General features: G+C 67.7%; 59 protein-coding genes (1 of these 59 cut by a window edge). 37 read left to right on the top strand and 22 right to left on the bottom strand.

The window, feature by feature from the left end; all coding sequences use genetic code 11:
• Positions 1 to 116 precede the first annotated feature (116 nt).
• Positions 117 to 1,208, bottom strand: a complete 1,092-nt coding sequence (locus NBRGI_RS46090) for a helix-turn-helix domain-containing protein (RefSeq protein ID WP_081877909.1) — start codon at positions 1,206 to 1,208, stop codon at positions 117 to 119.
• Positions 1,209 to 1,370: 162 nt separating this feature from the next.
• Here NBRGI_RS46090 and NBRGI_RS46095 point away from each other — a divergent pair, with 162 nt between their 5' ends.
• Both NBRGI_RS46095 and NBRGI_RS03485 read left to right on the top strand, forming a co-directional pair.
• A complete protein-coding gene (locus NBRGI_RS46095; protein ID WP_081877910.1) occupies positions 1,371 to 2,093 on the top strand; it encodes a response regulator in 723 nt (240 codons plus the stop codon).
• Between the two features lie 291 nt (positions 2,094 to 2,384).
• Positions 2,385 to 2,678, top strand: coding sequence for a hypothetical protein (locus NBRGI_RS03485; protein WP_148310675.1), 294 nt, complete (start codon positions 2,385 to 2,387; stop codon positions 2,676 to 2,678).
• 32 nt (positions 2,679 to 2,710) lie between these two features.
• On the opposite strand, the gene NBRGI_RS03490 is transcribed toward NBRGI_RS03485, so the two are convergent.
• Positions 2,711 to 3,703 carry a helix-turn-helix transcriptional regulator gene (locus NBRGI_RS03490; RefSeq protein ID WP_029892796.1) on the bottom strand — a complete coding sequence of 331 codons (993 nt, stop codon included), beginning with the start codon at positions 3,701 to 3,703 and terminating at the stop codon, positions 2,711 to 2,713.
• Between the two features lie 87 nt (positions 3,704 to 3,790).
• Between NBRGI_RS03490 and NBRGI_RS03495 the strand changes: the two genes are divergently transcribed.
• The 8 genes from NBRGI_RS03495 (at position 3,791) to NBRGI_RS03530 (ending at position 11,094) form a co-directional block, all read left to right on the top strand.
• Positions 3,791 to 5,035 (top strand): FAD-dependent oxidoreductase, encoded by a 1,245-nt coding sequence (locus NBRGI_RS03495; RefSeq protein ID WP_029892797.1) that lies wholly within the window; start codon positions 3,791 to 3,793, stop codon positions 5,033 to 5,035.
• Positions 5,036 to 5,136: 101 nt separating this feature from the next.
• Positions 5,137 to 6,165, top strand: coding sequence for an alpha/beta hydrolase (locus tag NBRGI_RS03500; protein WP_029892798.1), 1,029 nt, complete (start codon positions 5,137 to 5,139; stop codon positions 6,163 to 6,165).
• Between the two features lie 270 nt (positions 6,166 to 6,435).
• The gene (locus tag NBRGI_RS03505) at positions 6,436 to 7,341 is read left to right on the top strand and encodes a LysR family transcriptional regulator (protein WP_029892799.1); all 906 of its coding nucleotides are present in this window, start codon (positions 6,436 to 6,438) and stop codon (positions 7,339 to 7,341) included.
• A 102-nt stretch (positions 7,342 to 7,443) separates the two neighbouring features.
• The gene (locus tag NBRGI_RS03510) at positions 7,444 to 7,998 is read left to right on the top strand and encodes a cysteine dioxygenase family protein (protein WP_029892800.1); all 555 of its coding nucleotides are present in this window, start codon (positions 7,444 to 7,446) and stop codon (positions 7,996 to 7,998) included.
• The gene (locus NBRGI_RS03515; protein ID WP_029892801.1) at positions 7,998 to 9,251 is read left to right on the top strand and encodes a pyridoxal phosphate-dependent aminotransferase; all 1,254 of its coding nucleotides are present in this window, start codon (positions 7,998 to 8,000) and stop codon (positions 9,249 to 9,251) included. The genes NBRGI_RS03510 and NBRGI_RS03515 overlap by 1 nt, the downstream gene beginning before the upstream one ends.
• A 49-nt stretch (positions 9,252 to 9,300) precedes the next feature.
• Positions 9,301 to 9,900, top strand: a complete 600-nt coding sequence (locus NBRGI_RS03520) for a TetR/AcrR family transcriptional regulator (RefSeq protein WP_029892802.1) — start codon at positions 9,301 to 9,303, stop codon at positions 9,898 to 9,900.
• Positions 9,901 to 10,043: 143 nt separating this feature from the next.
• On the top strand, positions 10,044 to 10,370 hold the full coding sequence (locus NBRGI_RS03525; protein ID WP_029892803.1) for a hypothetical protein: 327 nt from the start codon (positions 10,044 to 10,046) through the stop codon (positions 10,368 to 10,370).
• Positions 10,371 to 10,434: 64 nt separating this feature from the next.
• Complete coding sequence (locus NBRGI_RS03530; RefSeq protein WP_029892804.1) at positions 10,435 to 11,094, top strand: RraA family protein; 660 nt, start codon at positions 10,435 to 10,437, stop codon at positions 11,092 to 11,094.
• Positions 11,095 to 11,134: 40 nt separating this feature from the next.
• Here the strand turns inward: NBRGI_RS03530 and NBRGI_RS03535 are convergent, their stop codons facing one another.
• Positions 11,135 to 12,559, bottom strand: coding sequence for a pyridoxal phosphate-dependent decarboxylase family protein (locus tag NBRGI_RS03535; RefSeq protein WP_029892805.1), 1,425 nt, complete (start codon positions 12,557 to 12,559; stop codon positions 11,135 to 11,137).
• 149 nt (positions 12,560 to 12,708) lie between these two features.
• On the opposite strand from NBRGI_RS03535, the gene NBRGI_RS03540 reads away from it, so the two are divergent.
• Positions 12,709 to 13,290 (top strand): TerD family protein, encoded by a 582-nt coding sequence (locus tag NBRGI_RS03540; RefSeq protein ID WP_014987608.1) that lies wholly within the window; start codon positions 12,709 to 12,711, stop codon positions 13,288 to 13,290.
• Positions 13,291 to 13,325: 35 nt separating this feature from the next.
• On the opposite strand, the gene NBRGI_RS03545 is transcribed toward NBRGI_RS03540, so the two are convergent.
• Positions 13,326 to 14,153, bottom strand: coding sequence for a hypothetical protein (locus tag NBRGI_RS03545; RefSeq protein ID WP_029892806.1), 828 nt, complete (start codon positions 14,151 to 14,153; stop codon positions 13,326 to 13,328).
• Between the two features lie 115 nt (positions 14,154 to 14,268).
• Between NBRGI_RS03545 and NBRGI_RS03550 the strand changes: the two genes are divergently transcribed.
• Positions 14,269 to 16,401: a prolyl oligopeptidase family serine peptidase gene (locus NBRGI_RS03550; protein ID WP_036557302.1), complete on the top strand. Its 2,133-nt coding sequence runs from the start codon at positions 14,269 to 14,271 to the stop codon at positions 16,399 to 16,401.
• Between the two features lie 3 nt (positions 16,402 to 16,404).
• Here the strand turns inward: NBRGI_RS03550 and NBRGI_RS03555 are convergent, their stop codons facing one another.
• Positions 16,405 to 17,157 (bottom strand): PIG-L deacetylase family protein, encoded by a 753-nt coding sequence (locus NBRGI_RS03555; RefSeq protein ID WP_029892808.1) that lies wholly within the window; start codon positions 17,155 to 17,157, stop codon positions 16,405 to 16,407.
• A gap of 228 nt (positions 17,158 to 17,385) precedes the next feature.
• Here NBRGI_RS03555 and NBRGI_RS03560 point away from each other — a divergent pair, with 228 nt between their 5' ends.
• Together NBRGI_RS03560 and NBRGI_RS03565 are read left to right on the top strand one after the other, a co-directional pair.
• Positions 17,386 to 19,110, top strand: a complete 1,725-nt coding sequence (locus NBRGI_RS03560) for a thiamine pyrophosphate-dependent enzyme (protein ID WP_029892809.1) — start codon at positions 17,386 to 17,388, stop codon at positions 19,108 to 19,110.
• Between the two features lie 204 nt (positions 19,111 to 19,314).
• A complete protein-coding gene (locus tag NBRGI_RS03565; protein WP_029892810.1) occupies positions 19,315 to 20,880 on the top strand; it encodes a peptide ABC transporter substrate-binding protein in 1,566 nt (521 codons plus the stop codon).
• A 63-nt stretch (positions 20,881 to 20,943) separates the two neighbouring features.
• On the opposite strand, the gene NBRGI_RS03570 is transcribed toward NBRGI_RS03565, so the two are convergent.
• Positions 20,944 to 21,693, bottom strand: coding sequence for an SDR family oxidoreductase (locus NBRGI_RS03570; protein ID WP_029892811.1), 750 nt, complete (start codon positions 21,691 to 21,693; stop codon positions 20,944 to 20,946).
• Between the two features lie 101 nt (positions 21,694 to 21,794).
• On the opposite strand from NBRGI_RS03570, the gene NBRGI_RS03575 reads away from it, so the two are divergent.
• Positions 21,795 to 22,691, top strand: coding sequence for a helix-turn-helix transcriptional regulator (locus NBRGI_RS03575; RefSeq protein WP_036557306.1), 897 nt, complete (start codon positions 21,795 to 21,797; stop codon positions 22,689 to 22,691).
• Positions 22,692 to 22,755: 64 nt separating this feature from the next.
• On the top strand, positions 22,756 to 23,946 hold the full coding sequence (locus NBRGI_RS03580) for an acyl-CoA dehydrogenase family protein (RefSeq protein ID WP_029892813.1): 1,191 nt from the start codon (positions 22,756 to 22,758) through the stop codon (positions 23,944 to 23,946).
• A gap of 3 nt (positions 23,947 to 23,949) precedes the next feature.
• Here NBRGI_RS03580 and NBRGI_RS03585 read toward each other — a convergent pair whose 3' ends face one another.
• A complete protein-coding gene (locus NBRGI_RS03585; RefSeq protein WP_029892814.1) occupies positions 23,950 to 24,438 on the bottom strand; it encodes a GNAT family N-acetyltransferase in 489 nt (162 codons plus the stop codon).
• A gap of 81 nt (positions 24,439 to 24,519) precedes the next feature.
• On the opposite strand from NBRGI_RS03585, the gene NBRGI_RS03590 reads away from it, so the two are divergent.
• Both NBRGI_RS03590 and NBRGI_RS03595 read left to right on the top strand, forming a co-directional pair.
• Entirely contained in the window at positions 24,520 to 25,119 is a 600-nt protein-coding gene (locus NBRGI_RS03590; RefSeq protein ID WP_370627682.1) for a ClpP family protease, read from the top strand.
• Positions 25,120 to 25,121: 2 nt separating this feature from the next.
• Positions 25,122 to 25,715 carry an ATP-dependent Clp protease proteolytic subunit gene (locus tag NBRGI_RS03595; RefSeq protein ID WP_029892816.1) on the top strand — a complete coding sequence of 198 codons (594 nt, stop codon included), beginning with the start codon at positions 25,122 to 25,124 and terminating at the stop codon, positions 25,713 to 25,715.
• Positions 25,716 to 25,806: 91 nt separating this feature from the next.
• Here NBRGI_RS03595 and NBRGI_RS03600 read toward each other — a convergent pair whose 3' ends face one another.
• Complete coding sequence (locus NBRGI_RS03600) at positions 25,807 to 26,196, bottom strand: helix-turn-helix domain-containing protein (RefSeq protein WP_029892817.1); 390 nt, start codon at positions 26,194 to 26,196, stop codon at positions 25,807 to 25,809.
• A gap of 133 nt (positions 26,197 to 26,329) precedes the next feature.
• Between NBRGI_RS03600 and NBRGI_RS03605 the strand changes: the two genes are divergently transcribed.
• The 6 genes from NBRGI_RS03605 (at position 26,330) to NBRGI_RS03630 (ending at position 30,105) form a co-directional block, all read left to right on the top strand.
• On the top strand, positions 26,330 to 26,659 hold the full coding sequence (locus tag NBRGI_RS03605) for a hypothetical protein (protein ID WP_029892818.1): 330 nt from the start codon (positions 26,330 to 26,332) through the stop codon (positions 26,657 to 26,659).
• A 154-nt stretch (positions 26,660 to 26,813) separates the two neighbouring features.
• Positions 26,814 to 27,722: an EamA family transporter gene (locus tag NBRGI_RS03610; protein ID WP_063726224.1), complete on the top strand. Its 909-nt coding sequence runs from the start codon at positions 26,814 to 26,816 to the stop codon at positions 27,720 to 27,722.
• A gap of 178 nt (positions 27,723 to 27,900) precedes the next feature.
• Complete coding sequence (locus NBRGI_RS03615; protein ID WP_148310676.1) at positions 27,901 to 28,290, top strand: hypothetical protein; 390 nt, start codon at positions 27,901 to 27,903, stop codon at positions 28,288 to 28,290.
• 219 nt (positions 28,291 to 28,509) lie between these two features.
• Complete coding sequence (locus tag NBRGI_RS47175) at positions 28,510 to 28,848, top strand: hypothetical protein (RefSeq protein WP_063726226.1); 339 nt, start codon at positions 28,510 to 28,512, stop codon at positions 28,846 to 28,848.
• A 122-nt stretch (positions 28,849 to 28,970) separates the two neighbouring features.
• The gene (locus NBRGI_RS03625) at positions 28,971 to 29,624 is read left to right on the top strand and encodes a VC0807 family protein (RefSeq protein WP_029892822.1); all 654 of its coding nucleotides are present in this window, start codon (positions 28,971 to 28,973) and stop codon (positions 29,622 to 29,624) included.
• A 130-nt stretch (positions 29,625 to 29,754) separates the two neighbouring features.
• Positions 29,755 to 30,105: a hypothetical protein gene (locus tag NBRGI_RS03630; protein WP_029892823.1), complete on the top strand. Its 351-nt coding sequence runs from the start codon at positions 29,755 to 29,757 to the stop codon at positions 30,103 to 30,105.
• A 13-nt stretch (positions 30,106 to 30,118) separates the two neighbouring features.
• On the opposite strand, the gene NBRGI_RS03635 is transcribed toward NBRGI_RS03630, so the two are convergent.
• A complete protein-coding gene (locus NBRGI_RS03635; RefSeq protein ID WP_029892824.1) occupies positions 30,119 to 30,574 on the bottom strand; it encodes a hypothetical protein in 456 nt (151 codons plus the stop codon).
• 153 nt (positions 30,575 to 30,727) lie between these two features.
• On the opposite strand from NBRGI_RS03635, the gene NBRGI_RS03640 reads away from it, so the two are divergent.
• The 3 genes from NBRGI_RS03640 (at position 30,728) to NBRGI_RS03650 (ending at position 33,196) form a co-directional block, all read left to right on the top strand.
• Positions 30,728 to 31,684 (top strand): GlxA family transcriptional regulator, encoded by a 957-nt coding sequence (locus tag NBRGI_RS03640; protein WP_029892825.1) that lies wholly within the window; start codon positions 30,728 to 30,730, stop codon positions 31,682 to 31,684.
• A 104-nt stretch (positions 31,685 to 31,788) separates the two neighbouring features.
• Positions 31,789 to 32,499 (top strand): class I SAM-dependent methyltransferase, encoded by a 711-nt coding sequence (locus tag NBRGI_RS03645; RefSeq protein WP_029892826.1) that lies wholly within the window; start codon positions 31,789 to 31,791, stop codon positions 32,497 to 32,499.
• Positions 32,500 to 32,581: 82 nt separating this feature from the next.
• Complete coding sequence (locus NBRGI_RS03650; RefSeq protein ID WP_029892827.1) at positions 32,582 to 33,196, top strand: dihydrofolate reductase family protein; 615 nt, start codon at positions 32,582 to 32,584, stop codon at positions 33,194 to 33,196.
• On the opposite strand, the gene NBRGI_RS03655 is transcribed toward NBRGI_RS03650, so the two are convergent.
• The gene (locus NBRGI_RS03655) at positions 33,190 to 33,885 is read right to left on the bottom strand and encodes an SGNH/GDSL hydrolase family protein (protein ID WP_029892828.1); all 696 of its coding nucleotides are present in this window, start codon (positions 33,883 to 33,885) and stop codon (positions 33,190 to 33,192) included. The two genes, NBRGI_RS03650 and NBRGI_RS03655, sit on opposite strands and share 7 nt — an antisense overlap.
• A gap of 39 nt (positions 33,886 to 33,924) precedes the next feature.
• The gene (locus tag NBRGI_RS03660) at positions 33,925 to 34,359 is read right to left on the bottom strand and encodes a MarR family winged helix-turn-helix transcriptional regulator (protein ID WP_029892829.1); all 435 of its coding nucleotides are present in this window, start codon (positions 34,357 to 34,359) and stop codon (positions 33,925 to 33,927) included.
• Between the two features lie 83 nt (positions 34,360 to 34,442).
• Here NBRGI_RS03660 and NBRGI_RS03665 point away from each other — a divergent pair, with 83 nt between their 5' ends.
• Positions 34,443 to 35,621, top strand: coding sequence for an MFS transporter (locus NBRGI_RS03665; RefSeq protein ID WP_029892830.1), 1,179 nt, complete (start codon positions 34,443 to 34,445; stop codon positions 35,619 to 35,621).
• Here NBRGI_RS03665 and NBRGI_RS03670 read toward each other — a convergent pair.
• The 5 genes from NBRGI_RS03670 to NBRGI_RS03690 form a co-directional block, all read right to left on the bottom strand.
• Positions 35,618 to 36,550 (bottom strand): hypothetical protein, encoded by a 933-nt coding sequence (locus tag NBRGI_RS03670; protein WP_081877911.1) that lies wholly within the window; start codon positions 36,548 to 36,550, stop codon positions 35,618 to 35,620. The two genes, NBRGI_RS03665 and NBRGI_RS03670, sit on opposite strands and share 4 nt — an antisense overlap.
• A 69-nt stretch (positions 36,551 to 36,619) precedes the next feature.
• On the bottom strand, positions 36,620 to 37,165 hold the full coding sequence (locus NBRGI_RS03675) for a thioredoxin family protein (protein ID WP_029892832.1): 546 nt from the start codon (positions 37,163 to 37,165) through the stop codon (positions 36,620 to 36,622).
• A 96-nt stretch (positions 37,166 to 37,261) separates the two neighbouring features.
• Positions 37,262 to 38,197, bottom strand: a complete 936-nt coding sequence (locus tag NBRGI_RS03680) for a threonine/serine dehydratase (protein ID WP_029892833.1) — start codon at positions 38,195 to 38,197, stop codon at positions 37,262 to 37,264.
• 8 nt (positions 38,198 to 38,205) lie between these two features.
• Positions 38,206 to 39,597 carry a bifunctional lysylphosphatidylglycerol flippase/synthetase MprF gene (locus NBRGI_RS03685; RefSeq protein ID WP_029892834.1) on the bottom strand — a complete coding sequence of 464 codons (1,392 nt, stop codon included), beginning with the start codon at positions 39,595 to 39,597 and terminating at the stop codon, positions 38,206 to 38,208.
• 180 nt (positions 39,598 to 39,777) lie between these two features.
• Positions 39,778 to 40,548, bottom strand: coding sequence for a dienelactone hydrolase family protein (locus NBRGI_RS03690; RefSeq protein WP_235210839.1), 771 nt, complete (start codon positions 40,546 to 40,548; stop codon positions 39,778 to 39,780).
• A gap of 258 nt (positions 40,549 to 40,806) precedes the next feature.
• Here NBRGI_RS03690 and NBRGI_RS03700 point away from each other — a divergent pair, with 258 nt between their 5' ends.
• Both NBRGI_RS03700 and NBRGI_RS03705 read left to right on the top strand, forming a co-directional pair.
• Complete coding sequence (locus tag NBRGI_RS03700; protein WP_148310677.1) at positions 40,807 to 41,310, top strand: hypothetical protein; 504 nt, start codon at positions 40,807 to 40,809, stop codon at positions 41,308 to 41,310.
• A gap of 72 nt (positions 41,311 to 41,382) precedes the next feature.
• A complete protein-coding gene (locus NBRGI_RS03705) occupies positions 41,383 to 42,114 on the top strand; it encodes a DUF6597 domain-containing transcriptional factor (RefSeq protein WP_029892838.1) in 732 nt (243 codons plus the stop codon).
• A 6-nt stretch (positions 42,115 to 42,120) separates the two neighbouring features.
• Here NBRGI_RS03705 and NBRGI_RS03710 read toward each other — a convergent pair whose 3' ends face one another.
• The 3 genes from NBRGI_RS03710 to NBRGI_RS03720 form a co-directional block, all read right to left on the bottom strand.
• Positions 42,121 to 42,519 carry a VOC family protein gene (locus NBRGI_RS03710; RefSeq protein WP_200882112.1) on the bottom strand — a complete coding sequence of 133 codons (399 nt, stop codon included), beginning with the start codon at positions 42,517 to 42,519 and terminating at the stop codon, positions 42,121 to 42,123.
• Positions 42,520 to 42,583: 64 nt separating this feature from the next.
• A complete protein-coding gene (locus NBRGI_RS03715) occupies positions 42,584 to 42,997 on the bottom strand; it encodes an arsenate reductase ArsC (RefSeq protein WP_029892840.1) in 414 nt (137 codons plus the stop codon).
• A gap of 354 nt (positions 42,998 to 43,351) precedes the next feature.
• Positions 43,352 to 44,257, bottom strand: coding sequence for an oxygenase MpaB family protein (locus NBRGI_RS03720; protein ID WP_029892841.1), 906 nt, complete (start codon positions 44,255 to 44,257; stop codon positions 43,352 to 43,354).
• Positions 44,258 to 44,354: 97 nt separating this feature from the next.
• On the opposite strand from NBRGI_RS03720, the gene NBRGI_RS03725 reads away from it, so the two are divergent.
• Positions 44,355 to 45,107 carry an SIR2 family NAD-dependent protein deacylase gene (locus NBRGI_RS03725; RefSeq protein WP_029892842.1) on the top strand — a complete coding sequence of 251 codons (753 nt, stop codon included), beginning with the start codon at positions 44,355 to 44,357 and terminating at the stop codon, positions 45,105 to 45,107.
• A 4-nt stretch (positions 45,108 to 45,111) separates the two neighbouring features.
• Here NBRGI_RS03725 and NBRGI_RS03730 read toward each other — a convergent pair whose 3' ends face one another.
• Both NBRGI_RS03730 and NBRGI_RS03735 read right to left on the bottom strand, forming a co-directional pair.
• A complete protein-coding gene (locus tag NBRGI_RS03730) occupies positions 45,112 to 46,407 on the bottom strand; it encodes a D-arabinono-1,4-lactone oxidase (protein WP_029892843.1) in 1,296 nt (431 codons plus the stop codon).
• Positions 46,408 to 46,460: 53 nt separating this feature from the next.
• The gene (locus NBRGI_RS03735) at positions 46,461 to 47,135 is read right to left on the bottom strand and encodes a TetR/AcrR family transcriptional regulator (RefSeq protein ID WP_029892844.1); all 675 of its coding nucleotides are present in this window, start codon (positions 47,133 to 47,135) and stop codon (positions 46,461 to 46,463) included.
• 117 nt (positions 47,136 to 47,252) lie between these two features.
• Between NBRGI_RS03735 and NBRGI_RS03740 the strand changes: the two genes are divergently transcribed.
• Positions 47,253 to 48,752 (top strand): MFS transporter, encoded by a 1,500-nt coding sequence (locus NBRGI_RS03740; protein ID WP_029892845.1) that lies wholly within the window; start codon positions 47,253 to 47,255, stop codon positions 48,750 to 48,752.
• Between the two features lie 243 nt (positions 48,753 to 48,995).
• Here the strand turns inward: NBRGI_RS03740 and NBRGI_RS03745 are convergent, their stop codons facing one another.
• Complete coding sequence (locus tag NBRGI_RS03745) at positions 48,996 to 50,171, bottom strand: lipase (RefSeq protein ID WP_029892846.1); 1,176 nt, start codon at positions 50,169 to 50,171, stop codon at positions 48,996 to 48,998.
• A 525-nt stretch (positions 50,172 to 50,696) separates the two neighbouring features.
• Between NBRGI_RS03745 and NBRGI_RS03750 the strand changes: the two genes are divergently transcribed.
• The 5 genes from NBRGI_RS03750 to NBRGI_RS03770 all read left to right on the top strand — a co-directional run.
• Complete coding sequence (locus NBRGI_RS03750; protein WP_029892847.1) at positions 50,697 to 51,038, top strand: DUF190 domain-containing protein; 342 nt, start codon at positions 50,697 to 50,699, stop codon at positions 51,036 to 51,038.
• A complete protein-coding gene (locus NBRGI_RS46105) occupies positions 51,035 to 51,274 on the top strand; it encodes a hypothetical protein (protein ID WP_081877912.1) in 240 nt (79 codons plus the stop codon). The genes NBRGI_RS03750 and NBRGI_RS46105 overlap by 4 nt, the downstream gene beginning before the upstream one ends.
• 47 nt (positions 51,275 to 51,321) lie before the next feature.
• Positions 51,322 to 52,962 (top strand): phosphoglucomutase (alpha-D-glucose-1,6-bisphosphate-dependent), encoded by a 1,641-nt coding sequence (pgm, locus tag NBRGI_RS03760; RefSeq protein WP_029892848.1) that lies wholly within the window; start codon positions 51,322 to 51,324, stop codon positions 52,960 to 52,962.
• On the top strand, positions 52,955 to 54,397 hold the full coding sequence (locus NBRGI_RS03765) for an MFS transporter (protein ID WP_029892849.1): 1,443 nt from the start codon (positions 52,955 to 52,957) through the stop codon (positions 54,395 to 54,397). Before pgm ends, NBRGI_RS03765 begins: the two co-directional genes overlap by 8 nt.
• Positions 54,398 to 54,518: 121 nt before the next feature.
• Positions 54,519 to 54,703: the beginning of a DsbA family protein gene (locus tag NBRGI_RS03770; protein WP_029892850.1), read on the top strand. 553 nt of this gene lie beyond the right edge of the window; only the first 185 of its 738 coding nucleotides appear in the window; it begins with the start codon at positions 54,519 to 54,521; the stop codon falls past the right edge of the window.

Genomic DNA, 54,703 nt, shown 5'->3' on the forward strand with positions numbered 1-54,703 from the left:
TTCTGTTGTGTAACAGTTATGTGCTGTCAGTAGTTCTCTAAGGACATCCAGCCGGTCAATCAAGGCGAAGTGATTCAAACACATGGCGTCAAACACTAAGCTGAAAGAGCGGTTTGTCACGGCTCAATCTCGCAATCCGGTTGATCGCCAAGGTCCTCCGCCTTTACTTGGCCATGCATCAGTTCTACTGCGCGAGCTGTAGTGATGAGGTCCTCTTTCCACGCCTTCACCACTGCATGCGCAAAGCTCGGAGGTACCCTTACCTGTTCGAGGTCTGGCTGCGGTGCCCATCCGACAGCTTCCATCAACTCTGCGCGCGTCGGTGGTTGCGCAGACCAGCGCCACACCTCGTCAGGGGAGATCAGTCCAGCGACTGACGCCTGACGTACGGCCAGGGACCATGACGTCCGATACGTTGCTGCCAGTTTGATGATGTAATCGCGTAGATGTATGGACTCGGGTGCGTATTTTATTGCGGCAACGGGCAGTAATAGTTCCGCTGCGAATGATTCGATTACTTCTTCGCGTTCGCTGCGTGACGCGGCGACTCCGAGATCGCTTGAGTATTCGTCTCCGAGCACGAGATGTCCCAGCTCATGGGCTGCTGTCGTTCGGCGGCGGCCTGGCTCCAGTTGTCCGCTGACGACAGCGACCGCCACATCGTCGTCAATGAGAGAAGCCCCCTCGCCTGGTAAATCGACAACCAAAACGAACTGACCAGCGCCTTCGCAAGTCTTCATGAGAGTTTCGATCGGTGAGTGCCCGAGCTGAAGTTCGTTGCGGGCCCATTGTGCAGCGTGACGACCGGCCTGGGCGTTCAGCGTTGCATTAGTGTAGGAAAGCAAGCGGGGAGGCTCGAGCACGCCGAGATCTATCAGCTGTCGTACATCTCTCAGCCAGGCGGACAGCTTCGACAGCATTTGATAAGTTCGACGCGCGGTATCCGAGTTGGTATCATCCACCAGGTGAGCTCGTTGCGATACGACCTGCGGCTGTGGATATAGAAAATGGCTCAGAGGCACTCGGAGGGCGGACGCCAAACGGGTCAACTCTATCGCATTTATCTGGCGTGAGCCTGACTCGATTTTGGCGACTTTGCTACGCTCCAGGCCGATCTGTTGCGCAAGGTCACCTTGCGACATGCCAGCAGCGAGTCGACTCTCGCGTACGCGATCGCCGATCTCGGCCCACTTAAAGTCCGCGCCCATAGTGCGATTTTCGCACAGTCTCAGCCGCTTGCCATCACCTGGGGAGCAACTGAGAGGGCAACTAGTAACCCATCTGCACTATCGATGAGCACGATTTAGCCTTAGACACGAAGATCTGAGCAAGATGTTGCTTACTGGGCTAGGGTCGGGCAATATTGAGTGATGGCTGGTGGTATGAGGATTCTTGTAGCGTCCCCTGCGGGGGAGGCCGTCGCACTGGCGCTGTCTCAGTTGGCGCCGGACGCGGCGGTGTTCGTGGCAACCGAGCCGAAATCTCTACACGAAGCGATCGCTGACACGGTTCGGTTCGATGTTGTCGTCAGTGATCTCGTATGGAACAACCCTGGTCTTGAGTTCGCTTTCGACGGCCTCGACGTGGTGAACATGCTTATCGCGACTGACCGGCTGGCGCCGGTTGTAGTTGCCGCCCAGGGGGTCTCGCTAGAGGAAGAATTCCTGCAAGAAGCGGCGCGACACCCACAGGTCGTGGGGCTCTATCAGAAGTCGAACGGTGTACCTTCGTTGCTGAGTGCGGTTCGCGAAGCCGCGATTGGTCGCAGCATGCTGCAAGAACGCCCGGACGCCGACCCGCCGCCATTGTTCGAGTTGTTCCGAGGGCAACGTGGGGAAACTGCCGGCCGTCTTGCTGGTGCCATCGCAGCCGGTCGTGCCAGTGATGCGATTTCGCTCGCGCGGGCAGCTCAAGTAGGTGTCAACACGGCCAACAAGGTGGCCAGTACTTACTTGGGTCCGATAATCCGCCTTCGAGGTGAGCATGACCCAGATCTCTCATTGACCTTAGCTACGGTATATCGCTGGTGTGGCCTGCACGCTAGGTATCTGGTGAGTTGGTGCCGTCGTCACGGACATGCCGACGTACTTTAGCTCGGCTGATCGCGTTGGCTCGAGGTGATAAGAGGTCACGTTGATGCCTGGACAGTAGGGTGAGTCGGGTTGTACTCCGTAGCCTGCTTTGCCTTGCTGGCAGGGAAGTTCGCACTCTCGCTGGTGTTGTGGCTCATCGCGGTCGGAGTGTTGATCGCCAATGCAGTTCCGACGTTTACAGGGAAGCGGCGTTCGGTGATCGACCGGCTTTGCGGCACTGCGGTGGTGCGGGCGGGTCTGTATCGGCGATCGTGGGAGACGGCCCGGGACAGTGCGGCTGTGCAGCGCGGGATGCGTAGTGCGCGAACAGGTTTGGATAAGGCGCAGGGGGCCGCTGCTACGGCCAAGGATAGTGCGGCTCGGCTTGCCGAGGACGAGCGCGTCCGGCAGGTGCGGGAATCCGAACAGGCGCAGCGGGTGGTGGCGCTGGGTCAGCAGGCCGGTCGTCGCACCGGTGCGGCGGTGCGGCAGGTGATCGCGTCGGATCGGGGGCAGCAGGCGCAGCGGGTGGCGAAGTTGGCCGGAGGTGCGCTGCGTAATGCTTATGACAAGCGGCGCGGCGGCGGTGATCCCGGAACCACGTAACATGTCCGCTCGTGGGCGGGTGGATGACCAGACTAGGTCCCAATCGCCCTCCACCGCTGCGCAAGCCGCTGACACGCTGCGACCAACTCCGGCGGCTCCACCTCGCTGAGTTCGGTGTCGAAGGTGGCGAGGATGCCGGCGATACCTGCCCAGGACCATGCGCCGAGGGTGAGGCGGCAGTGGCGGGGGTCGAGGTGTTCGACGACGGAACCGCCCGGCGCCCAACGGGCTACGGTTTCGGCGGGCAGGTCGAGGCGCGCGGATCCGAGGCATTCCCAGGTGGCGGGGGTGTCGCCGCGGTTGTGGCTGGTCATGACGAAGTGGGCGACGTCGTTGCCGGGGAGCTCTCTGGGGGTGAAGGAGAGGCCGGGGGGTGTGCGCAGGTGGAGTCGGTCGACGCGGTGTACGCGCCAGGTGCTGTCGGCGGGGTGGTAGGCGACGAGGTACCACCGGCCGGCCCAGACCACGAGATGATGTGGCTCGATACGACGCGGGGGCGTGAAGTCTCGGTCGCGGGGGTGCGGGCGCGAGCCGTCGGGGCGTAGCGCTTCGACGACCAGCAGGTGGTGTGTGCGAACCGCGCTGCCGACGACTTTCAGCGCATCAGCGGCGATGGGCGGGGCCGGAAATTCCCAATAGTTCTGAAGTCTGGTGAGTTTCAGCGACTCCATCGCGGTGCGCAGGCGGTTGGGCATCACCTGTTCGAGTGTCTTCAGTGCCCGAGCGGCGTCGGCACCGAGGCCGAAAACCGTGCTCGGCGCGGTCTGTAGCGCGACCGCGACGGCCAAGGCCTGCTCGTCGTCGAACAGTAGCGGCGGCAACGTGTGGCCGCTGCCCAATTCGTAGCCGCCCGCGGGACCGCGCACGGTCGTGATCGGGTAGTCGAGTGATCGGAGGGTTTCGATATCGCGCCGGACGGTGCGTGCGCTGACGTCGAGTTGCGCGACCAGTTCGTCCAGCGACCACCGGCGGCGGGCCGCGAGCAGGGACAGCAGGCGCAGTGCGCGCCGGGAGGTATCGGCCACCGCACCATTGTGGCCACTCGATGGCCGGTACCGGTGAGATCGTCGGTTCCGAGGTTGCCCGGCAGCAGGTAGAGGAGCGGAAACAGGATGCGCATCATCGTCGTGGGCGGCGGGATCGGTGGGTTGGCGCTGGCCGCCGGTCTGCGGAGGAATGGGTTCGAAGTGGTTGTCTACGAACGGGATACCGATGTGGCGGCGACCGGCGGCTATCACATCACGCTGGACGGCAGGGCGCAGGCGGCGCTGCGCGGCTTGGTCGCGCCGGAGGTCTTCGAGCGCGTGCTGGCGTCGGCTTCGGCGCTGCGGCTGCGCGAACGAGACGCGATGTGGGACCGGCGTGGGCGGTTGCTCGGCCACGGCCGGGATCTCGGCGACGACCCGAGCGTGGACATCGACCGCATCACCTTGCGGACGGTACTGGCCGACGCGGTCGGCGCGGACCTGCGGCTGGGCCGATCCGTCACCGGGGTCGGTCTCGGTGCGGACGGCAGACCGCTGGCGAATTTCGCCGACGAGCCGCCGGTCGCGGGCGACCTGCTGGTCGGTGCGGACGGCGCGCACTCGCTGGTGGCCGGCCGGCTCGCCGGTCGCCCCACGAACTCGCCAGCCGGTGTCATCGGCTTTTCCGGACGGACCTCGGTAGCTGACCTCGGTGCCGCTGAACAGCTCCGGCTCGGACCGCGCTCCGGGCTGGCGGTGGGGCCGCGCGGTTCGGCGCTCTACGTCGGCTATCTCGATCCGGTGGGCAATGCCGTACTAGACGCTTCAGAGCTTCGGGCCGCGATCACGACGGGGCCGACCTACATCTGGGGAGCGATGTTTCCCGAGTCGGCGGCCACCGACTCGATCCGGAACGCGCGTGGTGTCGCGGTGCGGACCGCGCTGCTGGACCGGTTCCGGCGCCACGGGTGGTGTGAGCGGACGCTCGAGGTCGTGGCCCGTGCTGATCCGGATAGTGTCGCCGCGTTCCGGTTCAACGCGGCGTCGACGCGGGCGCGGGACCTCGCGCCGTGGCCGGCCGGGCCGATCACGGCGCTCGGCGACGCCGTGCACGCGACGCCGCCGACAGCCGGGATGGGTGCCGGAGCGGCCATTCGCGATGCCGCGAGCCTGGTCGAGCAACTCGGTGCGGTTGCCGCCGGGACTGTGCACCTGGCTGTGGCGGTCAGCGATTTCGAGGCGGGCATGCGGCTGCGCGGCAGCGAAGTACTGATCATGGCGATGAAAACGGTGCGGTGGATCTTGGCCACCGACACCCGGCTGGGCGCGGCCGTCACGGTGGCGGGCGGGCCGGTGCTGGCGGCCGCCAACCGACTTCGCCCGCGCCGCTGAAGTGGCGTACTGCCACTGGTTTCCGCGTTGCGGTGTGCTCGTGCGGCGGCGGCAGTACGGTTCTGATCGGAAGTAACGCAGGTATTCCATTGGGAGGTCGAATGCTGCCGTGGTCCACTGAGCTGGCCGGACGAATCGATGAATCGGTGATCAACAGCACTGTGTTGCAAGGGAATCCGCTGGGTGACCCGCATGAGCGGCCGGTGCTGGTCTATCTGCCACCGGGTTACGACGACGAGCCGCAGCGGCGTTATCCAGCGGTCTATGTGATCCAGGGTTATACGGGAGACGTCACCATGTGGCGCAACCGGCAGCCGTTCCGGCGGCCGTTCCCGGAGACGGCCGACCGGGTGTTCGCCGACGGCGCGGCGCCACCGGCCATCGTGGTGTTCGTCGACGCCTGGACCGCTTACGGCGGTAGCCAATTCGTCGACTCGCCCGGCACCGGCAAGTACCACACCTACCTGTGCGACGAAGTGGTGCCGTGGGTCGACGCCCACTATCGGACCTTGCCGAGCGCGGCGCATCGGGCCATCACGGGCAAGTCGAGCGGTGGCTTCGGCGCGATGATCACGCCGATGCTGCGGCCGGATCTGTTCGGCGCGTTGGCCACCCATGCCGGCGACGCGCTCTACGAGTTCTGCTATATCCCGGAGTTCGCCAAGGCGGTGCGGCATCTGCGCGCCTATGACGGGGACATCCAACGCTGGTGGGACGACTTCCGGTCCCGCGTCGCCTTCACCAAACCGGAGGACGACGACCTGCTCGGCTTGCTGGGTGTGTCGGCCTGCTTCTCCGCGCGCGAAGACGGCACGGTGGATCTGCCTTTCGATCCGGTGACGGGGGTGCTCGACGCCGCGGCGTGGGAGCGTTGGCTGGACTGGGATCCCGTCCGCATGGTCCCGAAATACGCTGAGGCCCTGCGGGGTCTGCGTGGGATCTGGATCGATGGCGGCACCAGGGACGAGTGGTACCTCGACATCGGCGGGCAGGCGTTCCGCGCCGCGTTGCTCGCCGCCGACGTGCCCGCGGACATCATCCAGTTCGAGCTGTTCGACGCGGGGCACGGCGGGATCGACTACCGCTACCCCCTCTCGCTCGCCTGGTTGTGCCACCGGATCGCTCCGTAAGGGTCGGCTGAACGGCTGATACCGAGGTGCGGTGACGGTTGCCACCATGGACGTGGGAACAGTCACCGCACGATCGGAGCCTGCGATGAAAGCCGAACTGCCACAAGCGTTCGGCAGTAGCGGTGCTTGGCCGTACCCGGCGTGGCCGTGGTGGGTCGCTCCCGCGTTCGGTGTGCTCGGCTACTTCGGCCTGGCTGCGATGAGAGCGAGGTCGTAGCGGCCGGCCTGCATGGATTGCTCTGGGGGGCAAAGCGATGCTTATTCTTGGCCATGTTCGACTCACGGCACATTCGGGTTTTCGACGAGGTCGTACGGACCGGTTCATTCGCTGCGGCGGCGCGGCATCTCGGTTACACGCAGCCCGCGATCAGCCAGCAGATGAAGGCGCTCGAACGCTCGGTGGGCACGCCGCTGTTCGTCCGGGTCGGGCGGGGTTTGCGGCTGACCGACGCGGGCGAGATCCTGGCCAGGCACGCGGCCGGGATTCTCGGCACGATCTCGGCGGCGCAGCAGCAGATGACGGCGATCACCCGGCTCAAGTCCGGGCGAGTCCGGGTCTGTGCGTTCCCCAGTGCGTGCGCGACGCTCGTTCCGTCGGCGGTGGCCTCGATCAAATCGCGGCATCCGGGCATCCGGATCGAGATGTTCGATGCGGAGCCGCCCGAATCGGTGGAGGCGTTGCGGCGCGGCGACTGCGATATCACCCTCGCGTTCACCTATGACGCGGGTGAACAGCCGGAATTCGATGACCTGTACAAGGTTTCGCTGCTCGACGACCCGCTGATCGTGCTGCTGCCGCGCGGGCACGCGCTGGCCCGGCGTCGCACGGTCGAGCTGGCGCAGCTGGCCGAAGAACGCTGGATCGCGGGATGTGTGCGCTGCCGAAGCCATTTCATCGAATCGTGTGCGACCGCGGGTTTCGAACCGCACATCGATTTCACCACCGACGACAATCTCGCGGTGCAGAGCCTGGTGGCGGAGGGCACGGGGGTCGCGGTGATGCCGAGCATGGTGCAGTCGTTCATCCGGCATCCGAAGGTGATCAGCCGCCCGGTGATTCCCGCGGACTCGCGCACCGTGGCGGCGTACACGCTGTCCGGTCATCAGAAGATCCCGGTCACTCAGCTGATGATGGAAGCCATCCAGTGTGCCGCCAACGCGATGACTCTGACATGAAACCTGTTGTGTGCGGCCCTGTTCCATCCATAAGTGATCCTTTGGTATCGGCAAAATTGTCTAAGTGGACCGCACCGGTCCGCCGGTCGCATCCTGGTCCGTATGACGACCAGCACAGCCGCACCCAGCACGCCACAGCTCGCCGATCTCGTCTGCGCGGTAAGGGAAGTCGTGCTGCTCGAACGCCCACCCGCCGAGGCGGCCCGGCTCGTCGCCGAACGGCTCGAGCCCTTCTTGCGGCAGCCGGGTCTGCTGCCCGAGCAGTACTGTGAGGGTGATCCCCAGCGGTACCGGCAGCACCTGGTGCACACCGAGGACGACGGCAGCTTCTCCGTGGTGGCCATCGTCTGGCGGCCGGGACAGCAGACCCCGATCCATGATCACGTGGCCTGGTGCGTCGCAGGCGTTTACGAGGGCACCGAGACCGAACAGCGGTACGAGCTGCGCGGTGCGGGACCGAGCGCACGGCTGGTAGTGGTGGCCGATGCGACCAATGCGGCAGGCACGGCGGTGGGTTTCGCGCCGCCCGGAGATATCCATCTGGTACGCAATACCGGTACGACAACGGTGATTTCGATCCACATCTACGGCGCGCACATCGGCAAACTCGGCACCAGCGTGCGCCGGGAATACCGACTGCCCATCGCGGACGCCTGATGGACGCGATCGTTGCGCCCTCCGCCACGTTGGCCCTGAACGAGAAGATCAATGCCCGGCGGGCGGCCGGCGACGACATCCTGCACCTCGGGTTCGGCGAAGCCGGTCTGCCGGTACTGCCGGAAGTCGCTGCGGCACTGGCCGAAGGGGCGACGGCGAATTCGTATACGCCCGTGGCCGGGACCATGCCCGCGCGGACGGCCGCCGCAGGGTATCTCTCGCGAGGCGGGCTGCCGACGAGTCCCGAGCAGGTGCTGCTCGCGCCGGGGAGCAAGGCGTTGCTGTTCGCCGCGCTCGCGGTGCTGCCCGGCGATGTCGTGCTGCCGATTCCGTCGTGGGTGAGCTATCCGGCGCAGATCGGGGTGATCGGCAAGCGTGCCATCGGGGTGCCGATTCCCCGCGAGGTGGGTGGTGTGCCGGACCCCGACCTGCTCGAGGCGGCGCTCGCGAGCGCCCGTGCCGAGGGCGCCGATCCGCGGATACTCATCCTGACCGTGCCGGACAATCCCACGGGAACGGTGGCCGGCGCGGCCATCATGGGGCGGGTGTGCGAGATCGCCGATCGGCACGGGCTGACGATCCTCTGCGACGAGATCTATCGTGATCTCGCGTATGACCCTGCGACATCGTGCAGTCCGGCTCTGCTGTTGCCGCAGCGCACCATCGTGACCGGCGGCCTGAGCAAGTCGATGGCTCTCGGCGGCTGGCGTATCGGATACCTTCGCACGCCACCCAATCGCGCCGGACAGCAACTGGCGCAACGGATCGGCGGCCTCGGCAGCGAAATCTGGTCCTGCCTGTCCGGCCCCATGCAGGCGGCGGCGACCTTCGTCTTCGAGGCGCCGACAGTGGTGACCGAGCGCATCGTGGCCAGCCGGCGACTGCACGCCGCCGTCGCCACCACCGCCCACACGATCTTCACCAAGGCCGGAATCGCTTGCCGCGCACCGCAGGCCGGCTTCTATCTCTACCCGGATCTGGAAAGCCTCCGGCCCGCCCTGTCGCGCCGCGGCATCGAAACCGGTGTCGCCCTGGCCGATCACCTGCTCGACGATTTCGGCATCGGCGTCCTGGCCGGCGCGCATTTCGGCGACACCCCCACTGCACTACGCTTCCGCGCCGCGACGAGCCTCCTCTACGGCAGCACCCCCGACCAACGTCGTCAAGCCCTGGCCAGCACCGACCCCACCGCCCTCCCGTGGATAGCCACCGCCCTCGACCGCCTGCAGAACGCCCTCGAATCCCTGTCCTGAGCACGCCCAAAACAAGACGGACCGTCTCGTTTCGCTGTAGGGTGGGGGGATGGCGGGAGCTGGTGGGCCGGATCCGGGGCGGCGGAGTGAGCGGTCGCGGAGTGCGATTCTGACCGCGACGTACGAGCTGATCTCGGAGGTCGGGTACGGGAAGTTGTCGATCGAGGCGATCGCGGCGCGGGCGGGAGTGGGGAAGCAGACGATCTATCGGTGGTGGCCGTCGAAAGGGGCGGTGGTTTTCGACGCGCTGGCCGCGCTGAGCGAGGGCGCGGACGGCGATATCGCGTTGCCGGACACCGGTGATCTGGCGGCGGATCTGCGAACGGTGTTGCGCGCCACGGTCGCCGAGTTCGCCGACCCGGCGTTCGAGGCCCCGATTCGTGCGCTCAACCTCGAGATCATCAACGATCCGGAGCTGGCACGGACCTATCGGGACCGGATGGAGCAGCCGATCAAAGCGGCGAAGCTGGATCGGCTGCGCAGCGCCCAGCAGGCGGGGCAGCTACCGGCGGACGCCGACCTCGAGCTGATTCTCGACCTGCTGTACGCGCCGATCACCCAGCGCTGGCTGATGCGCTCCGGCCCGCTCGACGCGGCGTTCGCCGACGCCCTGGTCGACGCGGTGCTGCGCGCCTTCGCCCCGGGCTGAGCGCGCGTACCCGGCGCAGCACGCCGATCCGACCTGCGCGACGGTTCGGCGACGCGGATCGCGCCGGTGCCCGTCGTATGATCTCCCGGCGTCGTCTCGAACCAGTTGTTTGCGCGAATCCATGACCCGGGGAAAGGTGCGAGATGGCGAACATGGCCCGAGGATTGCTGGCTACCGTCATTGTCGCCGCCACTTTCGCGTTCGGTTGCTACTGGTACGTTTTCGGCAGGCCGGATTGGCTGTGGAACGGGCCCAAGACAATTGCGATATCGGGACAGCGGTTCGCGGTTGCGGGGATGTACGACCAAACGCGGGGGCCGGTGCAGTGCCTGACCGAGCGACGGTCCATCCTGCTCACCGGGCTCGAATATTGCGTGGTCGACGAGGCGGAACCCGCGACCGGGGTCTTGTTCTGGTATCTCGGGGAGGTCTACACCATCAATATGCAAGAACCACTGGGGTTTCCGTAGCCGCGTCCCGGCCGGGGTAAGGTCAGGTCAATTGCATATTCCTACCCTCGAAGGGGCGGTACCGATGCCGGCCGACCAGCTTGTCGAGAAATTCCGTGCCGTCGATACCACCGCGCTGTGTGATGCCGACAAATCGACGCGGGTGCTGGACAGTGCGATTCGGCCGCGCTCGGGCGGCGTGCGGATCTTCGGTCCCGCGTTCACGGTCCGATGCACCGGCGACTTCTTCGCGGTGCTCCGGGCGATCGAGGCCGCGGCGCCCGGCGATGTGCTGGTCGTCGACGGCGGCGGCAGCGAGATCGCCTTCGCCGGTGAGCTGTTCGCGCGGGGTGCGCTCGTCCGTCAGCTCGGTGGCATCGTCGTCGACGGCGGGTACCGCGATATCGCCTACGTCCGGTCCTGCCCGCTGCCGATCTACAGCCGCTTCGTCACCCCGATGGCAGGCAGCACAACCGAACTCGGCGAGTTGCAGATCCCGGTGACCTGCGGCGGCGTGCCGGTGGTGCCCGGTGATCTGATCCTCGCCGACGAGGAGGGCGTCATCGTGGTCGCCCCGGACCGCATCGAGACGCTGCTCGACGACGCCGCGGCGGTCAAAGAGGCCGAGGCCGGGCTCGTCGCGAAATTGGCTGCGGGAGCCACTCTCAGCGACGGACTCAATGTCGCCGCGCACGCCGACGCGCTGCACCGGGGTGAGCCGTCGGCACTCCAGTTCCTCGTTTGAGTCTCGGCGAACAGCGCAGAGCGGCAGCGCGATTCGCCGGTCATAGCGTGGGTCCCAGCTCGCGGATCACCTCGATCAGCAGATCGGCTTCGGGCTCGGTGATGCGCCAGTTGACGAAAGTCGGGCGCAGCGCCGTCACACCACGGTATTTGGTGGTGCCCACGTAGACCCGTCCGTCCGCGAGGACGGCTGCGCCGAGCCGGGCATTGAGATCGTCCAGGTCGGCTTCGGCGACGCCGGGTGGCCGGTAGCGGAAACAGGTGACGCACAACTGCACCGGAGCCAGCAGCTCGAAGTCGGCCGCCGCGTCGACCACCTGGCCGAGGTGCGCGGCCACGTCGAGGTGCCGTTCGATCATCTCCCGATACCCGGTTCTGCCGTAGGCGCGCAGCGTGGCCCAGATCGGGAACGCGCGTGCACGGCGGGAGGATTCGGGGCCGTGCATGTTGTAGCTGAGCTGTTCGTCGTCGAGGGTCGGCAGGTAGTCCGCGCCCCAACTGCCGAAGGTCTTGCCGAGCACGGACTTGTCCTTGACGAACGAGAAGCCGCTCTCCTGCGGCACATTGAGCCATTTGTGTCCATCGGCGGTGATCGAGTCGGCCCGCTCCACTCCCGCGGCGAGGTGTGCGGTGCGTGGTGACACGGTGGCGAACAGCCCGAACGCGCCGTCGACGTGGAACCAGGCGCGGTACTTCTCGGCGAGTTCGGCGAGGTCCGCGAGCGGATCGCAATCGCCCGCGTTCACCTCGCCGAGATTGCCGACGAGCACGGCGGGTGCCCCGTCGAGTTCGACCAGTGCTCGCTCCAACGCCCGCGGGTCCAGCCGTCCCGCGTCGTCACGGACGAAGGTGCGCAGCGTATCCCGGCCGCAACCGAGGATCTGCAGCGCCTTACGGGTGCTGGCGTGCACGAGACCGCTGGTGAACACCGGCATCCGCGGCAGTCCCGCCAAACCCTGGGCGACCACGTCGTGCCCGTGCCGTCCGGCCCACCAGTAGCGGGCCGCGGCGAGCCCGGTGAGATTGGCGAAGGTGGCGCTCGGCGTGAGTACCGCGCCGAAGTCCGCGGGCAGGCCGAAAAGGTCTTTGAGCCACCCGAGCACCACGGTTTCGGTGCGTGCGGCCAACGGGGAAGTGACCCAGAGGCCCGCATTCTGGTCCAGCAGCGTGGTTATCCAGTCCCCGGCGAGCGCGGCGGGCGTCGCCCCGCCCACTACGAGGTGGAAGAAGCGCGGTCCGGCGCTGTGTACCGCCGCCTCGGTGCCGACGCGCAGCAATTGTTCGACAGCGGCCAGGGTGCCGTCGCCGTGCTCGGGCAGCGGACCGGTGAGTTCATCGATCAGCGGATCGGCGGTGCCGTCGTGCACCAGGCGTTGCGGCAGGCTGTCGAGATACGGTCCGGCGGCCGCGCGCACCAGCTCCATTGCGCGTGCGGCGAGTTCCTGTTCTTTCAGCGGATCGGCCATACCTCTACCGAACTCTCGTGGGATCGCTGTTGTAAATAGCCGGCCATTGAGAGCCGATGCGTATCAAACCTTTTCGTTGAGCTGTCCGCAGCCGGAACGAGACTTTATCGCCCCCTTGGATTTACGAAACCGCCGCTAGTCTGAAGCCTATGATCACGCTCAAGAAAGAAGACGGCGCCGCAGATCTTGCCGGTGTCACCAAGCTGAGTGTCGGCGTGAGCTGGGATCCTTCCGGGGGCACCAGCGGCGGCGCACTGGGCTGGGCGCGGCGTAAGCGCGGCGTCGACCTCGATTTGATCGCCATCCTGATGCAGGGCAGCGAGCCGGTTCGCTTCGCCGGACTCGATTCGCTGGACCCGCTCGGCAACGGCTCGGTACTGCACTCCGGGGACGAGCAGACCGGCGCCGCCACCGGCGACGACGAGACGGTGCACGTGACGTTCGCGGACGTGCCGGGCGGCATCGACGCGATCGTGTTCGTCGCCGCGGCGTTCAAGAAGGGCAGTTCCTTCGAGAAGGCCAACAACATCAGCTTCAAGGTGTACGACGCGAGCGGCGGCAGCAGCCAGCAGGTCGCCGACATCTGGCCGTCACTGCTCGGCGCGGACAACGCGAACGCCGTCGCCCGGGCGTTCCGCAACGGTGCGAACTGGCAGCTGGAAGTGCTCAACCGCAAGGGCAAGATCAAGCAGGGCGACAAGCAGGCCCTGCTCCGCTTCGCGCTCGCGTAGCCGGCCCCGGCCGGCCCGCAGGCCGCGTGGGCGGGTCAGGTCAGGTGGTCGAATTCGCCGCTGACCCAGCGGATATGGCGCTCCGCGGAGCGGTGCACGGCCTGTTTGGCGTCCTGGTCCACGGTGTCGCCGCCCAGCGTGTAGAGACGGTCGTACTCGAACTGGTCCAGCCGGTCGACGATGCGCCGCACGACGGCGGGCGAGAGCGGCACATGCTTGGGGAAGTTGCGCTGGAACGTCACCCAGCCGGGCGCGAGGCTGCCGCTGACGGTGTCGCCGGTGAGCAGGGTGCCGTCGGCGGTGCGGGCGACGGAGCTGCCACGCATGTGACCGCCGACGTGGATCAGTTCGAGGCCGGGCAACGGTTCGATGCGATCGGTCCAGTACTCGAGCACCGGGTCCGGACGCGGCACCCACTCGCGGTCGAGCGCGTTGATCAAGACCGGCACCTCGCCGAAGGCGTGACTCCAGCTGACCTGCGCGGCGAACATGTGCGGGTGGCTGGTGGCGACCACCGCGACGCCGCCGAGCGCGCGGACCCGCTCGACGATGTCGTCGTCGATGTAGGCGGGTGGGTCCCAGAGCAGATTGCCGTGCGGCGTCTGCGCGACGAACGACCAGTGGCCGATCGCGAATCGCGGTGTGCGGCGCAGGCTGTGCAGTCCGCGCCCGTGGTCGCGCTGTTCCACCTCGTGCGGTTGCCGCGCGAGTTCCGCATGCGTCGTCCAATGCCCGTGCGGTCCGAGGTCGCCGCGCTCCTCGATGCTCACCGCGTCGCTGGCGAACACGCAGCCGTTGTCCGGCGGCGGCGCAACAGTATTCGCGTGTTCGAGCCCGCACCCATCACAGATCCACGTCGTCATACCCGACAGTCTGAAACCTCGACCGCACTCGAGGTCAAGCCGCTCATGGGACGTTTCGGTAGGCTGCCCGGGACAGCTCGGTCGGTGCAGCGAAGTGTGATCCGCAGGGAGAAGCATGAGTGGCGTGGGCGTTCGAGGTATGACCAGGCTCGCCGCGGCAGTGTGCGCGATGCTGACGGTGGCCGCGTGTGGTGGGCGGGACGCGGCGCCGGACGACCCGTTCCTGTGGCTGGAAGAGCTGGACGGTGCGCGGGCGCGCAGCTGGGTGGCGGCGGAGAACGAGAAGACGCTCGGCGTCCTGGAGCGGGATCCGCGCTACGCCGAGAATCTCGCCACGGCAAAGGAACTCGGGAACGCGCCCGACCGTCTGCCGATGCCGCGGCTCGTGGACGGGCGGATCGCCAACTTCTGGCAGGACCCCGCGCACACACGGGGGATCTGGCGGGTCACCTCGGTCGCCGATTACGAGTCGGTGCAACCGAATTGGACCAGCCTGCTCGATCTGGACGCGCTGGCGAGGACGGAGGGCGCGAACTGGGTCTGGAAGGGCGCCGACTGCGAGTCGGCGAGCGGGACGCGCTGCCTGATCAGCCTGTCCGACGGCGGCGAGGACGCGGTCACGATTCGCGAATTCGACGTGACCACAGGTCAATTCGTGGCCGACGGGTTCGTCCTGCCACGCAGCAAACAGAACGTCGCCTGGTCCGGTGACGACACCCTGCTGGTGTCGCGGGAATGGCAGCCGGGTGAGGTGACCACGTCGGGTTATCCGTACATCGTCAAGAAGGTGGTGCGGGGCCGACCGCTCGCGGACGCGACGGAGGTGGTGCGTGGCGCGAAGACGGACGCTCTGGCGACCGCGCCGCTGCTGCTGAGTGACGGAAACGGCAACAGAATCAACGTAGTTCAGCGCTCACCGTCGTTCTTCGAACGCGGCTTCACCCTGCTCACCGAGTCGGGCACGGCCGCCCTAGCGCTGCCCCCGAAGTCGGACTTCGCCGGCCGGGTCGGCGACCGGATCGTGCTGACCGTGCGGCAGGACTGGACGATCGCAGGCGCGACTTTCCGTGCGGGGTCGCTGGTGTCGCTCAACGCCGACGAGATGGTGGCAGATCCGCAGCGGCTACGCGCCACCCCGGTGTACGTGCCGGGTCCCGCCGAGACCGCCGAGGGTGTGCTCGCCACCCGCGATCGGCTGGTCGTCACCTCGATGAACGACGTGCGCGGCCGCGCCGCCGTGTACACCCCGCAGCCGGACGGTTCCTGGTCGGCAGCCCCGGTTCCGTTGCCGGACAACGCCGCGATCGCGACGGTGGACGCGGACGTGAAGGGCAGTGCCGCGTATCTGTCGGTGACGTCTTTTCTGGATCCGACCACCGTGTGGCGGCTGGACACCGTGAGCGGGCAGGCGCAACCGGTGAAATCCACACCGCCCAGGTTCGATTCATCCCGCTACGTGGTCGAACAGCACAAGGCCGTCTCGCCCGACGGCACCGAGGTGCCGTACTTCATCGTGCACGCCGCCGATCTGCGTTTCGACAGCAGCACGCCCACGATCATGTACGGCTACGGCGGTTTCGAGATCTCGCAAACCCCTACCTATGACGGCGTTCTCGGCAGGCTGTGGCTGGCGCGGGGCGGCGCTTTCGTAGTGGCCAACATCCGCGGCGGCGGTGAATTCGGACCCGCCTGGCACGAGGCGGCGCTGACCACCAACCGTCAGCGGGCCTTCGACGACTTCGCCGCGGTCGGCAAGGACTTGATCGCCAGGAACATCACCGCGCCAAGGCATCTCGGCATTCTGGGTGGTTCGAACGGCGGGCTGCTGATGGGTGTCGAGCTCACTCAGCACCCGGACATGTGGCAGGCGGTGGGCATTCAGGTGCCTCTGCTCGACATGGTGCGCTACGAGAAAATCGCCGCGGGGGCTTCCTGGGTGGGCGAATACGGCAGTGTCGCCGACCCGGCGCAGCGCGCGTTCCTCGAATCCATCTCGCCGTATCGCCAATTGCGTTCCGGGGTGCGCTATCCCGAGCCGTTCATCTGGACCACCACCAAGGACGACCGGGTCGGACCGCAGCACGCGCGCAAGTTCGCCGCTCGGCTCGCCGAACTCGGCAACCCGTACCTCTTCTACGAGGCGACCCAGGGCGGCCACGGCGCGGGTACCACGATCGATGAGCAGGCGCAGATGAGCGCCCTGCAATACACCTATTTCATGCGGCGGCTGATGGCGCCGAGCCAGTGAAGCTCAGACGAAGAACGTTTCGGTGGTGCCGGTGAACCGGTCGAGCGCGTGCGGCGGCAGCACGGCCTGATCGGCGGGATGTTCCGAGATCGGCAGGATCTGGCTGCGGAACTGCGCGATGGCGCGCAATTTGGCCTCGACCGCCGGGGCGGGGAGGGTCAAGGTGCGGGCCCGGCTGCTGGGCACCACGGGATGTTCGGGAGTCGCCCAGTGCCACATCCAGATCGGGAATTCCAGCAGCCGGGTAGGCGAATCGGCGCAGGCCGCAGCGGCGGCGCGGCCCACCGCCTCGTGGTCGGGGTGCCCGTCGTGGCGCCACGTCGTCGCGCACCACACGCCGGAGCGCCCGCAGTCGGCGAGCACGCCGGTGAGGGCATCGGTGACCGCCTCCTCCGCGGTGGCCACCTTGCCGTCTTCGACGCCTAACTGGAGCGGCGCGTCGACGCCCAATTCCGCTGCCGCGCGCCGTGATTCCAACGCGCGCAGGTCCGCGAGCTCGGCGGGCGAGTAGGTGGGCGAGCCGGGATGGGAGCCTTCGCCGTCGGTGACCGTGACGACGGTGACCGGCAGACCTTGCGCGCGTGCCAGCGCGATCAGCCCGCCGACCCCGAGCACCTCGTCGTCGGGATGTGGCGCGACCACGACCAGATGCCGCCAACCCACCAGGGAGAGCTCATGATGACGCTGCCGCCAAGGCGACCAGGCGCTGACCGGGGTACCTCGGGCGGCTAGGTCGATGATCTGTTCGGCAACCATGAGGACTCCCTTTCCGCGTGTGCACGGCCGAGATCGGCTCGATCGCGCTCGGCATGACTTCGGCGGAGCATGCGTCGGGGCTACCCCGCACGGTCCGGGACAAACGGCGGACGTGACCGCAATGTGGTTCACCTCGCTACCCGGCATGGTGTGCTGGTAGCCGGGTAGTCCGCCGAAAGACGAGGTAACGAGGCCGAGAAAGACGACAGATCGCAGAGGAGCCGAGGTATGACCACGATCGCGGAAATGATTGTCAGCGCACTGGCCGAGGAGGGCGTCACCCACGTCTGGGGTGTCGTCGGCGACGCGCTCAACCCGATCACCGACGCGATCCGGCGCGACGATCGGGTGGAGTGGATCGGGGTGCGCCACGAGGAGGTCGCCGCCTACGCCGCGGGGGCGCAAGCCCAGCTCACCGGCACGATCGGAGTGTGTATGGGTACGGTCGGACCAGGGTCGATCCACCTGCTCGGCGGGCTCTACGACGCGAAGAAATCGCACGCGCCCGTGCTGGCGATCTGCGGTCAGGTGCCCACCGCCGAGATCGGCAGCGAGTATTTCCAAGAGGTCGACAACGACTCCGTCTTCCGCGACGTCGCCGAGTTCACCGCGACGGTAACCACCGCGGAGCAGATGCCGCGGCTGCTCGAGCAGGCGGTGAACGCCGCCGTCTCGCGCCAGGGCGTCGCCGTGCTGACGATTCCGGGTGACATCGGCGGACTGAAGCTCGCCGATCCCGACGCCCGCCCGCGGTTCGTCGCCCGCGATCGCACGATCGTGCCCGGCCCCGATGAGCTGCGCCAGGCCGCGGAAACGCTGAACCAGGCGGAGAAGGTGACCTTGCTGGTCGGGATCGGGGCCAGGCAAGCGCGCGCCGAGGCGCTGGAGCTGGCGGGAAAGCTCAACGCGCCCATGGTGCTGACGATCAAAGCGAAAGAGGGCCTCGAGGACGACAATCCGTACGCCGTCGGGCAGACGGGGTTGATCGGCAATCCGGCCGCCAACGCGGCGCTCGAGGACTGCGACGTGCTGTTCCTGGTCGGCACCGACTTCCCGTATCGCGACTGGTATCCCACCGGCAAGACGGTCATCCAACTCGACGCGCGGCTGGAGCACATCGGCCGGCGCACCGCGGTCGACGTCGCGATGGTCGGCCATGCGGGCCCGGCGTTGCGCGAGCTGCTCCCGAAGCTGGACGCCAAGAAGTCGGACAAGCACCTGTCGAAGGCACAGTCGCACTATCAAAGCTGGATGGAAAGCCAGCTGCGGCTGGCCGAGCCGAAGCACGACCGGAAATTCCTGGGTCGGATCCGGCGTCACCTGGACAACCCGGACGAGCTGATCCGCCCCGAGGCGGTCGCCGCCGCGGTGAACAAGCACGCGTCCGACGACGCGATCTTCACCTCGGACACGGGCATGTCGACGGTGTGGCTGTCCCGGTTTCTCACCATGCGCGGCTCGCGCCGGCTGCTCGGTTCGTTCAATTTCGGATCCATGGCCAACGCGATGCCGCAGGCCCTCGGGGCGCAGATGCTCGATCGTGACCGGCAGGTCGTCGCCTTCTGCGGCGACGGCGGACTGCTGATGCTGCTCGGTGACCTGCGCACGGCCGTCACCTACGACCTCCCGTTCACCGCGGTGGTGTTCAACAACGGCCGGCTCGGCATGGTCAAACTCGAGCAGGAGGAAGGCGGCCTGCCCGAGTTCGGCACCGTGCTGGACAACCCCGATATCGCCGCGGTCGCGCAGGCGATGGGATTGCAGTCGCGCCGGGTCACCGACCCGGACGAGCTCGACGGGGCGATCGCGGAGGCGCTGCAGCAGCGCAAGCCGGTGCTGCTCGACATAGTCACCAACCCCGACGAGATCTCCGTGCCGCCCAAGCCCACGCTGGATCAGGCCTGGGGCTTCGCCATCGCCAAGGTCAAGGAGAGTATCGAGAGCCGCGCGTGAGCCCCGGTGGCCGGGCGCGGGTCTGATCATCGGTAGATCCCATGACAACCGGGCGCGGAAGGTTTAGTGTCCGAGGACATTCCAAGGTTGTCGGGATCGGGCACGGGGAGTTCCGTCGTGTTCGGGTGTGTCTCGAAGACCGGTTATGAATCGGGAGAACGCGTGAGATTCACAAGAGCTGGTGCGCTGCTCGCGGCGGCACTGATGGCCACAAGCCTCGGGGCGACCGCATGTTCGTCGGACGGCGGTGCGGATTCGAGCATCGTGACCACCAATGCCGGGGAGCCGCAGAACCCGCTGGTGCCCACGAACACCAACGAGAACATGGGCGGTCGCGTGGTCGACCGTTTGTGGGCCGGGTTGAAGTACTACGACGCCGACGGCAAGGCGCACAACGAGGTCGCCGACAAGATCGAGACGACCGACCGGAAGAACTACAAGATCACCCTGAAGCCGGACTGGAAATTCAGCGACGGCACCCCGGTCACCGCGAAGTCGTATGTCGACGCCTGGAACTACGGCGCGCTCAGCACCAACGCACAGCTGCAGAGCTACGTGTTCAATCCGATCAAGGGCTTCAAAGACGTGTCGGCGGAGAACCCGACGGTCAAGACGATGTCCGGGCTGAAGGTGATCGATGATCGGACGTTCACCGTGGAACTCGAATCGCCCTCGATCGACTTCGAGACCGAGCTCGGTTACGCGCCGTTCTACCCGCTGCCGGAGGTGGCGTTCAAGGACATGAAGGCGTTCGGCGAGCACCCGATCGGCAACGGCCCGTACAAGTTCGCCAGCGACACCGCGTGGCAGCACAACGTGCAGATCGATCTGGTACCCAACCCGGAGTACAAGGGTGGCCGCCCGGCCAAGAACGACGGTCTGCGCTTCGTGATGTACCAGTCGTTCGACACGGCGTACGCGGACCTGCAGGCGGGCAACCTCGACACCCTCGACGTGATCCCGGACAGCGCGATGGGCACCTACAAGCAGGACCTCGGCGATCGCGCGATCACCAAGCCGATCGCGTACAAGGCGTCCATCGGCATCCAGACCTCGGTGCCGCACTTCGGCGGCGAGGAAGGAGTGCTGCGGCGCAAGGCGTTGTCGATGGCGATCAACCGGGAACAGATCTCGCAGAACATCTTCCACGGCACCCGGATTCCGGCGCGGGACTTCACCGCGAGCACGCTGCCCGGTTTCAAGGGCGACCTGCCCGGTTCCGAGGTGTTGCGGTACGACCCGACCGAGGCCAAGAAGCTGTGGGCGCAGGCCGACGCCATCTCGCCGTGGTCGGGCACGTACGAGATCGCCTACAACTCCGACGGCGGCCACCAGGGCTGGGTCGAGGCCACGGCGAACAGCATCAAGAACACCCTCGGCATCGAGGCCGTCGGCACCCCGTATCCGACGTTCAAGACCATCCGGGACCTGATCAACGCCAAGACCATCAACAAGGCGTTCCGGTACGGCTGGCAGGGTGACTACCCGACGATGCTGCAGTTCCTCAGCGCGATGTACTACAGCTTCTCCGACACCAACAACGTCAACTACAACAACCCCGAGTTCGACAAACTGCTCAACGATGCGTTGGCCGCGTCGACGCAGGAGGAGTCCTACAAGATCGTCGCGCAGGCGCAGACGCTGTTGTTCAAGGACATGGCCGATATCCCGATGTTCGACTATCAGGCCGCCGCAGGCCGGTCGGAGAACGTCAAGAAGGCCGAGCTGGCCTGGAACGGGTTGTTCGACTTCGAGGGAATCGAGAAGTAGCAGTTCGGCATTCGCCGAGGCCGGACCCGCTGACGCGCGAAAGCGTCAGCGGGTCTTCGCTTGTCAGCCCTGCTGCGTGGGGACGACGATCATTTCGGCCACGTTCATCCGTTTGGGCGCGGCGACCGCGTAGCCGATCGCGTCCGCGATGTCCTCGGCCACAAGGGTTTCCAAGCTGCCGCGCCATTCGGCGAGTCCGGCCTTCTGGCCCGTGTCGCGCATGCCGTCACCGAGTTCGGTGCTCACCAGTCCGGGCTCGATGTTCTTCACACGCACGCCCCGCGGTCCGAACTCTGCGCGCAGATTGCGGGTCAGGTGGGCGACCGCCGCCTTGGTGGCGGTGTAGACGCCGTAGTTCGGGAACACCTGATGCCCGCCGACGGAGCCGATCAGGACCAGATCGGCACGGCTGCCCGCGTGTGCGGTGGCGAGCAGGTCGTCGATGAAAGCCCTTCCGGTGTAGAGCAGTCCGTTGATGTTCGTGCCCACCATTTGATCCCACTCGTCGGTGGCGGCGGCCTCGAACGGTGCGGCGAGCATGACACCCGCGTTGGCGACCACGAGATCGACCGGGCCGAGCGCGGCTCGCACGGTGGCCGCGGCATCGAGCACGGATTGCTGGACCGTGACATCGGTGGCGACGGCGAGCACCTCGCCGCCGATCTGTGCGGCCAGTTCTTCGAGCCGGTCCTTGCGTCGCCCGAGCAGGGCGACCTTCGCGCCGTCGGCCGCGAGCCGCTGTGCGGTGGCGGCGCCGATACCGCTGGTCGCGCCGGTGACGACCGCCACGCGGCCGGTGAGGTTGTTTGTCATGACCACAACATTCGTGCTGGTCACGACGCCGTGCCAGGGGAAGGACTTCCTGGTAGTGGGAGGGCCACCCAGGAGCGCGGGGGCTCACTTACGCTCGGAGTATGGACTCCGACAATCGACTGGGCGCTTTTCTGCGGGCACGGCGCGAGCTGGTGCGTCCGGAGGATTTCGGGATGTCCAGCGCAGGTCAGCGCCGGGTATCGGGCCTGCGGCGTGAAGAGGTCGCGATGCTCGCCGGGATGAGCGCCGACTATTACGTGCGGCTCGAGCAAGGGCGGGACAAGCATCCCTCCGAGCAGGTGGTGGCGGCGCTGGCGCGGGTGTTCGACCTGGACGAGGAGGCCACCGCACACCTGCGGGATCTGGCCAGGCCGCCGGTGCGGCAGCGCAGGGCGCCGCAGCGTGCCGAACGCGTGAGCCCGGGGCTGGCGAGCCTGATGGCGCAGTGGCCCAACACGCCCGCGCTGGTGCTCGGCCGGTATCTCGATGTGTTGATCGCGAATCCGCTTGCCGCGGCGGTCAATCCATGTTCGGTGCCCGGCGTCAATCAGGTACGGATGATGTTCCTCGACCCGGAAGCCCGCCGGATCTACCCGGATTGGGCGCAGCACGCGGCGGAGACCGTGGCGAGCTTGCGCGCCAATGTCGGTACCGATCTCGACGATCCGCGGTTGACCGACCTCGTCGGCGAGCTGTCGCTCAAGAGCGAGGACTTCCGCACCCTGTGGGCCAGGCACGATATTCGCGCGAAGATCGCGGGCCGCAAGCGCTTCGCCCATCCCCTGGTCGGTGAGATGACCTTGGCCTACGAGACTTTCACGGTGAACGGTGCGCCGGGCCAACTGCTCATCGCTTATCACGCCCAACCGGGTTCGGATTCCGAACGTACTTTGGCCCTGCTCGGCAGCATGATCGCCACCGGCGACCCGCTGTTGCACGACCCCGGCGCGCGCCCGATCGAGGCGGGGCGCGGGGGCTCGGTCCGGCCACCGGACTGAACCCTGGGCGGTGTGGCCGGGCCCGGCGATACTCGATGGTGCTTGCGCGGCAGGCGTTGTCGAGATGAGCGGAGGAACCACGGTGCCCGAGGTGACGGCAGCGGCCGAGTTGCTGCGAGCCGCAAAGGCTTTCGCGCCAGAGCTGGCGAAGCGACGACAGGAGATCGATGCGGCGCGCCAGTTGCCCGCCGATATCGTCGAGCGGCTGCGCGCGATGGGGATCTACGCGATGGGTTTCAGCGCCGAACTCGGCGGGCCCGGGCTCACCTCGCTGCAGCAGCTGGAGGTGTTCGAGGCGCTGGCCTACGGTGACACCGCCACCGGTTGGTGCGCGATGATCGGCGCGGCGACCGGCGTCTACGCCGGGTTTCTCGACGAACAGGCCGTCGCCGAGCTGATGCCGACCCGCGATCTCATCACCGCGGGACTGATCGCGCCCACGGGCCGCGCCGATCGCGTTCCCGGCGGCTACCGGCTGAGCGGGCGCTGGAAACTGGGCAGCGCCATCAACCATGCCGATCTCGTGGTCGGCGGTGCCATGGTGTTCGAAGACGGTGCGCCGGTGCGCGTCGACGGTGCGCCGCTCGCGCGGATGTTCTGCATGCGGCGCGATCAGGTTCAGGTCTTCGACACCTGGGACAGCACCGGTTTGCGTGGCAGCGGCAGCAACGACTACGCCGTCGACAACCTGTTCATCCCCGAACACCATTCCTTCGACTTCTTCGAACCGAAAAGCGGCACCGGCAAACTCGCCGAGCCGGAGACCTTGCCCCGGGTGATGCCCGGTATTCCGCTCGGTGCCGCGCGGGCCGCGCTCGATCACGTCCGCGAGCTGGCCGAGGGCAGAGTGCTGCCCGGCACCGGCCAGCGGTGGGCGGACAACTATCGCGCCCAGTACATCCTGGGCGAGTGCGAGATGGAGTACATCGTCGCCCGCGGCGCCGTGGTGCAGAGCCTGCGTGCTCAGTGGGAAGCCTTGGACGACAAGCGTTTCGCCGAACTTCCCGCCGACCTCCGGATCCAGACCCTGCTGACCCGGACCCACGCGTACCGGGCCTGCCGCCGCATCGTCGCCCGGTTGTGCGAGCTGGTCGGCACGGCGTCGGTGTACAAACCGAGCCCGCTCGACGTCTGGTTGCGCGACACCAGCACCATGACCACCCATCTGATGGCCCATGACCAGATGCTGCAAACAGCAGGCGCTTTCCTGCTCGGCGGCACACCGGAGTTCCCCCTCGTCCTCGGCGAGCGCTGAGGCCTACGGCGCGACCGCTTTCACGTAGCGGTGGGCCGGGACTGCGATGGGCCCGTCGGGGCCGGGGGCGTGGTGGGTGAACAAGCCCTTGTCGGTCCAGCCGTGGGTTTCGTAGAACTTGCGGGCTCGGGTGTTGCCCGCGACGACCGCGAGCCAGGCTTCGCGGTGGCCGCCGGCGTGTACCCGCTGTTCGGCGGCGGCCAGCAGCGGGGCGGCGAGGCCGGTGCCGCGGTGCTGGGCGGCGACGTAGACCTGCTCCACCTCGTCGCCGACCACCATGACGAACCCGGCGACGGCGTCCGCGACGATCGCGACGGTGGTCTGCGGAACCCGCTGTGCCGCACGGGTATCGAAGGAGGCGCGGGAGCGGACACACAGCAACTCGTCGGGCACGTTGCCCAGGTGCGCGATCTGCCAGCCCTCGTACCAGATCGCCGCGATCGCCGCCGTGTCCTCGGTGCGGGCCTGCCGCAACGTCGTGCCGTCCTGCATTCGCGCACTGTAGCAACGGCGGTCTGCTGTTGGCAGACACAGCGCCGATCAGGGGCAGAGCGCGACTACACCTGAGTCATGATCGAAACATCGCACCTGGACTATCGAGGCCAACTAGCCGACAGATTGTTCCGCCATCGGACGATCTTGCTCACTGGTGAGGTCGACGACGCGATGGCCGAGCGGGCCTGCACCGAACTGGTGCTGCTGTCCGCCGAGAACGCCAAACGTGACATCGTCGTCTACATCAATTCACCCGGCGGCTCGGTGCTCGCCGGGCTCGCCATCTACGACACGATGAAGCTGATCCCCAACGACGTGGTCACCGTCGCGGTCGGATTCGCCGCGAGCATGGGGCAGGTGCTGCTCGCCTCCGGCACGCACGGCAAGCGAATCAGCTTGCCGCACAGCCGGATCATGATGCACCAGCCGTCCGCGGGCATCGGCGGCACCGCGATGGATATCGCGATTCAGGCGGAGAATCTCGAGTACATGAAGTTGCAGTCCGAGCAGATCCTCGCGGCCGAGACCGGCCATACGCTCGAGGAGATCCGCGAGGACAGCGACCGGGACCGCTGGTTCACCCCGGAGCAGGCGCTCGAGTACGGGATCGTCGATCGGATCGCCGAAGACTTCCACCAGATCGCACCATTCACCAACGCACATCGAGCGGGGCTGTAGTCATGTCGCAATACACCATTCCGCACGTCATCGAACGGACGCCGAACGGCGAGCGCTCCTTCGACGTGTTCAGCAGATTGCTCAACGACCGAATCATCTTCCTCGGCACCGAGATCGACGACGGTGTCGCCAACGTGGTGATGGCGCAGCTGCTGCATCTGGAGTCCGAATCCCCGGACCGCGAGATCGGCATCTACATCAATTCACCGGGCGGCTCGAACACCGCCATGCTCGCGATCTACGACACCATGCAGTTCATGCGCACCCCGATCGAGACCTACTGCATGGGGCAGGCGGTATCCGCCGCGGCCGTGCTGCTGGCCGCGGGCGCCCCGGGACGCCGGTATGTGCTCGCGCACTCGCGGGTGCTGCTGCATCAACCGTCCGCGCAAGGTCAGGGCACCATTTCCGACCTGGCGCTGCAGGCGGCGGAGGTGATGCGGATCCGTGCGCAGACCGAGGAGATCTTGAGCAGACACACCGGTCAGCGGGTCGAGCAGTTGCGCAAGGACACGGCCCGCGACCGGGTCTTCACCGCCGCCGACGCGGTGGCGTACGGGCTGGCCGACGAACTGATCGTGACCCGCGGCCAGTGAGCGCGAATCCAGCGCGGCGTCGAGGGGGCACCCTTCGGCGCCGCGGCTCTGGATGGCGCGCAACGATCTGTCGCTGAACGGGTTTCGCCGGTCAGGCGGCCAGCGCCAGCATCTCGACGCGGGTCTCGGAGACCTTGCGGGGGCGCAGTTGGCGCAGCGCGCCCAGGCGGCGCGCGCCGCGGAAGAGCAGCGATTCGATCGGCATGCCCAGCGCGCCGCAGATGGAGTGCAGCATCTCCGAGGACGGTTCCTTGCGGCCCCGCTCGATCTCGGACAGGTACTGCTTGGACATCCCCACCTCGGCGGCGACCTCGGCCAGCGTCCGATCCTGGTCCAGCCGCTCGTCTCGCAGCACCTCGCCGTAGACGGCGCGCAACAGTGGGGTCGCCGCGGGTGTCGCCGCCTCGACCGGCTCGCGATGAGGCTCGGCGCGGCGGCGCGCAGCGAGATCGACTACCACGCCATCCTCTTCTGCTGCCATACCTACGAGTCTCGCACCCCGTGCCGCCGATACGCGCGATGTTCACCCAGGGCGGAAGTGCCACCCGTGCGCGGGCGTCGACAAGCATGTTTGCGCAGTGTTATCGGGGTACTCGATGCGCAGGAGGTGTGACATGCCGAAGCAATGGAGTGATAAACGGGAACGTCAGTACGAGCACATCAAGGACTCGGCCGAGGATCGTGGCGCGAGCACCAAACGAGCCAAGGAGATCGCGGCCCGGACGGTGAACAAGAACCGCGCGCAGTCCGGCGAATCCAAGACCGCGAGCCGCTCCTCGATCAAGGACAAGTCACCGCAGAGCCGCGGCGGACAGCGTTCCGGACGCAAGGGGCCCAAGGGGCCGACCCGCGACCAGCTGTACAACGAGGCGCGCCAGCGCAACATCGAGGGACGTTCCAAGATGAACAAGTCCCAGCTGGAATCCGCGCTCGGCCGCAAGTAGCGCCCGAAACGCGCTCCCGGCGCAGGGTTCTCGCCTGCGCGGGAGCGCATTCGCGCGGGCGGAGGGAGTAAAAACCGAATTCTCCTTGTCGTAGAGATGTGCTTCGCTGAGCAACGGCGGCGAAGCACATTGATCTGTGGATGGGAGAATTGCCGTGGTAGCGATCGACGTCGAACGGCCGATTCGCGGGGGACGCGCCTGGACCGTGTGGCGGGGCATCGCGGAGCGCGGACTCGGCGGCGTGCCGCCCACGGCGCTGGTACTGGCCGGGATCGTCAGCGTGCAGGTGGGCGCGGCACTGGCCAAGCAATTGTTCGCAGCGACCGGGGCCGCGGGCGCGGCCGGCATCCGACTGGTCTTCGCCGGGCTCGTGCTGGTGTTGTTCTGGCGTTCGGCGTTGCGTATCGGCTGGCGCGCGGTGCCGGTGGCGCTCGCGTACGGCGCGGTGCTCGCGTTGATGAACCTGTCCATCTACGAGGCGATGGATCGCATTCCGCTCGGCATGGCGGTGACGATCGAATTCCTCGGACCGCTGGCCGTCGCGCTGGCCGGGTCGCGCCGCTGGATCGACCCGGTGTGGGCGGTGCTGGCGGGCGGCGGGGTGCTGTTGCTGACCCAGGCCGAAGGGGACGTCGAGTGGGTCGGCGTGCTGCTGGCGCTGGCGGCCGGGGTGTGCTGGGCGGGCTACATCCTGTTGAGCGCGGCCCTGGGCGAACAGACCAGCGGCGGTGGCGGACTCGCCATCGCGATGGCCTTCGGCGGATTGCTGATCGCGCCGATCGGGATCATCGAGGCGGGCAGCGCCCTGCTCGATCCCGAAATACTGGTGGTCGGTTTCCTGGTGGCGATGCTGTCCTCGGTGCTGCCGTATTCGGTGGAACTCGAAGCGCTGCGGCGCATTCCACCCCGGGTGTTCGGCGTGCTGATGAGCCTCGAGCCCGCGGTGGCCGCGCTGGCAGGTCTGATCCTGCTGGGGCAGGTGATGAACATTCCGCAGTGGTTGGGGATCGTCTGCGTGGTGGCCGCCTCGGCGGGCGCGACCCGCACCTCGGGCAAGGCTTGATCCGGCTCGAGCGCCCCAGCGGTGAATTCTCAGCCGGATCGCGCTGTGGCGGGGCGAGTTCGGCGGTTCGGGCGCGCACCGGGCCTGGTCGGGGTGAGGATCTAGGGGAGTTGCCCCGGGTGCGTGGCCACGTCGGCCGGGGTGCGGACCGGTAACCAGGACGGATAGGACCCTCGGGATGCGGATGCGAATCGGTGTTGTGGCGGGAGTGTTCGGGGTGGCGGCGGCGCTGGCCGTGCCGACGGCGGGGGCGACGGTGACCCAGGTTTCGATGTACCCGGGGATCAATTTCGGGCTGGCGACCAACTACGGGACCGGCTGCACCTACACGGCGCGCGCGGCGGTGACCGATGTGACGCAGTCCGTGGTCTTCTACGACAACGGGGTGCCCTTCGCGGTCGTCCGTCCGTCCGGCGGAACCGCGCTGAGCGACTGGGTGCCCGCGACGGAAGGCCCGCACACGATCAGCGCGGTGCAGGCTCCCGACGACCGCATCGTTGCGAGCGTGGACCTGCGCGTCGGGCGTGGCGTGCATCTGGGCTACGGCTGCAACGTCTTCGGCGGCTGATCCCGCGGACTACACCAGGTGAAGCCCGGTTGGCACGCGCGTACCGGGGTGGCGGCGGCGTGTCCGAATCGTCTGCTCCGTCCGGTGGCCGCGACGCCGAACCAGGGCTACCATCAGCGCATTCGAGCGCCCGCCGAGGAGAACAGTGATGCCGGAGACTCCGCTCGGGGCAGCGGTCACCGCCCCACGTCGCGGCGCGTGTTCAACAGGGGTGTGGTCATGATCCGGGTCGAGCTCGATATCCGTTCCGGCAGGCCGAATCCCCAGTGGCGGTTGTCCTCCGGCGACGAGGCGCAACTGCACGGGCTGATCGCCGCGGCACCGCGGGCGGCCGACGGCGGTGGCGAAAACGACAGCGAATACCAGGGTTTCATCGCGCAACTGTCGGAGGCGGAGACCCTGCGGGTACAGCGCGGGGTGATCGAGATCGAGCGCGGCGGCGAGCGCACCTACCGCACCGACGCGGACCGTGCGGTCGAGCGCTGGTTGCTGGCGACCGGACGGCCCTCGCTCGAACCCTGCGACTACCAGGCCGTCGTCGCGGCACTCTGGGTGTGAGTGCACCGGGCATGACACTTGTCATGCCGCAGTCGTGATGGTTGACAGATCCGCCCGCTCTTCGGCCTCCGTAGCGTCAATTCTCGTAGCGCACCGCTGAATACGCCGCCGAGGAGCACCCGATGACCGTCACCACCGGCACCACCGAGCCCGCTGTCACCGTCGCACCGGTCAGCCACCTGAGGCTGCTCGCGCCGATCGCCCGCGATATCGCCGTCCCCGTGGGCGCCTACTTCGTCATGCACAGACTGGGTTACAGCGATTTCGCCGGGCTGCTGGCCGGCACCGTGCTGTCCGGTGCGATGGTGCTCGTCGAGGCGATCCGGCACCGCCGGTTGGAGTTGTTTTCCGCAATCCTGTTGAGCGTCTTCACTTTCGGCCTCGTCACGTCGCTGATCAGCGGTGACCCGCGGATGATGATCGTGAAGGATTCCGCGGGCACCCTGCTGATCGGTCTGGCCTTCCTGATCAGCGCCCTGGTCGGCAAGCCGCTGACCTACCTGGCGGCGCGCAAAGCGGCCGTCGCCGGTGGCCCGGCCCGGGTCGCCGCTCTCGAAGCTGTCTACCGCGACAACGCCGCGAAGCGCCGGATGTTCGCCATGCTGGCCGTGCTGTGGGGCGCGGGCCTGGTGGCCGAGGCCATGATCCGGGTGGTGTTGGCCTACCGGTTGCCGGTTCCGACCATGGCGTGGCTGTCGCCGGTCCTGATGGTCGCGGTGATCGTGCCGCTGCTGGCGGTCACGGTCGTACTGCGCAAGCGGGCCGATCGCGCCTGAAGCGCGCAGCACAGACACCCGCTGGGCCCGGTCCGCCACGGACCGGGCCTGCGTCGTGTGCTCGGCCACCGGGCGCGCGCAGGTAGTGTCGGATTCGTCGAGTTTGCCACCCCACGGAATGGAGAAAGCAGTGCAGATCCAGATCAATACCGGAAGCGGCATCCACGGCGGCGCGAGCCTGATCGAGCGGGCCGAGGCCGAAATCGCCTCGGTGCTCGACCGTTTCAGTGCGCAGCTGACGCGGGTCGAGGCGCATCTCACCGATCAGAACGGTGAGAAGGGCGGACCGGACGACAAGCAGTGCGTGCTCGAGGCGCGGCCGAACGGTCAGCCGCCGGTCGCGGTCACCCATCGGGCGGCGTCGGTCGAGGAGGCGTACACCGGTGCGGCCGAGAGCATGGCGCATCTGCTGGACAGCCGATTCGGCAGGCTGCACCACACCAAGGGCGGGGAGTCGATCCGGCATATGACCCCGGAGTAGACCGCCGCAGTCGTCAGGCCCCGGTGGTGGAACCGGGGCGGACGATCATCAGCACCGTCACGACCACCCACAGCACGTTGAAGATGCCGGTGTCCATGCCGAGCCGCCGGATCAGTGCCGGGGTCGTGGCAGGCAGATCGGCGAGGATCTTGCCTTGACCGGGCAGGATGAGCATGGCGAGCACCCCGGCGGCGGCCGCGGTCAAGCCGATGGAAACGATGAGCCACTTGTCGGTGAGCACGCCGAGGCTCAAGGCGGTGAGCGCGCCGAAGGTGGGAACCAGGATCCCGATGTAGGCGTAGACCCGGCAGATGCGATGCAGCGTCGCCAGTACGGCGGCGTCGCGATCGTTGGCGGGGCCGGCGAGGGCGCGGCGGGTGGTGGGCGCGAACATGCTCGCCGCGACCGTGACCGGCCCGACGGCGATGATCACGGCCAGCACATGGACCGAAAGCAGGAACTTCGTCACAGCCGCGAGGTTAACGATCATCGGGCCGAAGCGAAATAGGCGAAACGGCCATACACCGGTCGATTCTCGCCAATGGTGCTGACGTCGTAGTTTGCACAAGATGTACTGCTCATGGCTATTGGCTGGAATCCGGGTGCGACCTATCCTGAAGCCATGCATGTGGTAGCCGTCCTGGCGCTGGACAAGGTCATTCCCTCCGACCTCGCGACGCCGGTCGACGTGTTCGGCGGCGCCCGCCTGCCCGACGGGCGGATGGCTTACCGGGTGCGCGTCTGCGGCGTCACCCCCACTGTCGACGCAGGCGCTTTCACGTTGCATCCCCCCTACGATCTCTCCGCGCTGGCCGAAGCCGACACCATCATTGTGCCCGGCCGGGCCGAGCCCGAGCGGCCCGTGCCGGAAGAGGTGCTCGACGCGTTGCGGCAGGCGGCGGCCGCGGGCACCAGGATCGCGTCCATCTGCGTGGGCGCGTTCGTGCTCGCCGCCACCGGCCTGCTCGACGGGCAGCGGGCGACCACGCACTGGATCGCCGCGACGCAGTTCGCCGCCCGCTATCCCGAGATCGACCTCGATCCGGACGTGCTCTACGTGGACAACGGTCAGCTGCTCACTTCGGCGGGCGCCGCGGCGGGAATCGACCTGTGCCTGCACATGATTCGGCGCGACCACGGTTCCGCGGTGGCCGCCGATACCGCGCGGTTGTCGGTGGTGCCGCTGGAACGTGAAGGGGGACAGGCACAATTCATCGTGCACGACCAGCCGCCTACCCCGCGCGGGTGTTCGCTGGAGCCGGTGATGCAGTGGATGCGGGACAATTCCGCGAAGGATCTGACCCTCGACGACATCGCCGCGCACGCCAAACTCAGCACCCGCACCCTGAATCGGCATTTCCGCGAGCAGGTCGGCACCACGCCGCTGCAATGGTTGCTGCGGGCCAGGATTCGGCAGGCGCAGTATCTGCTGGAGTCCACCGGTCACCCGGTGGACCGGATCGCCGGTCAGGTCGGGTTCGGCTCGCCGACCGCCTTCCGGGACCGATTCAAGCGCGTCGTCGGTACCACCCCGCAGAGCTATCGCGCGGCGTTCCATGGCGCCGGCGTCGGCAACTGAAGCGGGGGAATTGTATGTCAGGCCAAAACGGAGCTTTGTTCTCCGTTTCTCGATAGGATCGGGTTCGTTCATCCTGATCCACCATCGAGGCAAGGGGCAGGTTCATGACCGAGAGTGAGGCACCATCCGGGCTCGACCCGGCCGACATCGATTTCGAACAGGCCTACCGGAGCGGAACCCTCGTCGAGGGCGCCGTGATGGATCGGCTGCCCTGGGAGATCGATCGCCCGCAACCACTGCTGGTGGAGTTCGAGCGCAGCGGCCGGGTCACCGGCGATGTGCTCGACATCGGTTGTGGCCCAGGGGATACCGCCATCTATCTGGCCGGACTCGGCTATCGGGTGACGGGCCTGGACTTCGCGCCGACCGCCATCGAGAAGGCCCGCGCGCGGGCCGCCGAGCGCGACGCGGCGGTGGCATTCGCGGTCGCGGACGCCACCGAACTCGGCGGGTACGACAATCGATTCGACACCGTCGTCAGCAGTGCGCTCGCGCACTGTCTCGACCCCGAGCAGCGCAAAGCGCATGTGGCAGCACTGCATCGGGTGATGCGGCCCGGCGCGCGGCTGTTCCAGCTCTGCTTCTCGGAAGGGCCGCACAGTGCCGGCTACGCGCCCTACGCGGTCGGCGAAGCGGAATTGCGAACGGCCTTCGCTGCGCCGGACTGGCGACTCACCGAGCTGCGGCCCGGCAAGCTGACCGCGATCAAACCGCCACCGGCGTTCCTGGAAATGCTGCAGGACATGCCGCTCGAACTGGACGCGGACGGTCATCTGTTGCTGCCGGTCTGGGTGCTGGAAGCCGAACGGATCTGAGTCGATGCGCTGACCGATGATTTTCCGCGCGCCGCACCGTCGGATCAGGCAACGTACTCACCACTGATCCAGGAGTTGGGCGATGAGAAAAATCACCGCAGGTCTGTTCATGTCACTCGACGGCGTCATCGACAACCCGCAGGACTGGCACTTTCCGTACTTCAACGACGAGATGGGCGTTGCGGTCAACGCCCAGCTCGGCGCCGCCGACACCCTGCTGCTCGGGCGCAACACCTACGAGGGCTTCGCGGGCGCCTGGCCGGATCGCGAGGCCGCGGGCGGCGAGGACGCGGCCTTCGCGAAGGTGCTCGGTGACGCGCGCAAGGTCGTTGTCTCGCACCAGGATCTGGAGTTCACCTGGCGTAATTCCGAGGTGTTGCAGGGTGGTCTGATCGAGGGCGTGACCGCGCTGAAGAACGAGCCCGGTGGCGATATCGGCATGAGCGGTTCGGTCTCGGTCGTGCTCCAGCTGCTCGACGCCGGACTGCTGGACGAATTGCACCTGCTGGTGCACCCGATCGTCGTCGGCAAGGGCGCCCGGCTGTTCCCGGACCGCGAATCGACGCTGCCGCTGCGGCTGCTCTCCTCGCAGACGTTCGAGACCGGCGTGCTCAACCTGGTCTACACCCGCGACGAGGCGGCGACCACCGCCACCTACGACGACGCGAAAGTGCATCTGCCCGAGGCGGATCAGTAGTCGTCGCGCTGCCGCCGAGCGGGGGTGTCGAGCAGGTGTGCGAGCTGCTTGACCACCTCCGCGGCCAGGACCGCCTGTCCGGACGCGGAGAAGTGAATCCGGTCCGCGCTCAACAGATTCGGGCGATCGTTCAGTGGGTGCTCCCAGCAATCGACCACGGCGACATCGTATTCCGCGGCCAATGAGCGGGTGAGGTCGTTGAGTCTGCGGACGCGATCGGTCCAATCCGGAAAGGCCGGCACCACATAGGCTTTGCCGAGGGTGAAGACGGTCATCGTGGCGCCGGTGCGCGCACCCAGGCGATACATATCGCGCAGCTGCTGCTCGATCTCACCGAAATCCGGTGTGCGGCGGACGATATCGTTGGCGCCGCTGGACAGGTGCAGTAGGTCCGGGCCGAATTCCAGCAGTCGATCCGCTTGGTGCCGGACGACCTCCGCGGTGGTCGCGCCGACCACGCCGGTATTGCGATACGCGAGATCGGGCCGCACCCGGCGCAGCACGTCGGCCACCCGATCGGCCCAGCCGAGGGTCGCGTAGCCGGGGCTGGGGTCGCCGAGGCCCACCGACAGGCTGTCCCCGATCACCGCGAAGCGCCGCCAGGGGGAGTCGTAGAGCAGGGCGGCGGCCTCCAGCGGTGGCAGGCAGAACGGATCGGTTTCTTCGGTGGTGGGATACGCCACGGTCATAGACAAACAATACGTTCGACCGTATGTCTATATCAAGTGTCAGTCTTCGGCGGCCATGGCCTGGAGCAGATCGCGCAGTGCGCGCTGCTGAGCGGCGGTGAGCGAGGTCAGTGGCGAATCCGCATTGAGCAACTCGACCGCGACCGTCCGCTGCCGGGCGCCGGCCGGAGTCAGCACGATCTGTTTGGCGCGCCGGTCGCTCGGGTGCGGCTCGCGGCGGATCAATTCCTGTTCCTCGAGTCGGTCCAGGACGAAGGTCGCATTGGACGGTTCGCACGACATCCGGGTGGCGAGCTCGCGTGCGGTGATCGGCTCCGACAGTTCACGCAGGGCGATGACCTGGGACGGCGTCAGATCCAACTGCTCGGCGACGCGGCGGACGTGCTGGTCCAGGCGGTGGGTGAAGCGGTGCACGAGTTTGCAGACATCCCGGTCGAGCTCGGTCTCCACGGGCGGCGGGGGTCGGCGCTTCATTGCTCCGAGTCTAGCGCGCATCGTTCGAACTGTGATAGTTCTAATTCATATCATTTGAGTTCGAACTATCCGAGGATGCTCTGATGCGCCCTGCTGTGCTATCTCTGATGTTGGTGGTCTTCGGTCTGACGACCGGGGAGTTCGTGATCGCCGGGATCCTGCCGGAAGTGTCCGGCGGACTATCGGTTTCGGTGCCCGCCGCGGGCATGCTGGTGACCGCCTACGCGATCGGCATGATCGTCGGCGGGCCGGTGGTGACCCTGCTGACCGCGCGGATGTCGCGCAGGCGGCTCGTCGCCGGGCTGGTCGTATTCGCCATATTCGCCAACCTGGGCTCGGCCTTAGCGCCGAATTACCCTGTGCTGCTGGCAATGCGGGCAGCGGCCGGACTGATCGTCGCCACCTTCTTCGCGGTCGCGATCGCCACCGCCGTGTCGACGGCCGAACCCGGGAAACAAGCCTCCGCCGTCGCGCGGGTAGCACTCGGATTGAACCTCGGGATCGTGCTCGGCACGCCGATCGGCGCGCTGATCGGTCAAAGTTTCGGCTGGCGAGCCACTTTCGTCGCGGTGGCACTGTGTGTGGGTCTCGCCTTGCCGGTGGTGCTGCGGTACCTGCCGGACGCGCCCGGTACCGCCGCCGAATCGGTCCTCGGGGAGTTGCGCGTGTTCGGTGACCGGGCAGTCTGGTCGGCGATTGCGCTGACGGTGCTCGGAAATATCGGTGTGGTCACCGTTTTCACCTTCATCGCACCGTTGCTCACTGATTTCAGCGGATTCGGCGCGGGTGCGGTGCCGGTCCTGCTGCTGGTGTACGGCGCTGGTGCGGTCGTCGGCAATCAGGTGGGCGGATGGCTCGCCGATCGCACCCGGACGGCCGTGGCGAGCCTGCTCGCGGTGCTCGCCGCGGCGCTGTTGCTGTTCTGGGCGCTCGGCGGCGGGCGAATCGCCGCGGTGGTACTGACTTTCGTGATCGGTGCGCTCGCGTTCGCGATCGTGCCCGGCATGCAGACCCGGGTGATCACCGCGGCCGCCGCCGCGCCGACCCTGGCCGTCGCGGTGAATGCCTCCGGCTTCCAGTTGGCGGCCGCCGGTGCGGGGCGGTTGGGCGGCTGGGTGCTCGGCGACGGCTCGGGTCTGCGTGCGATCCCGCTCGTGGGCGCGATGCTGACGCTGGCGGGCTTGGTTCTCGCGCTCGTACTGCTGTGGCGGGACCGCGCGCAGGTCGCCGCGCCCGCGCCGGAGCTGGCCGAGAAGCGTTAGGCGGTCAGTGCTTTCGCGACGATGCCGCCGGTGAGCGCCTTCGTCAGATAGTGCGTCGAGTCGTGCGGGCTGGCGCCGTTGTCCAGTGGTTCCTCGGTGACCGGCACCACCCCGGCGCCGGGGAACGGCGGGAAGAACGGGGTCAGATCGAGATGCGCGGCGACCAGATCGTCCCGGTCCACCAGATTGTGCCAAGCGGCAACGGCTTTCGGGACCGTGGCCGGTTGCGGGCGGAGCCGATCGTAGATGACGGTGCGCAGGCCGAGCGGGGAACCCATAGTAAGCAGGGTCACCTCCTGGTCGACGCGATGCAGCGCCTCGTAGGCGACGACCGAGCCGAGCGAGTGCGCGACGACGAGCTCGGTCTCCGGCCCCACCTGGGCGAGCACCTGCTGTTGCGCGTACTCGCGCACGTTCTCGTCGGTGAAATAGCGGGCCACCTGGGACAGCGCGCGCACCACGAACTTCTCCGCGAGCCCGATGCCGAACGGCGCGAACCAGCGCAGCCGCACCAAGGCGTTGAGTGCCGGGCGCAGTGCGGCTTTGGGGCCCTGTGGCTTGGCCTCCGGCGGCACCACCGCGGTGAGACGCTGCGCGGTCAACCGGTCCCGCTGGTCGCCCGCGTGCGCGGCGGCAGTCGCCAACCAGAGTTCGGCGAGCTGCTCCATCAGCTCGAGCTGTGCGTCGTCGAGATCGCCGACCGCGCCGCCTTGCGCTCCTTCGGCCAGGAACTGATTGCCGTAGAACGCCATCCTGGTCGAGATGTCACCCGGTCTGCCGTTGCGCCACAGGCGATCGGCGAGTTCCAGATCGCCGTGGTTGCGCACCCCGCCCGCGAGGCCGGGCAGCCACTGGGCTTCCAGCGTATCGGCCGAGGCCTGCTCCTGGGCGATGCCGTGTACGAGGACGATCGTTGCCAACGTCCCCACCCCTTTCCTCCGGCCGTGCGGCCTGCGACGTTGTCCGCGGTTATTGTCCCGCATCAGCGGGCGCCGAGTTCAGCTCTCGCGCCACTTGATCGAGCACCCCATGCTCGGCCGGTGTGGTTCCGGCACCGGCGCGGCATCCAGAACCGCCTCGATGGCGGACCGTAATTCCTTGCCGGTCACCGGCTTTCCGTTGCCCGGCGTGGATTCGTCGAGCGCGCCGCGGTAGGCGAGCGTCAGGTTCGCGTCGTAGAGAAAGAAGTCCGGCGTGCATGCGGCGCGAAAGGCGCGGCCGACCTGCTGTGTCTCATCGATGAGATAGGGAAACGTCCACCCTGCCCGAATCGCCTGATCGCGCAATCCGATCGGGGCGTCGTCCGGGGAAATCCCGACATCGTTGCTGCAGATCGCCACCGCCGGCATCGGCAGCGAGTCCACCACCTCGCCCAGCACCGACTCGACATGCCTGACGTACGGACAGTGATTGGACGCGAACACAACCAGCAACCCCGGCCCCCCGACGAAATCCGCCCGCGAATACACCCGCCGATCGAGATCGGGCAGCACGAAATCCGGCGCCGGCGTGCCGAGAGGAACCATGAACGATGCAAGCGCCATAGCGCCATGCCTTCCGTCGGGATCGAAGACGCCCCGAGCATAATCCCCCCACCCCCCCACCCGCCCCGCAATCCATTCCCCGACAGCTGCTCGTTACTAGGTCGCGAGGTCGGAGGGGTTGGTGTTTGCGCCGCAGAGGATTACACAGACTTTTTCGTCGGGGGCTGGGGTGTAGGTCGCGGGGTGGAGGGCGGCCAAGGCGGTGGCGGCGCCGTGTTCTACGGCTAGGCGGTGCTCTTCCCAGAGGGTGCGGCGGGTGGCGATGATGGTTTCGTCGTCTACCAGGATCGAGTCGACGCGGTAGTGCTGGGCGGCGTGCAGGGCCAAGGCGGTGGCGCGGCGGGCGCCGAGGGAGTCGGCGGCGATCGAGTCGACGGGGACGTCGACCAGGTGGCCGGCCTCGACGGCGGCGTGCAGCGCTCGGCAGTTCCGTGGCTCCACGGCGACCGTTCGGATGCCGTAATGGTCTGCGGCGGTGGCGATTCCGGCGAGCAATCCGCCGCCGCCGACCGCGACCACGACGGTGTCGAGGTCGGGTATCCGCTGTTGGATCTCCACCATGAGGGTGCCCGCTCCCGCGGCGATCAACGGATGGTCGTAGGCGTGGGACAGCAGTGCGCCGGTCGAGGCCGCGAAATCCTGGCTGGCCGCGAGCGCGTCCGCGTACTGCGTGCCGACCAGATGCACTGTGGCGCCATAGGAATGCAGTCGCCGCACCTTGACCTCCGGCGCGGTGGCGGGCAGGAACACGGTGGCTTCGACACCCTGCGTCCGGGCCGCCCAGGCACAGGCCAGCCCGGCGTTTCCACCCGAGGCGATCGTCACGCCCGCCGCGGGCAGGGTGCCGTTCTCCTGGTGTGCCAGTAGGAAATTCAGCGCACCGCGGGCCTTGAAACTGCCGGTGTGCTGGAGCAGTTCCAGCGCGAACCACAGCTTCCCCGCACCGTCACCCGCGGGCGCGAGGCTGATCGGCCGCACCCGGTGCGCCACCCGCGCGACGGCGGCCTTGATATCGGTGTGGCCGAGTTCCATTGTGCTCCTCAGTGTTCGCGGCGGTGCGGGGCGAACTCCAGGGTAAGCAGCGCGGCGGCCGCGATGAGCACCTCGCGCCAGCGGATCAGCACGTACCGCTGGTCGGACAGCGCGTGGAACTTGCGCAGGAACCGGTACAGCGATTCCAGCCGGATGAGTGGATCGCCGAGGTGCACGAGCGCATACATCAGTTTCGCGGTGCGCGACTTCTCTTTGTCGGCGAACAGTTCCGGAAAAGGCGCGAAGGCCAACGAGATACGATTGATGCCGTGCTCGCGGGCGTAGTCGACCAGATCGATGATCATGCGCTCGTCCAGGCCGTTCGGGGCGCCCTTGCGTCGCCAGGGCACGTCGAGACTGAGCTCGCGGCCGCGCCCGGAGATGCCGTAGCGCTGGAAGCCCGACACCGTGCCGTCCGCGTCCTTGGCCATGACCACCAGCATGTTCGGGTTCCGGCCGTCCAGCAGGTGATCCAGGATCATCGAGAAGCCGCGGGTCTGCCTGCCTTTGCCCCATTCGTCGACGATGCCGAGCAGCTCGGCGCGCCGGGTGTCGGTCAGGGCCGACTCGTCCACGATCTCGGTGGTGACACCGAAATTGCGGGTACGGCTGACGGCTTGGCGCAGGTTGCGGAAATGCCGGCCGACCATCGCGAAGTCATCGACCTCGAGCACCACGTCGCGTCCGATCGGAACGGCATGCAGCCCACGGTGTTCGAGCGCGCGCACGCGCCACAGTTCGGCCAGCTCCGGGCTCGCACCGAGCACGGCTATGCGCCAGCCCTGATTGAGCGCGAACTCGGAGAACTCGGTGAGCAGCGCGGGAAAGGCGGCGCGGTCACCGATCGGATCGCCGGCGACCACGGCGATGCCGAAGCGGGCCCGATAGCCGATGCCCGCGGTCGAATCCGCGTTGAAGAAATAGGTTTTCGAGGAGTGCAGCGCGAAGGGGGCGAGCGGATCCCGCTCGGTGCGGCCGACGAGTTCGGCGACCCGGTACAGCTGATCGGGCTGCGGTCGGCTGGACTGCGGGAGCACCAGCAGGAATCCGCTCGACGCGAGCAGTACGAAACCGTAGCCGGGATGTTCGGCGCGGTAGGCGAGATGGGCGATGGCCAGGACGAGCAGCGCGACCGCGAAGTGGGCCAGGGTGATCGGCCTGCGCAGGTGCAGCCCGCGGGCCACGAAGACGCCGGCGAGCGAGACGGCGACGAACCACGCGTGGTCGACGCCGTGGTTCGCGGCCTGATGCGCCTCGTACACGAGCAGCACGCTGATCACCAGAGCCACACCGATGAACACCGGCCGGACCCACGAGTCCGCCGGGAAGGCGGCCTGCCGGTATCCGATCCGCGTCGTGAAGCGCGCGGGCGCGGCGGCCGCGGCGCGTTCTTCGCTCACATCCCCACCAGCTTCGCCATGTGGTCCTCCCGATGATCGCCTACCGAACAACATTAAGCGGAACCGGCGGTAACGGGGAACAGCGGTCCCCGAAAACCGGCCGGTTGGTCGCGTGACGGCACGAACCAACGATTGCTGGGGTCGAAGCCGACCCCAGACGAAACATAGGATGATTCAGACTTATTCCGCGGACAGCGAACGACGGAACAACGTCACAAGATCTTCCAGGTGACGCTTGTAGGCGTCCTCCCGGTACACCGGGACGTCCCGCATGGTGAAGCCGTGCGGCGCGTCGGGGTAGACGACCGAGGTGTACCGCGTGCCCGCCGCGTCCAGCGCCTGCTCGAGCCGGGCGATCTGCTCGGGCGGCATGGACGAATCCTGATCGGCGTGCGCGACGAACACCTCCGCGGTGATGCCGGGCGCCGCGAAGTGCGGGCTGTCCGGCTGGTCCGCCGCGGCGAGGTTGCCCCCGTGGAAGCTGGCCGCGGCGGCGATGCGATCGCCGAACGCCGCGGCGGTGCGCAGCGCGAGCCGCCCGCCCATGCAGTAGCCGGTGGTGCCCACCGGTCCCGGCGTCACGGCCGGGGCGGCGGCGAGCCAGTCCAGGTAGTGCTGCGCGTCCTGAAGGGCGCCCTCGGGCGTGAGGGCGGCGCGCACCGGCGCCAGTTCGGCGAAGAACTTCGCGCCCGCGTCGGGCACGGTGAAGTCCGGCATGGGCAGCACCGGCGCGCGGCCGGTGCGATAAAAGATGTTCGGCGCGAGCACGCTGAAACCTTGCGCCGCAATGGTCTCCACCAGTTCGCGCAGGTAGGGACGCAAGCCGAACGCGTCCATGTAGAGCAGTACGCCGGGGTGGCGGGCGTCGTCGTCCGGATGGGCGAAGTATGCGTCCGCGGCGCCGTCGGGGAGTGGAATATCGATCGCCTGAAAAGCCACAGGGGAAGTCACCGGAGCGAGTCTACGGAGGAATGACGGCGGCGGTCGACCTGTCCTTACTTCGGCAAATTACCGCATATCTCAGCGATTTCGGGCGTGTGTACGCTCCATTCGCCGCCGAAGTTGACATGCTCTCTGTCGGTGCCGTGTACGGCTCCCGAGTGGTCACGTTTCACCAGCGCCCGCGGGGTCCGCGCGATTACGTCACCGTGTTCGATCGCCGATCCGTACCAATCGCCTGGTGAATGGGCGCGACGAGAGGTTTGACTCGTGAAATTGAGCTGGCTGGTGGTTCCGGCGCTGGTCGCCGTGGCGGTGGCAGGGTGCTCCGACGACAAGTCGGCGAGCCGGGAATCGACCTCGTCGAGTGGGGCGGCGACCTCGAGTTCCGCCGCTCCGGCTTCCGATTCGAACAATGACGACGAAGCGGGCGGTGTGCGAATCGCGCTCGGCGAGACCAAAAAGGTCCCGATTCCCGCCGACGCGGTGATGGATATCCGAGTGCCCGCAGACTGGGGCGCCGCCGCGAATACGTTGCGCTGCACCGCGGTGGACAGTTCCGGACGGAACGAAGATCTCCGGTCGAGCGACGTGAAAAAGACCGAAACGGTCAATGGCAAGGACTGGGTCACGGTGTGGACGTTTTCCTCCGCGCCCGCCGGTGAGGTCACCGTGGGGTGCAAGGACCCCGATTCGAGCATCGCGGCCGCCCATCCCGCGCCGTTCGTCCGCGTGGTTCCGCGCGGCGTGCTTCCGGTGCCGCCGCAGCGCTGAGCCGGACTGCCCTTCTCGGCGGCCAGGCGCGAACGTAGGCGACCTGTCGGCGGGTGCCGGTAGCGTCGAGTCATGGGCGCAGGCGGGTACCGGGAGCGGCCGTCGCGGTTCGGGCAGGCCGTGGCGTGGACCCGCACGGTGACCGCGCGGGATGCCACCGTGCCGGTGTTGCCGGACGGCTGCATGGATCTGCTGTGGGTCGGCGGACGACTGGTGGTGGCCGGACCCGATACCCGGGCTTTCCGGCCGGTGGTCGCGGCCGGTACCCGGTATGCCGGGTTGCGCTTCTTCCCTGGCACCGCGCCGGCCTTGCTCGGGGTGTCCGCGGCGGAACTGCGGGACCAGCGCGTCGAACTGGACCAGATCTGGTCGCCGGCGTCGGTGCGGCGGTTGGCCGATCAGTTGACCGAGGCGCCGGATCCGCTGGCGGCCATGGAGGCGATCGTCCTGCGGCGCGCCACCGAGGTGCCACCACCCGACCCGGTGCTCCGGCAAGTGGTCTCGGCCTTGGCAGCGGGCTGGTCCGTGGGCGAGACCGCGGCGGCGGTGGGGCTCAATGCCCGGCTGCTGCATCGGCGTTCGCTCGCCGCGTTCGGATACGGGCCCAAGACGCTCGCGCGGGTGCTGCGCCTGCAGCGCGCGCTGGCGCAGGCCCGCGCGGGCGTGTCGTTCGCCGCGACCGCGGTCGGCGCCGGTTATGCGGATCAGGCCCATCTGGCGCGCGAGGTCCGAGATCTCACCGGAATGCCCTTGGGGCAGGTGCTGACTCGATCGGGGACCGCCGCCGCGGCGGATGTCGGCTGACCCGCTTCAGTCGGTGGGGAGTGCGGCGTACAGGTCGATGCCGTTGCCGTCCGGATCGAGCACGACCGCGTACCGCTGGCCCCAGAACGCGTCCCACGGCTTCAGTTCGCCGTGATAGCCCGCGTCGACCAGATCGGTGTAGACGCTGTCGACTTCGGCGGGATCGGCGCAGCGGAAGGCCAAGCCGATCCGGCCCGCGCTCGTCGGGGGCGTCCAGGTGGGGTGGAACGACTTGATCGTGGCCTCGGTGTCCAGGGCCAGCCGCAGCCCGTTCGGCAGCGCCGCCTCGGCATGCGGAGCCTGTTCCGAGCCTTCGGGGAAGTCGAGGCCGAGCCGCCGATAGAACGCGACCGAGGCGCTCATATCGCTGACGACAAGGCCGGCGACGTCGAGTTGAGGAGTCATACCCGAACGGTAGCCAGCCGCGTGCGCCGCGGTCTTGAACGAATCGGACAACGCGGCCGGAGGGTCAGCGGGCCGGGGCGGGCACCAGTTCGGCGATCAGGTTCTCCACCAGGATGCGGATACGGTCGCGGATCGTGCGCACGACATCGATGGTCTGCTCGGCCGGGTCCGGCAGGACCCAGTCGCGATAGCTGATGCCAGGGAAGAAAGGGCAGGCGTCGCCGCAGCCCATGGTCACCACGACATCGGAGAGGCCGACGGCGTCCATGGTGAGCAGCTTGGGGGTGCGGCCGGCGATGTCGATGCCGACTTCGGCCATGACGGCGACGGCCACCGGGTTGAGCGCCGCGGCCGGTGCGCTGCCCGCGGTCCTGACCTCGATGCGGTCACCGGCCAGCGCGCCGAGGAACCCCGCGGCCATCTGCGATCTGCCTGCGTTGTGCACGCAGATGAACAGCACGCTGGGTTTGTGCGGCATAGAGGCGCCTTTCGGGTGAGCTGAGCAAGGAGTATGCGGTGCCGCCGGACGGATCGTCCGGCATGGTGTCGCCGAAACGCTGTCGAAGCGTACGGGATACGTATACCAGCGTGGCGAAGATCGTTACCGCGCACCGGGTGGTCGCTTGCCGCGACGGGCGCGCGACGCCGATCGCGGCATCGAAGTTGTTGCTACACAGCAATAATCGAAGCATCGCGGCGCGCGGCCGGCCAGCTCGAGACTGGTCGGTATTTCCACGGCGCGGGCCGCGCTGTCATCGGACAGTGCGGCCCACGCGGTGGAGCTCATGAAAACCGTTGACGTGCAACGGATGAATCGGACCGGCCGAATGCCTCAGATCGGCCGGAAATCGATCATCTTGCGCAGCCGCAGCCGGTCTCGCTCCAGCCGCCGCGCTTCGAAGGCGATCGGGAAGTAACGCAGCCGCTCCGGCAGCAGCGGGATGGTGCGCGCGAGCACCCAGCCGAGCGCGCGCAGTTTCCGCTCGTCGCCCGCGGTCCAGGTGAGCCCGAGCTTCGCGCGGGCGACCTCGGGCGTGGTGCCGACCGTCACGAAGTACTGCATCCGCCCGATCGGGGCGGCCGCGCGCCGCCAGACCGGCGCGAGCACCCGCGGCAGCTGCTTCGGCGGCGCGACCGAGCGGATCACCCGCAGGTAGTCGCGGGCGGTGTCGGTGGCCACCAGGTGGTTGGCCACCTGGTCGGCGAAGAACTGCTCGAACTCCCGGTAGTTCGCCGGAATCTGTTTGGGCGGCACCGAGAAATTGCGCATGAGCTGCACCATCTCCTGGTAGACCGCTTCCTTTTCCGCGTCCGTGAGCGGATTGCGGGCGAAGTACCTGGCGTTCTCGGCGAACGCGAAGGTGCCGGTGTGCAACACCCAGGCCCACGGTCCCGAGGACAGTGCTTTGTGCCGGACGCCGTGCGCGTCGGTGGTGTTGAGCGAGGCGTGCATGGTGCGCAGCCGATCGGCCTCGGCGATGGCCTCTTCGCCGCCGTAGATCCACATCATCACCGACGCGATGCTGCGGACCGCGCGGCCCATCGGGTCGGTGCGGAAGGTGGAGTGCTCGTCGACGACGGCCGAGATGCTCGGCTCCATGGTCTGCAACAGGAACGCCGAGCCCGCGGTCAGCGAGAACGTGATCAGGCCGGTCTCGTCCCACAGTCGGCTGCCCGGTTCGAAGGGGCGGCGGGGCGGCAGCGTCGCTGGGTGGGTGGCGTCGAGGGCGGCGGTCATCGTGATCTCCCTTGATCAGCAGCATTCAGGCGATGAGATAATCAGAGTAACATTCTCTCATCGTCTTCGGGTCGCCTGCGACCTACGCTTGGTTGCTATGACGAGCGAGTGGCGCAGTCGCGACGGCCGGATCGGCGTGCTCACCGGGGCGGGTATCTCTACCGACTCGGGCATTCCCGACTTCCGGGGCCCGCGTGGTGTGTGGACGAAAGACCCGATCGCCGAACTGCTTTCGACCTACGACAGCTACCTGGCCGACCCCGACCTGCGTCGGCGCTCGTGGCTCGCGCGCCGGGACAACCCGGCCTGGCAGGCGCAACCCAACGCCGCACACCGGGCGCTCGCCGAATTGGCGCGGGCCGGGCGGGCGGTCACCCTCATCACCCAGAACATCGACCGGCTGCACCAGCGCGGCGGTTTCCCGCCGGACCGGGTGATCGAGATCCACGGCAACATGTTCGAGGTGGTCTGCGTCGAATGCGATTACCAGGCCACGATGGCCGACGCTTTGGCGCGGGTGGCGGCGGGCGAGGCCGATCCGCCGTGCCCGAACTGCGGTGGCGTGCTGAAAGCGGCCACCATCATGTTCGGCCAGCAGTTGGACCGGCGCGCCGTGACCAAGGCCGCGCTCACCGCGGAGACCAGCGATATTTTCCTGGCGATCGGCACTTCGCTGCAGGTCGAGCCGGCGGCGTCGATGTGCGCCGTCGCCGTGCAGAATGGGGCCGATCTCGTCATCGTCAATGCCGAGCCGACCCCGTACGACTCGATGGCTACCGAACTCGTCCGCGAACCCATCGGCACGGCCGTGCCGCGTTTGGTCGCCGAAATACTTTCGGCCGGAACGTGATCGGTCAGAGCGGGCCGAGTACGCGCTCGAGGTAGCCGTTGCTGAAACGGCCTTTCGGGTCAAAGCGGCGGCGCACCTCGGCGAAGCGGTCCCAGTCGGGGTAGCGCTCGCGCAGCGTATCCGCGGTCTGGAAGTGCCGCTTGCCCCAGTGCGGCCGGCCGTCGTACTTGTCGAAAACCGCTTCGCAGGCACGGAAATACGGCTCGTAGGCCATGCCGCGATACTGATGCACCGCGATGTAGCAGGTCTCGCGGCCGCCCGCGGGGGAGAGGAACGCGTCGTCGGGGGCGACCCAGCGCACCTCGATCGGCATCGGCGTCTCGAACTTCGTTGACAGAGCTTTGATTTCGCGGATCGCCGCGGCGGAATGCGCGCGCGGGATCGCGTATTCCATCTCGGTGAACCGGACCAGTCGCGGCGAGGCGAACACCCGGTAGGACCGATCGACTTGACGACGATAACTGCCCGCGTAGGCGGCGCCCCGGTGGATCCACGGCACCATGCGCGGCTGCCAGCGGCCCAGCTTGCACAGCGCGTCGAAGGTGTAGTTGGACATCAGGATATCGGCGAACCAGTCGACGGTCTTGCCACGCGGCTGCTCGGCCAGTTCGACCGGGTTGTTGCGCTTGGTCAGCGCCAGCGGGCTGTGCGCGAACATGTAGAACTCGAAATGCTGGTTGCCGTCGACGTGCGTATCCAGTTCTGCGAGTACGTCTTCCAGCGGAATCGGGCGTTCGACGCCCTCGAGCACGAACGACGGCACCATTTGCAACGTCACGGCGGTGACGATGCCGAGCGCGCCCACACTGACCCTGGCCGCGCGCCAGCCGTCCGGGTCGGTCTCGGCGTTGAGTTCCACCGTGCTGCCGTCGGCGAGCAGCAGTTCGATGGAATGCAGTGCGGCCGAGAGATTTTGCAGCGTAGCGCCGGTGCCGTGGGTGCCGGTCGCGGTAGCGCCCGCGACGGTCTGGACGTCGATATCGCCCAGGTTCGGAAATGCGAGGCCATGCGCGTGCAGCGCGTTGCTCACCGTCTTCAGGGTGCTGCCCGCCTCGACCCGGACGCGCCCGGTGGCGGTGTCGACGTCGAGGATGCGATCGAGCTTCGACAGGTCGAGCAGGACGCCGTCGGTGAGGACGGCGTCGGTGAACGAATGCCCGGCTCCGGCGACGCGGACGGTCTGTCCGGCATCGGCTGCGCGACCGAGGATCTCGGCGATTTCGTCAGTGCTGCGCGGCGTCGCCACGATTGCCGGTGCGCACTGCTGATCGCCAGCCCAGTTCACCCACGAGTTGGTCATGTGACCAACTGTAGGGGATGGGCTCCTGATGTGGGCTTTCTATAACGTAGTTGTTACCTTCGGCGGCCCGTGCACGCGCCCTTCGCCTGCTCTACCTCGACGTCGGTGAGCGGGGGGACGAGCAACTGCTGGCGCGGGGTGCTGTCCGCGCGCACGCCGTTCAGGGCGATCGCCATGTAGCGCTGCCAGACATCGGGATTGACCGACCGGGAGAACTCGGCGATGCCGTCGACCATGTGGATCAGCGCGAAGAAATCGGAGGGCTCGACGCCGGGGGCGAGCACGCCGGCCTCGCGGGCCCGGTCCACGATGGCCGTCACGGTCGGCTTGATCCGGTCGCGGACCACCACGAAGCGGTCGATGTTGTCCTCTTCCAGTTCGAGCATGACCGAACTGAAACCGCGGTTCACCGCCATGTGCCGGCACGCGTACTCGAAGAACTCGACCAGGCCGAACCAGGGATCGGGGTGCCGATAGGCGGCGTCGGCCGCTTCGGCGAACTCCCGGAGGTTCTGCTCGAAGACCTCGGTGATCAGGTCCTTCTTGTTGGCGAACCGGCGGTAGACCGTGCCGACGCCGACGCCGGCGCGCTCGGCGACGTCGTCGAGGGTGATCTCGAGTCCGTGGTCGGCGAACAGCTCGCGCGCGGCGGCGATGATCCGCTGCTGATTGCGCGCGGCATCGGCACGCAGGCGGCGGGGCGGAGAAAGTGCCGTGGCGTGATTCACACCCACATCCTAACAAGTATCGGGATTAAGCGGAGGCGTTCTCTCCGTTATGGTGGTAGCTTTTCACGGTAACCGGAGACGCCAACTCCGCATCAATACTCGAGACAAAGGGGACACATGACTACCACGTTCGACCGTGGGGCACCCGCCCCCGCGAAAGCAGACCAGGGCCGTCGCGGCTCGCACGCCCTGCGCTGGTGGGTGCTCGCCACTCTCGGCGTGGCACAGCTCATGGTGGTGCTCGACGCCACCGTCGTGAACATCGCGCTGCCCGCCGCGCAGCGCGACCTCGGCTTCACCGACGGGGACCGGCAGTGGGTCGTGACCGGTTACGCGCTCGCGTTCGGCAGCCTGTTGCTGCTCGGTGGTCGCCTCAGTGACCTGTTCGGCCGCCGCAACACCTTCATCATCGGCCTGATCGGCTTCGCCGGCGCCTCCGCGGTCGGCGGCGCGGCCACCAGCTTCGAGATGCTGGTCGCGGCCCGCGTCGGGCAGGGTGTCTTCGGCGCACTGCTGGCGCCCGCGGCGCTGTCGCTGCTCACCGTGACCTTCACCGAACCGTCCGAGCGCGCCAAGGCCTTCGGCATCTTCGGTGCGGTCGCCGGCGCCGGTGGCGCGATCGGCCTGCTGCTCGGCGGCATGCTCACCGAATGGGCCAACTGGCGCTGGGTGATGTTCGTCAACCTCGCGTTCGCGGCCGTTGCCCTGGTCGGTGCGGTGCTGCTGCTGGCCAAGCACGTCACCAACGAGCGGCCCAAGCTCGACATCCCCGGCACCGTCGTGGTGACCGCGGCGCTGTTCGGCATCGTGTACGGCTTCTCCCACGCCGAGTCGACCAGCTGGACGAACCCGGTCACGCTGGCCTTCCTCATCGGTGGTGCGGTGCTGCTCGCAGCGTTCGTGGTGATCGAGAGCCGGGTCGCGCATCCGCTGCTGCCGCTGCGGATCGTGCTGGACCGCACCCGTGGCGGTTCGTTCCTGACCGTGTTCGTCATGGGCATCGGCATGTTCGCGATCTTCCTGTTCCTGACCTACTACATGCAGTTGAGCATGGGCTACTCGCCGATCAAGACCGGTCTGGCGTTCTTGCCGATGGTCGCGGCGATGGTCGTCTCGTCCACCACCGTGCCCTCGCTGGTACTGCCCAAGCTCGGCCCGAAGATCGTGATGGCGGGCGGCTTCCTGATCGCGGCCGGCGGCATGGCCTGGCTGACCCAGATCGGTCTGGACACCGGCTACTCCTCGCACATCCTGCCCGCGCTGATCCTGCTCGGTCTCGGCCTCGGTGGCGCGATGTCGACCGCGTTCCAGGGCGCGACCGCCGGTGTGCACCACGAGGACGCCGGCGTGGCCTCGGCCATGATCAACACCAGCCAGCAGGTCGGTGGCTCGATCGGCACGGCGCTGCTGAGCACGATCGCCGCCTCGGCCGCCACGGACTACTTGTCCTCGCGCACGCCGGACCCGCTGACCGTCGCGCAGTCCGCGGTCGAGAGCTACACCACCAGCTTCTGGTGGGCGACCGCGATCTTCGTGGCCGGCGCGGTGATCACCGCCGTGCTGATGCCCAACACGGTGCCTGCTCCGTCGGAAGGCGAGCCCGTCATCGTGCACTGAATTGCTGGCCGCGTGGCCGCGGCGTGGTTCGCGGCCCCTGGTGTCTCGCGGCCGAGCGGTCGAGACTTGCGCCTGCGGCGCGCGCGCTTCGACCGCTCGGCCGCGAGACGGCCGCGAACGGGTCGCTCGTAAGACTCGCTCCGTGGTGCGGGGGTTGGGTGGATTGCTTTCGGTAGGGCTTTACAACACAGCACAGCGCCCGCGTTCGATGTGAACGCGGGCGCTGTGTCGTCTGCAAGTGGTTCAGCAGTTACTTGGGGCGGGCAGTCCGGCGAAGCGGTCGCCGAGGTAAGTGAATGCCTCCGGGGCGCCCGCGGCGATCGCGGTGCCGTGGTCGGCGCCCGGCACCATGTTGAGCAGCACGGGAACGCCTGCGGCGCAGTAGCGTCCGAGCACGTCGCGCACGAGCTGCGGCGAGACCTGGTCGTTCGCGCCGTGCCACTCGTAGATCGGCGTGCGCGGGACGCCCGGGTAGATCTCGATGCTGTTCTCGTGCAGGATGCGCGCCACCGTCGGATCGGCGTACATATCACCGAAGAAGACGTCGCCGAAGCTCTTGTTGGCGCCCGCGTTGATGATCTCCTGGGTGCACGCGTTGGCGAGCTGACTGCGCAACGCCAGGCCGGCCGGGTTCAGCACCTGGTCCATCGGCAGCTCGCCCGGGTATTCGCGCTCGAGGCCGATGGCGGCCGCGAACCCGAGCCCGAACAGCGGGCTCGGCTGCATGCCGACGTCGAGCGCCAGCTTGCCGATGTTCATCGGGACACCGCCCTGGGCGGCGCCGACGATGTTCAGCTCAGGCGCGTATTCGGGGGCCAGCGCCGCGGCGAAACCGGTCGCCATGCCGCCGCCCGAATAACCGGCCATGCCCACCGGGCTGAGCCGCAGATCCGCTGGGCCGAAACGCTGTACGGCGCGGATGCCGTCGAGGGTCAGCCTGCCGCCGAGCTTCGCGGCGCCGTAGGAACTCATCGGTCCGAGATGATCCGGCACGGCCACCGCCCAGCCCCGGGCGAGCAGCAGATTCAGCGCGGGCGCCTCCTGCATGGTGCCGTTGAAGATGCTGTGCGAGGGCGCGCACTGCAGGCCCAGCGAGTTGACGAACGGCTGATAGGACACCAGCGGCCGGTTCATGCCACCGCCCGGGGGCAGCAGCAGGGTGGTCATCGCGGCGATCGGATCGCCCGCCGAATTGCTCGACCGGTACAGCAGCTGCCACGCGGACGCGCCGGGGAAGCCGTTGGCGGCCACCGGCCTGCTGCGGATCACGTCGCCGGGCTGGAAGTTTCCGACATCCGGTGGTGCCCAATAGAACCCGTCGCCGTCGGCGACGGGGTAGATCGGCGCGGCCACCGCGGGAGCCGCGTGACCGAGTCCGGCCGCCGCCACCGCGAGTGCCGCGATGGAGAGTCGCCGCAGTGTCCGGCGGACGCCTAGCCGTCTGCCGGATATTTGCTGATGACCCGCTCGGCGTGCTGTCTTCGCCGTGGGGTGTGCATTCGGTTGTGCCCGCTGTGCCGCCATCGTTGCTCCGACCTGAGAGGTGAAGTGGGGGGAGACAACTTCGGCCAAACCTTCAGGCCATTCGTACGCGGAACTGGCCGGGATGTCAATGAACAACACTGTTCGCAGTCTTCGCGCGGGTGGGGTGCGGCTGAACGGACCGTCCGGTCCAACCGATAACATTGCCTGGATACGGTAAATGTCATGGGATGCATTGCCATCGGGATCCTGATGGTTCCGCACCCCGCGGGATGGGTAGCCCACAGACTGCTGCGTCCCGTTCTCCGGATCGGAGTGCTCGGCGGCTGTACTACTTCACCTACTGCCTCGCGGTTCGTAGACTGCTCGGGTCGGGTGGCTCGGGGGGGATCGGTAGTGGCGTCGCCGGGGGACAACTGGCACGACTCTGCGGTCGACGGCGCGACGAAAGGGGGCCTGGGCATGAATGAAGCGGGACAGTGGCAGCCGGCGGCGCGGTTGACGATATTGCTGGACGAAGACGACAAATGGCGACACGCGCCCCTGTACGCCGAGATAGTCAGCCGGGCCAGGGACACCGGTCTCGCCGGCGCGAGCGTCTGGCGCGGCATCGAAGGCTACGGCGCGTCCTCACGCATCCACACCACGCGCATTCTGGACATGGCCGATCATCTGCCGCTGGTGCTGATGCTCGTCGACGAACCGGAGCGGTTGCGCGCGTTCGTCGAACAGAACGCGGAACTGTTCGCCACCATCAACGTCGCGCTCTCGCCACTGGAGCTGTGGCAGGGAGCCGCCCGATGACACCGCCGTACTACCCCGTGGACCGTGCCGTAGCAGCACGTTTCGAGTCTCTGCTGCCACTTGGGGCACCGACCGTTAACATTGTCGGTTCGGCGCTGCTCGGTGGATTGGTCGGCGCGGGTGCGGGCAACTGGCTGCCGGCTGCCGCCGGTCTGCGCGGCGCGCTGATCACGTTCAGCACAAGCCTCGTCGCGGTATTCGCCGTGACGTCGACGACACAGTGGTTGTGGACATGATCCTGATGACGAGCAGGGCGCAGCCGATACGGAAGGGAGACCCGAGCATGGCCCATGATCGAGCAGGGCGACTCGCGCGTCCCACCGACCTGGAGGACATCGCCCACCTGGTCACGGCCTATTACAGTCGCATCCCGGATCCGTCCGATCCGGCACAGCAGGTGGTGTTCGGCACCTCCGGGCATCGCGGCTCGAGCCTGGACACCGCCTTCAACGAGGCGCATATCCTCGCGATCACCCAGTCGATCGTGGAATACCGTGCGACGCGCGGGATCACCGGTCCGGTGTACCTGGCCAGGGACACGCACGCGCTGTCGGAGCCCGCGCTGGTCACCGCGCTCGAGGTGCTCGCCGCCAACGATGTGGTGGCGATGATCGACGCCAGGGATCGATACACGCCGACGCCCGCGCTGAGTCATGCTGTGCTGCGCCATAATCGGGGCGGCACCAAGCACCAGGCCGACGGCATCGTGATCACGCCGTCGCACAACCCGCCGCGCGACGGCGGCTTCAAATACAACCCGCCGCACGGCGGCCCGGCCGACAACACCGCCACCGACGCCATCGCCGCGCGCGCCAACGAACTGCTGCGCAGCGGCCTGTCCGGGATCAAGCGGACCACCCTGCAGCACGCGCTGGAGACCAACGTCGAGCGCTACGACTACCTCGGCCACTACATCGCCGATTTGCCGAACGTGTTGAACCTGGACGCGATTCGCGGCGCGGGCATCCGGCTCGGCGCCGACCCGATGGGCGGGGCGAGCGTCGACTACTGGGAGGAGATCGGGCAGCGCTACGACCTCGAGCTCGAGGTTGTCAACCCGTTCGTCGACCCCACTTGGCGTTTCATGACGCTGGACAGCGACGGCAAGATCCGGATGGATCCGTCCTCGCGGTACGCGATGGCCTCGCTCATCGCGATCAAGGACGACTACGACCTGTCCACCGGCAACGACGCCGACGCCGACCGGCACGGCATCGTCACCCCCGACGGCGGGCTGATGAACCCGAACCACTTCCTCGCGGTCGCCATCGAATACCTGGTCGCGAACCGGATGGGCTGGGACGCGCTCACCAAGATCGGCAAGACGGTGGTCACCTCGTCGATGATCGACCGGGTGGTCGGCGTGCTCGGCCGCGATGTGCACGAGGTGCCCGTCGGGTTCAAGTTCTTCGTGCCCGGATTGTTCAGCGGCAGCCTCGCTTTCGGCGGGGAGGAGAGCGCGGGCGCCTCGTTCCTGCGGATGGACGGCACCGTCTGGACCACCGACAAGGACGGCATCCTGCTCGCGCTGCTCGCCGCCGAGATCGCCGCGGTCACCGGCCAGAGCCCGTCGGCGCGCTACGTCGAACTCGAAAAGCGGTACGGCACTCCGGCCTACGCGCGGATCGACGCCGCCGCGACCCCGGAACAGAAAGCACTGCTGGCGAAGTTGACTCCGGACATGATCACCACCAAGGAGATCGCCGGTGAGCCCATCACGTCCGTGCTCACCAGGGCGAAAGGAAACGGCGCGCCGCTGGGCGGCCTCAAGGTGACCACCGAGAACGCCTGGTTCGCCGCCCGCCCGTCGGGCACCGAGGACAAATACAAGATCTACGCGGAGTCGTTCCACGGTCCCGAGCATCTGGCGCAGGTGCAGGCGGCCGCGGAGGAAGTGGTGGGACAGGCGCTATCCGGTGAGTGACGGATCGGCCGGCGGTAGATCGAGCGTCCGGAGCGACCGCCCCGCAGCCCTGCCCATCGAGATCTGGGTGCTCGTCGGCGGCGCGTTCGTCATCGCCATCGGGTTCGGCCTGGTCGCGCCGGTGCTGCCGCAGTTCGCGCGCAGCTTCGGGGTCGGAGTGGCGGCGGCCTCGGCGATCGTGAGCGCGTTCGCGCTGATGCGCCTGCTCTTCGCGCCGTTGAGCGGACGACTGGTGCAGCGGCTGGGTGAGCGGTCGGTGTATCTCGGCGGCCTGCTGATCGTCGCGGTCTCCACCGGTGCCAGCGCGCTGGCCCAAGGCTACTGGCAGTTGATGGTTTTGCGGTCGCTCGGCGGGATCGGGTCGACCATGTTCACGGTGTCCTCGCTGGCGCTGGTGATTCGGATGTCGCCGCCCGCCGCGCGCGGACGGGTGTCCGGGCTGTGGTCGACCAGCTTCCTGATCGGGTCGGTCAGCGGGCCGCTGGTCGGTGGTGCGCTGTCCGGGCTCGGGCTGCGGATGCCGTTCGTGATCTACGCGGTCGCGCTGCTGGCGGTGACCGTCGCGGTGTATCTGGCGCTGCGCGATTCGCAGCTGGCCGCCCCCGAACCCGTCGGCGGCGTGCGGATGATGTCGTTCCGGGAGGCGTGGGCGCGATCGGAGTACCGCGCGGTGCTGTGGTCCAACTTCGCCAACGGCGCGGCGATCTTCGGCGTGCGGATGGCGCTGGTGCCGTTGCTCGTGGTCGAGGTGCTGCACCAGACGCCGGGCATGGCCGGGGTGGCGCTGACCGTGTTCGCCGCGGGCAATGTCGCGGTGCTCTTCCTCGCCGGCCGGTACTCGGATCGCCTGGGGCGCAAACCTTTCCTGATCGCGGGCTCGCTGGTGTGCGCGCTGGGCACGGCCGGGCTGGGTATCGCCGACACCCTGCCGTGGTTGCTCATCACGTCGTTCGTGGCCGGGCTCGGGGCAGGCATGTTCACCCCGACGCAGCAGGCCGCGGTCGCCGACATCATCGGGCCGAACGCGCGCGGCGGACCGGTGCTGGCCGGATTCCAGATGGCGGCCGACTTCGGCACCGTGCTCGGCCCCGTCGCGGTCGGTGCGCTGGCGCAGCAGGCGTCCTACGGGCTGGCGCTGGCCGTGACCGGTGCGCTGCTCGCCGTCGCGGCCGTCGGGTGGGCGATCGTGCCGGAGCCGCTGCGCAAGCGGGCCGCCGAAGAAACGGTCGACTGTGACCACCTCTGTGGTGCGGATGGCGCCGATCATCAGTTGTCGGCCCGCGGGGACAAGGTCGATCAGGCGGTGACCGAGGTCGCGGGTGCGCCCATCGCGGACAGTGCGGTGCCGCCGGTGGCCGAACCCGCTGTCGCCGAAGAGGACCGGGCGGCGCGGCCGGGTGTGGACAGATCGCACGAGGCCACCACGGGCCGTTGAGGGTGCGGATGCTACCTGTGCGGGTCGTCGTTGCCTTGCGGGTCGACGCCGCATGTAGGGGTCGTCGCAGCGTGCGGGGGTGGCGCGTCGGCACCGCGGGCGTTGCGGCAGAGTGTGAGGGGTGAGCGAATCGCGTTCGAACTACACCCCGCGGCCCATGTCCAGCAAGACCACGTACGCGCTGGGGGCGGTGGCCCTCGCGTTGATCGCGGTGATCGTCGTCGCGGCGCTCAACTGGGGGCACGACGAGGCGAGTGTGCGTAACGACGGGTATGGACCGGTGCGGGACGCCTCGGTCCGGGCACA

The organism is Nocardia brasiliensis IFM 10847 (genome assembly GCF_000710915.1).
GTDB lineage: Bacteria > Actinomycetota > Actinomycetes > Mycobacteriales > Mycobacteriaceae > Nocardia > Nocardia brasiliensis_A.

Coding starts and splice junctions, on each gene's coding strand:
- NBRGI_RS46090 (WP_081877909.1), bottom strand. CDS start 1,208: ATGGGCGCGGACTTTAAGTGGGCCGAGATCGGCGATCGCGTACGCGAG.
- NBRGI_RS46095 (WP_081877910.1), top strand. CDS start 1,371: ATGGCTGGTGGTATGAGGATTCTTGTAGCGTCCCCTGCGGGGGAGGCC.
- NBRGI_RS03485 (WP_148310675.1), top strand. CDS start 2,385: ATGCGTAGTGCGCGAACAGGTTTGGATAAGGCGCAGGGGGCCGCTGCT.
- NBRGI_RS03495 (WP_029892797.1), top strand. CDS start 3,791: ATGCGCATCATCGTCGTGGGCGGCGGGATCGGTGGGTTGGCGCTGGCC.
- NBRGI_RS03500 (WP_029892798.1), top strand. CDS start 5,137: ATGCTGCCGTGGTCCACTGAGCTGGCCGGACGAATCGATGAATCGGTG.
- NBRGI_RS03505 (WP_029892799.1), top strand. CDS start 6,436: ATGTTCGACTCACGGCACATTCGGGTTTTCGACGAGGTCGTACGGACC.
- NBRGI_RS03510 (WP_029892800.1), top strand. CDS start 7,444: ATGACGACCAGCACAGCCGCACCCAGCACGCCACAGCTCGCCGATCTC.
- NBRGI_RS03515 (WP_029892801.1), top strand. CDS start 7,998: ATGGACGCGATCGTTGCGCCCTCCGCCACGTTGGCCCTGAACGAGAAG.
- NBRGI_RS03520 (WP_029892802.1), top strand. CDS start 9,301: ATGGCGGGAGCTGGTGGGCCGGATCCGGGGCGGCGGAGTGAGCGGTCG.
- NBRGI_RS03525 (WP_029892803.1), top strand. CDS start 10,044: ATGGCGAACATGGCCCGAGGATTGCTGGCTACCGTCATTGTCGCCGCC.
- NBRGI_RS03530 (WP_029892804.1), top strand. CDS start 10,435: ATGCCGGCCGACCAGCTTGTCGAGAAATTCCGTGCCGTCGATACCACC.
- NBRGI_RS03535 (WP_029892805.1), bottom strand. CDS start 12,559: ATGGCCGATCCGCTGAAAGAACAGGAACTCGCCGCACGCGCAATGGAG.
- NBRGI_RS03540 (WP_014987608.1), top strand. CDS start 12,709: ATGATCACGCTCAAGAAAGAAGACGGCGCCGCAGATCTTGCCGGTGTC.
- NBRGI_RS03545 (WP_029892806.1), bottom strand. CDS start 14,153: ATGACGACGTGGATCTGTGATGGGTGCGGGCTCGAACACGCGAATACT.
- NBRGI_RS03550 (WP_036557302.1), top strand. CDS start 14,269: ATGAGTGGCGTGGGCGTTCGAGGTATGACCAGGCTCGCCGCGGCAGTG.
- NBRGI_RS03555 (WP_029892808.1), bottom strand. CDS start 17,157: ATGGTTGCCGAACAGATCATCGACCTAGCCGCCCGAGGTACCCCGGTC.
- NBRGI_RS03560 (WP_029892809.1), top strand. CDS start 17,386: ATGACCACGATCGCGGAAATGATTGTCAGCGCACTGGCCGAGGAGGGC.
- NBRGI_RS03565 (WP_029892810.1), top strand. CDS start 19,315: ATGGCCACAAGCCTCGGGGCGACCGCATGTTCGTCGGACGGCGGTGCG.
- NBRGI_RS03570 (WP_029892811.1), bottom strand. CDS start 21,693: ATGACAAACAACCTCACCGGCCGCGTGGCGGTCGTCACCGGCGCGACC.
- NBRGI_RS03575 (WP_036557306.1), top strand. CDS start 21,795: ATGGACTCCGACAATCGACTGGGCGCTTTTCTGCGGGCACGGCGCGAG.
- NBRGI_RS03580 (WP_029892813.1), top strand. CDS start 22,756: ATGAGCGGAGGAACCACGGTGCCCGAGGTGACGGCAGCGGCCGAGTTG.
- NBRGI_RS03585 (WP_029892814.1), bottom strand. CDS start 24,438: ATGCAGGACGGCACGACGTTGCGGCAGGCCCGCACCGAGGACACGGCG.
- NBRGI_RS03595 (WP_029892816.1), top strand. CDS start 25,122: ATGTCGCAATACACCATTCCGCACGTCATCGAACGGACGCCGAACGGC.
- NBRGI_RS03600 (WP_029892817.1), bottom strand. CDS start 26,196: ATGGCAGCAGAAGAGGATGGCGTGGTAGTCGATCTCGCTGCGCGCCGC.
- NBRGI_RS03605 (WP_029892818.1), top strand. CDS start 26,330: ATGCCGAAGCAATGGAGTGATAAACGGGAACGTCAGTACGAGCACATC.
- NBRGI_RS03615 (WP_148310676.1), top strand. CDS start 27,901: ATGCGGATGCGAATCGGTGTTGTGGCGGGAGTGTTCGGGGTGGCGGCG.
- NBRGI_RS47175 (WP_063726226.1), top strand. CDS start 28,510: ATGATCCGGGTCGAGCTCGATATCCGTTCCGGCAGGCCGAATCCCCAG.
- NBRGI_RS03625 (WP_029892822.1), top strand. CDS start 28,971: ATGACCGTCACCACCGGCACCACCGAGCCCGCTGTCACCGTCGCACCG.
- NBRGI_RS03640 (WP_029892825.1), top strand. CDS start 30,728: ATGCATGTGGTAGCCGTCCTGGCGCTGGACAAGGTCATTCCCTCCGAC.
- NBRGI_RS03645 (WP_029892826.1), top strand. CDS start 31,789: ATGACCGAGAGTGAGGCACCATCCGGGCTCGACCCGGCCGACATCGAT.
- NBRGI_RS03650 (WP_029892827.1), top strand. CDS start 32,582: ATGAGAAAAATCACCGCAGGTCTGTTCATGTCACTCGACGGCGTCATC.
- NBRGI_RS03655 (WP_029892828.1), bottom strand. CDS start 33,885: ATGACCGTGGCGTATCCCACCACCGAAGAAACCGATCCGTTCTGCCTG.
- NBRGI_RS03660 (WP_029892829.1), bottom strand. CDS start 34,359: ATGAAGCGCCGACCCCCGCCGCCCGTGGAGACCGAGCTCGACCGGGAT.
- NBRGI_RS03665 (WP_029892830.1), top strand. CDS start 34,443: ATGCGCCCTGCTGTGCTATCTCTGATGTTGGTGGTCTTCGGTCTGACG.
- NBRGI_RS03675 (WP_029892832.1), bottom strand. CDS start 37,165: ATGGCGCTTGCATCGTTCATGGTTCCTCTCGGCACGCCGGCGCCGGAT.
- NBRGI_RS03680 (WP_029892833.1), bottom strand. CDS start 38,197: ATGGAACTCGGCCACACCGATATCAAGGCCGCCGTCGCGCGGGTGGCG.
- NBRGI_RS03705 (WP_029892838.1), top strand. CDS start 41,383: ATGGGCGCAGGCGGGTACCGGGAGCGGCCGTCGCGGTTCGGGCAGGCC.
- NBRGI_RS03710 (WP_200882112.1), bottom strand. CDS start 42,519: ATGACTCCTCAACTCGACGTCGCCGGCCTTGTCGTCAGCGATATGAGC.
- NBRGI_RS03715 (WP_029892840.1), bottom strand. CDS start 42,997: ATGCCGCACAAACCCAGCGTGCTGTTCATCTGCGTGCACAACGCAGGC.
- NBRGI_RS03720 (WP_029892841.1), bottom strand. CDS start 44,257: ATGACCGCCGCCCTCGACGCCACCCACCCAGCGACGCTGCCGCCCCGC.
- NBRGI_RS03725 (WP_029892842.1), top strand. CDS start 44,355: ATGACGAGCGAGTGGCGCAGTCGCGACGGCCGGATCGGCGTGCTCACC.
- NBRGI_RS03730 (WP_029892843.1), bottom strand. CDS start 46,407: ATGACCAACTCGTGGGTGAACTGGGCTGGCGATCAGCAGTGCGCACCG.
- NBRGI_RS03740 (WP_029892845.1), top strand. CDS start 47,253: ATGACTACCACGTTCGACCGTGGGGCACCCGCCCCCGCGAAAGCAGAC.
- NBRGI_RS03750 (WP_029892847.1), top strand. CDS start 50,697: ATGAATGAAGCGGGACAGTGGCAGCCGGCGGCGCGGTTGACGATATTG.
- NBRGI_RS46105 (WP_081877912.1), top strand. CDS start 51,035: ATGACACCGCCGTACTACCCCGTGGACCGTGCCGTAGCAGCACGTTTC.
- pgm (WP_029892848.1), top strand. CDS start 51,322: ATGGCCCATGATCGAGCAGGGCGACTCGCGCGTCCCACCGACCTGGAG.